Genomic DNA, 44354 nt, shown 5'->3' with positions numbered 1-44354 from the left:
ACCCTCCACCCAGACCACAGCGGCGGCCCCAGCCGCCGGGCCCCGGGGCGGGCGCCCGGGGGGGGCCCGGGCCCCCGCGGCCGGGCCGGGGCCGTTCCACCGCCGTCAACCGGTCAGGACAGGGTCCAGCTCTGACCGGCCGCGCTCGCGCCGTCTCCGGCCTCCTGCCGCACCGCCGCTCCCTTCGCGGTCGAGCCGCCGGTGCCCAGGGTCAGGCCGCTGGCGACGTTGACCAGCACGTACGTGCTGCCGGTGAGGCTGCCGGTGAGGTCCAGCGCCCACTGCTGGTTGGCGCCGCCGTTGCAGGTCCACTGCTGCAACGGCGTGCCGGTGGCGGTCGAGTAGCCCGGGACGTCCAGGCACAGCCCGCTGTTGACGCCGGTCAGGGTGTAGACGTTGTCCGCCACCCTGGCGAGCCGCCACTTCTGGTTGGCGCCGCCGGTCGACGGCCACTGGATGGCCGCGCCGCCGTCGGCGGTGGAGGCTCCGGAGACGTCCAGCAGCATCGAACTCTTCGCATTGGTCAGGGTGTAGGTGCCGGCGGAGGGGATCCCGCCGCCTGCCGACCAGGTGCCCGCGGCGGTGTCCAGGGACCAGCTGGGGTACTGGCCGAGGTTCAGGGTCGTCCCCCGGACGGTCAGCGGCAGCCAGATCAGCTTGGAGCCGCCCAGGTCGTCGACGTTCCAGCGGTCCCCCGCGTAGAGGTAGGTGGTGCCCGAAGTGCCCTGGACGGTGATGATGTTGGCCGTCTGACTGGCGTAGGTGTTGGTACCGGGGGCGGCCACGTCCCGCCACGGCGACCACGGCCCGCTCGGGGACGTCGCGGTGGCGTAGACGTTGTCGTTGAGGTACCAGCCCGACAGGTGGGACCCCATCAGGTAGTAGGTGCCGCCGACCTTCACCATGGCCGGGGACTCGATGCTGCCGCCGCCCAGCAGCGCGACCGGGCTGTCCACCGAGAGGTAGTCGGCGGAGAGCCTGTCGATCCGCAGGCCGCCGTTGTTGCGGTCCTCGGTCAGCAGGTAGCCGGTGCCGTCGGATTCCTGGAACAGGCCCAGGTCACGGCTGACGTTGCCCAGCGGCCGGAAGCTGCCCCGGTAGACGTACGGGCCGCAGGGGGTGCTGCTGGTGGCCACCCCGGCCCTCGCCTCGGAGTAGTCGGCGCTGTCGATGTGCACGTACATCACGTACGTGGCGGTCGACGCGTTGTAGATGACCTTCGGCCGCTCGACGATCCGGTTCGGTCCCAGATCGCCGCTGCCCTGCTCGGCCAGGGCCACGCCCTGGTAGGTCCAGCTGCCCAGGTCGTCGGAGGTGTAGCAGGGGATGTCCTGGAACGAGGTGTCGGCCGACGTCCGGCCGGTCTTGTCCTCGCCGAAGCCGTACCAGGTGCTCCCCACCTTGACGATGCCCAGGCCGTGCAACTGGAGCGGGTTGCCGTTCTGGTCGGTGCGGGTGCCTCCCGGGGTGAACACCACCGGGGCCGCGGCTCCGGCCGCTTGGGCCTGGGTCTGGGCTTGGGCTTGGGTCTGGGCTTGGGCTTGGGCTTGGGTCTGGGTCTGGGCCTGGGCCTGGGCGACGGGCAGCAGCACCGCCGAGGCGGCGCCGACCAGGGCGAGCAGCCCGGCGAGGGCGGTTCGCCACCGGCTGACCGGTCGGTTGCCGCGCGAAGGACTGTGGGACAAGGGATTTCACCTCTCCATGAGGACGGGTTGTCACCGGTGGAGCCACGTCGCCTTCACGGTGAAACTTTCACCCTCGGGATCGAACCGATCGGCCGTACCACCGGGAAGACAGGAGGGAACCCAACCATTCCTTGACAGGTCGCGGCCACTGATGCACCGTCATCAGTCCGAAACGCGGCCGAAACAAGAGCCGGAACAGTCGCAAAAGCATCGCGATTGTGAGCGCTCACATGCCTGCACTCACGTACCTGCCCCAGACCCTTGCCGCCAGCCCGGGTGCCCGACTGCCCGAGTGCCCGCTCGACTGCCACCGCCGCCAACAACCCGCAGAGGAAAGGGTTCCATGCTGCGATCCCGGTACCTGAAGTCCCGCCTGCTCGCCGTACTCCTGGCGATCGGCGCCGCGTTCGGCCTGAGCCTGTCCGTCGCACCCCAGGCCGGCGCCGCCTCGTTGACCCGGATCACCGACTTCGGCGACAACCCGACCGGCCTGCAGATGTACGTCTACGTGCCGAACGGCGTCAAAACCAACCCGCCCGTCCTGCTGGCGCTGCACGGCTGCCAGGGCTCCGGGCCCTACCTGTACTCCAGCACCGACTTCGGAGCGCTGGCCGACCGGTACGGATTCATCGTCGTCTACCCCTCGACCAACCCCGGCGGCAGCTGCTGGGACGTCTCCTCCGACCAGGCGCTGAGGCGGGGCGGCGGCAGCGACCCGGTCGGGCTGATGTCGATGATCACCTACACCGAGCAGCACTACGGCGGGAACCGCAACGCCGTGTTCGTCACCGGCGAGTCCTCGGGCGGCATGATGACCAACGTCATGCTCGCGGACTACCCGGACGTGTTCAAGGCGGGCGCGGCCTTCATGGGCGTGCCCTACCACTGCTTCTACACGGGCACCGTGCGCGGCTGGAACGGCCCCTGCGCCGGGGGCCAGGTCTCGATGTCCCCGCAGCAGTGGGGCGACCTGGTGCGCGGCGCCGATCCCGGCTACACCGGGCCGCGCCCCCGGGTGCAGCTGTGGCACGGCACCGCCGACCCCATCCTGAACCACCGCGACCTCGGCGAGGAGGCCAAGCAGTGGACGAACGTCCTCGGAGTGGGCCAGACCCCGTCCTCGACTGACACCCCGGCCGCCAACTGGAACCGGGCCCGGTACACCGACCGCTCCGGCACCACCCGGGTCGAGACCTACAGCATCGCCGGGGCCGGGCACGAACTGCCCGTCCAGGGCACGCAGATGGCCGCCACCGCCATCCACTTCATGGGGCTGGACGGCAGCGGCACCGCCCCCGGCGGCGGCACGGGTGCGCTGCGCGCGACAGGTGCGGGCAAGTGCCTCGACGACCCGAACTCCACCACCACGCTCGGCACTCAACAGCAGGTCTACAGCTGCAGCGGCCAGGCCAACCAGACCTGGACACACACCTCGGCGAACGAGCTGACGGTCACGGTCGGCGGCAGCACGCTGTGCCTGGACGCCTCCGACCGGGGCACCGCCAACGGCACCAAGGCGGTCCTCTGGTCCTGCAACGGCCAGCCCAACCAGCAGTGGAACGTCAACTCCGACGGCACGGTCACGGGCGTCCAGTCCGGCCTCTGCCTGGATGTGACCGGAGGGTCCACCGCCGACGGCACCCCGGTCGAACTCTGGTCCTGCAACGGCGGCACCAACCAGCAGTGGGCCCTCGGTTAGCCCTCGGTCGGACCCTGCCGCGCACCGCCCACCCCGCACCGCGGTGAACGCGAACAGCAATCAAAAGGGAGAGCCGCATGAAACACAGATCCTTGTTCGCACCCCTCGTGGCCGCCATGGCCCTCCTCCTGGCCGTGCTCGGCCTGGCGCCGGGCACCGGCTCCAGCGCGGCCGCCGCCCCGGCCAGGGCTGCCGCTCCGGTCAAGGCCGCCGCAGGTACCGGTGGTTGCGGCAACGCCCCGGCGCTGGCGAGCGGCAGCCACACGATCTCCAGCAGCGGCCAGAACCGCAACTACATCCTGAGGCTCCCCGCCGGCTACGACCGGAACCACCCCTACCGGCTGGTCTTCGGACTCCACTGGCGGGGCGGCACCGCCGAGGACGTCGACTCGGGCGGCACCGACGGGTACAACTGGTCCTACTACGGCCTCCGCCGACTGGCGGACAACGCGAACAACGCGAACAACGGCACCGTCTTCGTCGCACCCCAGGGCAACGGCAACGGCTGGGCCAACCCCAACGGCCAGGACCTCACCTTCGTCGACGACCTGACCAGGCAGCTCGAAGCGGGCCTGTGCATCGACCCGTCCCAGCTCTTCTCCGCCGGTTTCAGCTACGGCGGCTCGATGTCCTACGCGCTCGCCTGCGCCCGGCCGACGGTCTTCCGCGCGGTCGCGGTCTACTCGGGGGCGAACCTCAGCGGCTGCGACGGCGGCTCCCGACCGATCGCCTACATGGGGCTCCACGGCCTCCGGGACAACGTCCTGGGCATCGACTCGGGCCGGGCCCTGCGCGACCAGTTCGTCCGGAACAACGGCTGCACCGCGCAGAACCCGCCCGAGCCGGCGTACGGCAGCCTGACGCACGTCGTCACCGCCTACTCCGGGTGCAAGCCCGGGTACCCGGTCGTCTGGGCCGCGTTCGACGGAGCGGGCCACGACCCCGGCCCGATCGACGGGTGCACCTGCGACGGCTGGCACACCTGGACGTCCGGCGAAGTGTGGAAGTTCTTCGGCCAGTTCGGCTCCTCCACCACTCCCCCGCCCACCGGCGGCCAGCAGATCCTGGGCCGGGCGTCGGGCCGTTGCGTGGACATCAACGACTCCGCCACGGCCAACGGCACCCAGGCCCAACTGTGGGACTGCAACGGCGGCGCCAACCAGCGGTGGACGTCCACGGCGAGCAAGCAGCTCATGGTCTACGGCAACAAGTGCCTGGACGCCTCGGGAACCGGCAACGGCGCCGCAGCGGTGATCCAGGACTGCAACGGGCAGGCCGACCAGCAGTGGAACGTCAGCTCCGACGGCAGCATCACCGGAGTGCAGTCGGGCCTGTGCCTGGACGCCACCGGCACGGGCACGGCGAACGGGACGAAGCTCCAGCTCTGGGCCTGCTCGGGCGCGGGCAACCAGCAGTGGAGCCTGCACAGCTGACCGTCCCAACGGGATGCCGCAGGAGCGCCTCAACGCCTCGGTTCCGGCCGCCTCGGTTCCGGCCACCGGGTGAACGCGGCGCGGTAGGCGCTGGGGGTGAGTCCGGTCCTCGCCGACAGGTGGTGGCGCAGCGAGTCCGTGGTGGCCAGGCCGCTGAGCCTGGCCACCTGGTCCATCGGCAGCTCCGTCGTCTCCAGCAGTTCCTGCGCCCGGATCACGCGCTGGTGGAGGAGCCACTGCAGCGGGCTCAGGCCCGTCTCGTCGTGGAACCTGCGCGCGAGGGTGCGGACGCTGACCCTGGCGTGGGCCGCGAGGTCGGTGCGGGTGAGCGTCTCGTGCAGGTGGTCGAGCGCCCAGGCCCGGGTCGCGGCCAGCGAGGTGCCCGTCTCGGGCGGCAGCGGTGTCGCGATGAACTGCGCCTGCCCACCGGGCCGTACCGGCGCCGCGACCACCAGCCTGGCGACGGCGTTGGCGGTCGCGGCGCCATAGTCGGAGCGGACGAGGTGCAGGCACAGGTCGATGCCGGCGGACAGTCCGGCGGAGGTCAGCACGTTGCCGTCCTCGACGTACAGCACGTCGGGCCGCAGCAGGACCGAGGGGTAACGGGCCGAGAACTCCTCGGACTTGGCCCAGTACGTGGTGGCGTGCCGCCCGTCGAGCAGCCCGGCCCGGGCGAGGACGAACGCGCCGGTGCAGATCGAGGCGACGCGCTTGCCCGCGGCCGACGCGCGGCGCAGCGCGGCGAGGACGCCGGGGTCGATGTCGTCGCGGGCGGCGGTTCCGGTCACGATGACGGTGTCCGCGTCCTCGGCGGCCTCCAGCCCGTGCCGGACGGTGACCTCCAGGCTGCTGCCGGTGGCGATGGGGCCGGGACGGGCGGTGCAGACCCGCACCTGGTAGCCGGGGTGGCCGTCGACGGTCGTCTCGCCGAGGACGAGTTCCGGGATGGACAGATCGAAGGTGGTGGCCGGGGGAACGGCGATGACGGCAACCCGGTGCATGGCCCGAACCTCCGGTTGTCTGGCATTCGGGCCACTACCTTACGGATCACCGGTGGCGGAGGGTAGAGCCCGCTGGGGCGATCGGCCCCAACCCTTCGACCAGGGAGTATCCGTGTCCTTGTACGTCATCGTCGGAGCCGGCGCCACCGGCTCGTCCGCCGCACGGCTGCTGGCGGAGGCCGGTGAGCAGATCCGGCTCGTCACCCGCCGGGGCGGCGGTCCCGCCCACGAGCGGATCGAGCGGGTGGCCGTCGACGCCGTCGACACCGTACGGCTGATCGAGGCTGCCCGCGGGGCGGCGGCGCTGTTCAACTGCGCGATGCCCGCCTACGACCGCTGGCCGGCCGAATTCCCGCCGCTGGCCGCCTCATTGCTGGCGGCGGCGGAGAGCGGTGGAGCGGACTACGTCATGCTCGGGAACACCTACGGCTACGGCCCCGTGGACGGGCCCGTCACCGAGGACCTCCCGATGGCGCCGACCAGCGTCAAGGGCCGCGTCCGCGCGCGGATGTGGCAGGACGCGCTCGCCGCGCACGAGGAGGGCCGGGTCCGGGTGACCGAGATCCGGGCCGCCGACTACCTCGGCGCCGGTGCCTACTCGCCGTTCACGCTCATGGTGGGGGCCCAGGTGCTGGCCGGCTCACCCGTCGCCTACCCGGGAGACCTCGACGCCCCGCACAGCTGGACCTACACCGGCGACGCGGCCCGGACCCTGATCGCCGCCGCCCGGAACGAGGAGTCCTGGGGCCGGGCCTGGCACGTGCCGTCCACCTCGCACGCCCCCGTCCGCGAGCTGGCCGCCCGCATGGCCCTGGCAGCCGCCGCACCCGGCCCCGAACTGGGCCACCTGACCAGGGCCGAGCTGGAGGAGATCGGACGGACCGACTCGGTGATGGCGGAGTTCCCGGAGATGCTGTACCTGTACGACCGCCCCAACCTCCTCGACGCGTCGCTCACCGCGTCGGTCCTGGGCATCGCCCCGACGCCGATCGACGCGGTCCTCGGCGAGATGGCCGCCGAGCACGCCCGGTCCACGGCCTGACGGATCAGCGGGCCGGCCCGGCTACCCCTGCGCCCGTTCCGGGGCGCGTTGCAGCCGGAAGGCGTCCGCGAGGACGGCTTGGGCCAGCGCCCGGGCCGCGCCGCGGGCGGTGGTGCGCCCGGTGGTGAGGGCGAAGTCGGTGGTGCCCAGGTCCGGCAGGCCCGGTTGGTCGGGCAGCGGCCGCAGGCCCGACGGGATCAGGCTCCGGGCGTGCGGCACCACGCCGAGGCCGGCCAGCGCGGCGGCCCGGACCCCGGACAGGCTGGTGCTGGTGCAGGCGATCCGCCAGGGGCGGCCGTCGCGTTCGCAGGCCGCCAGGGCGCGGGCCCGGGTGATGCTGGGCGGGGGGTAGACGATGAGCGGCAGCGGCTCCGCCGGGTGGTCCAACCGGAAGTCCTCCGCCGCGGCCCACACCAGCCGGTCCTGCCAGACCAGTTGGCCCTGGGCTTCGCCGCCCGGCGGGCGCTTGCCGAGGACCAGGTCGAGCCGCCCGTCGGCCAGCTGCTCGTAGAGCACGGCGCTGAGCCCGACGGTGAGTTCGAGGTCGACCTGGGGGTTGCGCCGCCGGAAGCCCCGCAGGATCTGCGGCAGTTCGGTGTGGACGAAGTCCTCCGAGGCGCCGAAGCGCACCCGCCCGCGCACCTGCGTCCGTGCGAAGTGGTCGAGTGCCTGCTCGTGCGCCTCCAGGATCGTCCGGGCGAAGCCGAGCATCTCCTCGCCCTCGCCGGTGAGCTGCACGGAGTGGGTGTCGCGCAGGAAGAACCGTCGGCCGGCGGCCTCCTCCAGCCGCCGCACGTGCTGGCTGACCGTCGACTGCCGCAGGCCCAGCCGTTGGGCGGCGCGGGTGAAGCCGCCGGTCTGGGCCACCGCGAGGAAGGACCTCAACTGCACCGGATCGAACATTCGGCCAGCCTATCCGCTGATATCACGAATCATGATGACACTGAGTGCGGCCAGCGGGATTCCCACTCACCCGAACGGACGGCAGGCTGAGGCCGTCCCAGCCGAACCACCAGCGCGGAGAACCATGCCCCGCCCGAAGACCCTGCTCCGCCCGAACACCCCGCTCCGCCTCCTCCCCGCCCGCCTGCGGATCGACCCGTTCATCGCCTCCCTGCTCGCCACCGTGGCGCTCGCCGCCCTGCTCCCCGCCCGCGGCGTCGCCGCACCGGTCGTCTCGGACGCGGCCACCGCCGGGGTCGCCGTGCTGTTCTTCCTCTACGGCACCCGGCTCTCCGCCCGCGAGGCCTGGAACGGGCTCAAGCAGTGGCGACTGCACACCACCGTGCTCGCCGTCACCTTCGTCCTCTTCCCCCTGCTCGGAACAGCCGCCCACCTGCTGGTACCGACCGTCCTGTCACCCGGGCTCTACCAGGGCCTGCTGTTCCTGACCCTGCTGCCCTCCACCGTGCAGTCCTCGATCGCCTTCACCTCCATCGCCCGCGGCAACACCGCCGCCGCGGTCTGCAGCGCGACCTTCTCCAGCCTCTTCGGCATCCTGCTGACCCCGCTGCTCGCCGCCGCCCTCCTGCACACCAGGGGCGGCATCTCGGCGGGCACCGTGCTGGAGATCGCCGAACAACTCCTCCTGCCCTTCGCCGCCGGCCAGGTGCTGCGCCGCTGGATCGCCCCCTGGACGGCCCGCCACCGCTCCGTCCTCGCCCTGGTGGACCGCGGCTCGATCCTGCTGGTCGTCTACAGCGCCTTCGGCGCCGCCGTCGTCGGCGGGATGTGGGCCACGCTCTCGCTGCCCCGGCTGGCCGCCCTGCTGGTGGTCGAGTCCGCGCTGCTGGCCCTGGTCCTGACCGCCACCCTGCTGGGCGGCCGCCGCCTCGGCTTCGACCGGGACGACCTGATCGCGATCGTCTTCTGCGGCTCCAAGAAGAGCCTGGCCGGCGGCGTCCCGATGGCCGCCGTCCTCTTCCCCGGCGCGGCGGCCGGGCTGATGGTGCTGCCGCTGATGCTCTTCCACCAGCTGCAGCTGATGGTCTGCGCCGTCCTCGCCCGCCGCTGGGCCGCTCAGGCCCCGGCCGCCGAGGCGAGCCGCCCGGACGAGGCTCTCGCCCGGGCCTGATCTCCGCTGGGGCCCCACGACCAGGACAGCCGGAAAAATCCAGGTGCCCCGGCCACCCCCTCGTCCCTACGCTTCCCGCCATGGACAGCACCGGGGCCGAGCGGCTCCTGAACGTCGTGGACATCGAAGCCACCTGCTGGGCCCGCGGCGAACCGCAGGGCGCGGTCAGCGAGATCATCGAGATCGGGCTGACCGTCGTCGACCTGACCACCGCGGAACGCCTCGCCCGGCACCGGATCCTGGTACGCCCCGCCCGGTCCACGGTCAGCGAGTTCTGCACGGAGCTGACCGGCCTCACCCAACAGGAGGTGGACGGCGGGGTCGGCTTCGCCGAGGCGTGCCGGCTGCTGGCGACCGAACACCACGCCGGGTCCCGCCCGTGGGCCAGTTGGGGCGACTACGACCGCAACCAGTTCACCCGGCAGTGCCAGTCCACCCGGACGCCGTATCCCTTCGGCCGGCACCACACCAACGCCAAGATCGTCTTCACCGAGGCGTACGGCCTGCGCAAACGCCCCGGCATGGCGCAGGCCCTGGAGCTCGCCGGGCGGCGACTCGAAGGCCGTCACCACCGCGGCGAGGACGACGCCTGGAACATCGCCGCCCTCGTCCTCCACCTGTCCGAGCGGGGCGTCTGGCCGGATCCGTTGCCGACCGCGCCCACCTCCTTCGGCCGGGAGCGGGACTGACGGGCCTCCGGGGTCGTCCAGGATGGTGGCGGTCACACCGCCGAACCCCTCCTGAGGTGCCGCGGTCCGGGGGGCTCTGGTTCGATGGGTGCCGTCGTCACCGCCGCCCGCGAGGAGCAGGACCCTGAGTACGTCGTTCGCCGAAGCGCTGTCCGTCGGCCTGCTGGTCCTGGTGCTGGTCGGTGCGGTGGCCCGGCCGTGGGGGTGGCCGGAGGCGGTGGTCGCGGTGCCGGCGGCGGGGCTGGTGGTCGCCACCGGGGCGATCCCGTGGGAGCACGCGGTGGCCGAGGCGGAGCGGCTCGGGCCGGTGATCGGGTTCCTCGCGGCCGTGCTGGTGCTGGCGAAGCTGTGCGACGACGAGGGGCTGTTCCGCGCCTGCGGGGCGTGGATGGCCCGCACCGCGGCTGGGAGTCCGCGCCGGCTGCTGGCGCAGGTGTTCGTCGTCGCGTCGGTGGTCACGGCGGTGCTCAGCCTGGACGCCACCGTGGTGCTGCTGACGCCGGTGGTGTTCGCCACCGCCGCCCGGCTGGGCGCCCGCCCCAAGCCGCACCTGTACGCCTGCACCCACCTGTCCAACACCGCCTCGCTGCTGCTGCCGGTCTCCAACCTCACCAACCTGCTGGCCCTCACCGCCAGCGGACTCAGCTTCACCCGCTTCGCCGCCCTGATGGCGCTGCCCTGGCTGGCGGCGATCGCCGTCGAGTACGCGGTGCTGCGCCGTTTCTTCGCCACCGACCTGGAGACGGGCACCGCGCCCGACACCGAGGTGGCGGCACCGCAGATGCCGCTGTTCGCCCTGCTCACCGTGGCGGGCACGCTGGCCGGCTTCGTGCTGACCTCGGTCATCGGCATCGATCCGGCCTGGGCGGCCGCCGCCGGCGCCCTGGTGCTGGCCGTCCGGGCGCTCGCCCGGCGCCGCACCTCCCCGGCGGCGATCGTCCGCTCGGCCGCTGTGCCGTTCCTGGCCTTCGTCCTCGCGCTCGGCATCGTGGTCCGGGCGGTGGTCGACAACGGGCTGGCCTCCGCGCTCGGGCACCTCGTCCCGGCCGGCACCTCGCTGCCCGCCCTTCTCGGCGTCGCGGCGCTGGCGGCCGTCCTGGCGAACGTCATCAACAACCTGCCCGCCACCCTGGTGCTGCTCCCGCTGGCCGTCCCCTCCGGCTCCGGCGCCGTGCTGGCCGTGCTGCTGGGGGTGAACATCGGCCCCAACCTCACCTACGCGGGCTCGCTGGCCACCCTGCTGTGGCGGCGGATCGTCCGCGAGCACGACACCGAGATCGGTCTGGGCGAGTTCACCCGGCTCGGGCTGCTCGTCGTACCCGCCGCCCTGACGCTGTCCGTGGTGGCACTGTGGGGGTCCTTGCAGATCATCGGAGTCTGAGCACGAGGAGGCCGACACCGTGACCGTCGTCGTCTGGATCGCCGAAGGCACCTGGCCCGCCTGCGTCGACGCCGCCCGCGTCCACGCGCCGCAGGACGCCGAGCTCGTCCTGCTGCACGTCAGCGGCCAGGACGTCCCCGGCGTCGCCCACGGCGCCTTCGCCGGCCTGCTGGGGCGCGGCCACCGCGAGCGCGACCCCGGCGACCAGGTGGAACGCCTCGCCGCCGCCTCGGGGCGGCACCTCCTGGACGCCGCCGCCGACCGGCTCGGACGGCCCTGCACCCGGGTGGAGCGCAGCGGCCGCACCGAGCGCGAGGTCGTCGCCGCGGCGGAGGGGGCCGAGCTGCTGGTCCTGGCCCGGGACGGCGACCGCACGCGCCTCGGGCCCCACAGCCTCGGGCCGGCCACCCGGTTCGTCGTCGACCACGCCCCCTGTCCCGTCCTGCTGGTCTGGCCGGAACTGGCGCCGGGGGCCGACACCCTCCCCCCGCCCCCTCCACACCACCACGGGTAGCGCGGCCGACCGGCTTTCAGTGCCCGGCGTCCGACCCGGGGTAGGCGAGCCGGACGCGGCCGCCCGCCGGGAGGCGCAGCCGCCGGCGCCGGGCGTCGCCCGGAACGAGGTCCGCTCCGACCGGATGTCCGGCCTCGTCGGTCAGGACCGGGATCCCCCCGCGCTCGGGCAACCGGAGGTCGACCGTGACGTCCCGGGCGGCGCGCAGTTCCGCTCCGGTCAGCAACCCCTGGCGCCAGCTCAGCCCGACCGTGAGGCCGCCCCGCGCGCGCAGGCCGTGGACGTCACCGTCCGGCCAGGACGGCGGCAGGGCGGGCAGCAGCCGCACGATGCCGTTGTGGCTCTGCAGGAGCATCTCGGCGATGGCCCCGGTGATGCCGAAGTTGCCGTCGATCTGGAAGAGCTGCGGCGGGTGCAGGTCGAACAGGTTGGGCGCGATGGAGGTGGCGAGCAGGCGCTCGACGGCGTGCCCGGCGAGCGGGCCGTCGCCGAGGCGGGCGGCCAGCGCGGCCAGCCAGGCGAGGCTCCAGCCGGTGCCGCCCCCGCCGTGCTCGAGCCGGCGGTCCAGGGCGCGGCGCGACGCGTCCAGCAGGGTGTCGTCGGCGAGCGGGTCGACGGCGCTGCCCGGGTAGAGGCCGTACAGGTGGGAGAAGTGCCGGTGCCCGGGGTCCTCGTCGGGGAGGTCGTCCCGCCACTCCAGGAGGCGGCCGTCGGCGGCGGTGGACGGGGGCCGCAGGCGGGCGCGGGTGCGGGCCAGTTCCTCCGCCAGGTCGTGGTCGACGCCGAGTTCGCGGGCGGCGGCGGCGGTGTTGTCGAGCAGTTCGGCGGCGAGCCAGTGGTCCATCGTGGCGCCGGAGCCGACGGCGGCCAGGGTGCCGTCGGCCAGCCGGAACCGGTGCTCGGGCGAGGTGGACGGGCTGGTCACCAGCGTGCCGTCCTCGTCCGGCCGGGGTGCGCTCGGTCCAGCTGGCCGGCTGGGCCCGGGCGCGGCGGATCAGCTGCTGCACCTCCGGCGTCTCCAGCGCCTCGATCGTGGGGATCGCCGTGGTGAGCCGCAGGACCCTGGCCCGGTGCGCCCCGTCGATGCGCAGGGCGGCCCTCGATCGAAGGGCACCAGCACTGTCGAAGCGCTTCGATTCGAACATTCGGCAAATCTGACAGAATTCCCGACCGAGTGTCAAACAATAATTTCCGAGCGGGAATTCCTTGGAAATCATTGAACTGGAATCGAAAATCCGGGGAACCCGAGCCGGGTCGAGGGTGAGGAATACGGACCAGGGGTTCTCCGCTACGGAATGGGGGCGGCCGGGAGGTCGTGGACGGTGACGGTCGGGTGCAGTCGGCGGGTGTGGTCCAGCGCTCGGGTCGGGCCGGTGAGCCGCAGCGGCACGGTGAGCCGGGGGTCGGCGCTGGAGGCGGAGATCCGCAGTTCCAGCGCGCCGGGTTCGACGATCCGCTCGCCCTCGCGGCCGGTGAAGGAGGCCAGGTCGGCGGGGACGGTCAGCTCCACCCGGCAGCCCGCTCCGGCCTCCAGCGGGATCCGCCGGTAGCCGATCAGCCGCTGCACCGGCTGGACGACGGTGGCCACCGGGTCGTGGAGGTAGAGCTGCACCACCTCGGTGCCCGCCCGGGCACCGGTGTTGCGCAGCTCGAAGGCGAGCCGGAACGCTCCGTCGGTGCCGGTCTCGGCCGTCCGCACCTCCGGGCCGGACCAGCCGAACTCGCTGTAGCCGAGCCCGTGTCCGAAGGCGAAGGCGGGCGTCGGGTCGGTGCTGGAGACCCCGCCCGCCTGGGCCAGCCGCGCGGCCAGGTAGGTGGAGGGCTGAACCCCGGGGTGGGCGGGGACGGAGACGGGCAGCCGGCCGGACGGGTTGACCCGCCCGCTGAGCACCCCGGCGAGCGCCTGCGTCCCGGCCTCCCCGGGGAAGAAGCACTGGACGATCCCGGCCGCCTCGGTGGCGGCACGCCCGAGCGCGTACGGCCGTCCGGCCAGCAGGGTGACCACCACGGGCGTGCCGGTGTCCAGCACGGCCTCCAGCAACTGCCGCTGCCTGCCGGGGAGTTCGAGTGAGGCGGCGTCGCAGCCCTCGCCGCTGGTACCGCGCCCGAACAGTCCGGCCCGGTCGCCGAGGGCGAGCACCGCCACGTCGGCCTCCCGGGCGGCACGGACGGCCTCCGCGATGCCGGCTGTCTCCTCGTCGTCGCAGCCCTCGTCGTCGCAGCCCTCGGCGTCGCAGCCCTCGCCGTCGACCGTCACGCCGCGCACCGTGTGCAGCTTGCTGCCCGCCAGCTCGGAACCGGCCAGCTCCGCTGCCAACGCCTCGTACAGGGTGGGGAGTTCGATGCCGAGCGGGGTCCCCGGGTGCTGTCCGCCGACGTGCACCGGGAAGGAGTAGCAGCCGAGCACGGCGGTGGGCTCGTCGGCGTTCGGGCCGATCAGGGCGATCCGGGCGGGGGCCCGCAGCGGCAGCAGGCCGTCGTTGCGCAGCAGCACCACGGCCTGCTCGGCGAGTTCGGTGGCGAGCGCCCGGTTGGCGGGCCGGTCCAGGTCGACCAGGCCGCGCAGCGCGCGCGGTTCGCTCAGGTCCGCGTCGGCGAGGGCGGCGGGCACGGGGCTCCAGTCCGCGTCCAGCAGCCCGAGTTCGGCCTTCTGCGCGAGCACGCGGCGCAGCGCCCGGTCGATCAGTCGCTCCGGGACGGTGCCCGCGACGACGGCGTCGAACAGCGGCGGTCCGAAGGTGTCGACGGTCGGCAGCTCGACGTCGACTCCCCCGGCCAGGGCCAGTGCGGCGGCCTCGGACCGGCCGTCGGCGACGCCGTGCAGCGACGCGAGGAAGGCGATGCCGAAGTAGTCGGCGACGACCGTGCCGGTGAATCCCCAGGTGTCCCGGAGCAGTCGGGTGAGCAGGGCCTGGTCGGCGGCGGAGGGGAGGCCGTCGGTGTCGGTGTAGGCGGGCATGACCGAGCGGGGCCGGCCTTCGCGGACGGCCATCTCGAAGGGCGGCAGGATGACGTCGGCGCGTTCGCGCGGGCCCATCGAGACGGGGGCGAGGTTGCGTCCGGCGCGGGAGGCGGAGTAGCCCGCGAAGTGCTTGAGGGTGGCGACGATCCCGGCGGACTCCAGGCCTTGAACGTAGGCGGTGGCGATGGTGCCGACCAGGTACGGGTCCTCGCCGATGGTCTCCTCGACCCTCCCCCAGCGGGCGTCCCGGACCACGTCGAGCACCGGCGCCAGGCCCTGGTGCACTCCGACGGACCGCAGGTCGCGGCCGATGGCGCCGGCCATCGTCCGGACCAGCTCCGGGTTGAAGGCGGCGCCCCAGGACAGCGGCACGGGGTACGCGGTGGCCCCCCACGCGGCGAAGCCGGCCAGGCACTCCTCGTGGGCCAGCGCCGGGATGCCGAAGCGGTTGGCGGCGGCGATCCGCTGCTGGGTGCGCAGCAGCGAGAGCGCGCCGAGCGCCGGGTCGACCGGGGCGGTGCCGAACGGGCGGGTCAACTGGCCGAGCCCGTACGGCAGGAGGGTGTCGAGGTCGGGGGGCGGCTGCATCTCGTGCTGGTGCGGGGCGACTTCGTCGCCGTCGGCGTCGGCGCCGACCCAGACGCCGACCAGTTGGGCGGTCTTCTCCCGCAGGGTCATCGCGGCGATCAGGGCGTCGGCCCGGGCCTCCGGGGTGAGCGTGGTGTCCCGCCACGCGGGCGCGGACTCGGGGTTGCGGTGGTCGTTCATTTTCCTCCGACCCCCGTCAGGCCCTGGACCAGGGCGCGGCGGGCGAACAGGTAGACGACGAGGACGGGGAGCATGGACAGGACCACGGCGCTGAGCAGTCCGGGCACGTCCACGCCGTGCTCGGTCTGGAAGTCGTACAGGCCGAGGGTGATGACCTTGGTGGAGTCGGACTGGGTGAGGATCAACGGGAAGAGGAAGCCGTTCCAGGCCTGGAGGGCGGCGAAGACCGTGATCGAGGACAGTCCGCCCTTGGACAGCGGGAGCACCAGTTGGCGGAACATCCGCGCCGGGGAGGCGCCGTCCATCGCCATCGCCTCGTACAGCTCGGGGCTGATGTCGCGCATCGCGCCGGTCAGCACCAGGGTGCAGACCGGCAGGCAGAAGGCCGCGGTGGGCAGGATGATGCCGAGCAGGTGGTCGTACAGGCCGGTCTTGCTGATGACGTAGAACATCGGCACGATCACCGCCTGGGCGGGGATCGCCAGCCCGAGCAGGAACAGCCGGAACACCCAGCCGGTCGCCCGGCCGCGGGCGCGCACGATGGCGTAGGCGAGCGGCGGGACGACCAGCAGCACGATGGCGACCACGCCGGCGGTGACGGTCAGGGTGTTGAGGAAGTCCTGGCCGAAGCCGGACGAGAGGTCGGTCAGGTAGTTCTGCACCGTCCACTGCTTCGGCAGGCTCAGCGGGCCCTCGGTGGAGTAGTCGGCGCGGGTGCGGAAGGTGGCGATCAGCAGCACGTACAGCGGCAGGCCGACCAGCAGCAGCCACACCAGGGAGCCGAACCCGGCCAGGACGTTGGGGCGTTCGCGCATCACAGTCCCTCCGCCGTGCCGCGCATCCGGTCGTAGCCGGAGAGCCGGACCAGCGCGAGCGAGATCAGGGTGGCGACCACCACGAGGACCAGCGCGATGGCCGAGCCGGTGCCGAAGTCGAAGCTCTTGAAGGCCTTCTGGTACATGTAGTACGAGGTGACGGTGGTGTCCGTGCCGGGGCCGCCCTGGGTGAGGATCAGCACCGTGTCGAAGGTGGTCAGGCCGCCGACCACCATCAGGATCGTCGAGGTGACGACGGTGTTGCGCAGCTGCGGCAGGGTGATGTGGAGGAACTGCCGCACCCGGCCCGCTCCGTCGACGGCCGCGGCCTGGTAGAGCACCTGGGGGATCGCGCGGGCCCCGCCCTGGTAGATCAGCGCGTGCAGCGGGGTGAACTGCCAGACGCCGACGAAGGTCAGCACCCCGATCGCCCCGCTCCTGGTGCCGAGCAGGTTGCCGTCGCCGAACAGCCAGGTGAGTTGGGCGGGTACGCCGAAGTTGGGGTCGAGGACGGCCCGCCACACCACCGAGACGGCGGTCGCGGAGAGCAGCAGCGGCACGAAGTAGACGGCCGAGAGCACGGCCCGGTTGCGCTGCTTCCCGGCGGCCCAGACGCCGATCAGGATGCTGACCGGCGTCTGGGTCACCACGCCGAGGGCGGTGAGCAGCAGGGTGGTCCCGACGGACCGGAGCAGCACCGGGTCGTGGAACAGGGCGGTCCAGTTGTCCAGGCCGTTGAAGTGCGGGTCGCCGATGCCGTCCCAGCTGGTGAAGGAGAGGACGGCGACCAGCAGCAGCGGTGTGAGCGCGAACATTCCGAAGAACACGGCGGCGGGCAGCGCCCAGACGAGTCCCGGGCGGGTGGCCCCCGCGCCGCGCCCGGTGGCGCGCGTCATGACGTCGGCAAGGCCTGCACGGCCTTGATGAAGCCGTCGGCGTCGAGTGCGCCGTTGAAGAACTGCTGGACCGCGGTGTGCATCGGGGTCATCGCGCTCGGCGGGTAGGCCTGGTCCCAGGAGAGCTGGAACGAGGGGGCGGCCTTGACCAGTTGGTACTGGTCCTTGGAGTAGCCGGGGCTGGCGGAGAGGTCGAAGTGGTCGGGGGTGTTGGTGGTGGTCGGCAGGTTGCCGATGGCCAGCTGGGCCTTCACGAAGTCGTCGGAGTACATCAGCTTGAGGAAGGCCGCGGCGGCTTCCGGGTGCTTGGTCCTCCTGAGCACGGAGTAGAAGTTGTTGGTGTTGCCGACGACGTCGGCCGGGTCGCCCTTGCCGCCGCTCAGGGCGGGGAAGCCGGTGTAGCCGAGGCCGGTCCTGGCGAAGTCCGGGTTGGCGTCCTGCTGGGTGGCGTAGTACCAGGAGCCCATCAGCTCGAAGGCGGCCTTTCCCTTGGCGACCAGAGCCGGGGAGCCGCCGTCGGTGAACTTGACGGAGTCGAAGTTGCTCCCGAAGGCCCCGGCGTCGACCAGTTGCCTGAGGATGGTCAGCGCCTTGCGGCTGTCCTCGCTCGCCCAGGCCTCCTTGTCGCCGCCGAGGATCTTCTGGAACAGGCCGGGGCCGGCGATCCGGTCGTAGAGGTACTCGAACCACATCAGGGTGGGCCACTGGTCGCCGCCGCCGAGCGCGATCGGGGTGATGCCCTTGGCTTTCAGGGCCCTGGCGGCGGCGAGGAGTTCGTCCCAGGTCTTCGGCGGGGTGAGTCCGGCGTCCGCGAGCACCTTCTTGTTGTGGAACAGCAGCACCGGCTGGGTGCCGCGCATCGGCACTCCGTACGCCTTGCCGTCGATCACCGCCGAGTTGAAGACCGAGGGCAGGAAGTTGTCCTTGAGGCCCGGGTCCTCGGCGATGAAGCCGTCCAGTGGCAGCAGCAGGTCCGCCTTGACGAACGGCTGGATGGAGCCGCCGCCCCAGTTGAAGAAGATGTCGGGGGCCCGGGAGCTGTTGATCACGGTCTGCAGCTTCTGCTGGTAGTCCGCGCCGGGGATGGTGTCGAGCACCGCCTTGACCTTGGAGGTCTTGTTGAACGTCTCGACGATCTGCTTCTCGACCTTGTTGCCGGCGTCGCCGTAGACCAGCACGTGGATCGTCCCGCCTCCGGCGTCGGAGGAGGAGTCACCGGAGCCGCAGGCGGCGGACGTCCCCAGGACGAGTGCGGTGACCGCGGTGACCGCGGCGAGTCTCGATCGCATATCCTGCCCTCTGTCTCGAATGTTTCGAGCAAGTTGCCGAATGTCGTGGGAAACTTAGAACCGCCCTGACCGCCCGTCAAGAGCGCGGACGGGATCGGCGCCGGCCCGTCGGCGGGCTAGCATCCGTGCGGTACGGCCCGCCCGCGGCCGTACCGACAGCCACCCACGACGGCGTTCGCCCAGCAGGGGCAGTGCAGGAGGAACCCGTGGACAGAGCGGCCACGCTCGCCGAGATCGCCCTGGAGGCAGGGGTCTCGGCACCGACAGTTTCGAAAGTCCTCAACGGGCGCGCTGACGTCGCCCCGGCCACCCGGGAGCGGGTGGAGGCGCTGCTCCAGCAGCACGGCTACCGGCGGCGGCGCGGCAACCGCCAGACCAGCCCGCTGCTGGAACTGGTCTTCCACGAGCTGGAGAGCGCCTGGGCGGTGGAGGTGATTCGCGGCGTCGAGAACGCCGTCCGGGAGGAGGGCCTGAGCATCGTGCTCTCCGAGTCCGCCGAGCGGCACGGCCCCGGCCAGTCCTGGGTGGACGGGGTGCTCGCCCGCCGGCCCACCGGCGTGGTGCTGGTGCTCTCCGACCTGGACCGCGCGCTGCGCGAGCAACTGGCCCGCCGGGACATCCCGTTCGTGGTGATGGACCCGGCCGGCGACCCCGGACAGGAGGTACCCGCCGTCGGCACCACCAACTGGGACGGCGGCCTCGCCGCCACCCGGCACCTGCTCGACCTCGGCCACCGCCGGATCGGCCTGATCGGCGGCCCCGCCCGGATGATGTGCAGCCGGGCCCGGGCCGACGGCTACCGGGCGGCGCTCGACATCGCGGGCATCCCGTACGACCCGCAGCTGGTCCGCGAGGGCGACTTCCACCACGAGTCCGGACGCCGGCTCGGCCTGGAGCTGCTGGGCCTGCCGGACCGGCCGACCGCCGTCTTCGCCGGGAACGACCTCCAGGCGCTTGGCCTGTACGAGGCCGCCCGCGAACTGGGGCTGCGCATCCCGGAGGACCTCAGCGTGGTCGGCTTCGACGACCTGCCGCTGGCCCGCTGGGTGGGCCCGCCGCTGACCACCGTGCGCCAGCCGCTGACCGAGATGGCCGAGACGGCGACCCGCCTGGTCATCGACCTGGCGCGCGGGGTGCGTCCCGGCACGCTCCGGGTGGACCTGGCCACCAGCCTGGTCGAGCGCAGCAGCACCGCCCCGCCGCGCACGCTCGGCACCGCGCCTTCGGCGCCGCTCGACCCAGACCCGGCCGCGAGCGGCTGACGACGGCGCCGCCGGGCGGGCCCCGAACGGGTACGGCCGGACGGTCCGGGAGCCCCGGCGCCGTCCGGCCGCACTGCTGTCGTGCTGTCGTGCTGTCGTGCTGTCGTGCTGTCGTGCTGTCAGCCGATGGTCCACCGCTGGTTGCTGCCGCCGCCGCAACTCCACAGCTGGGCCAGGGCGCCGTCGGCGGTGGAGGCGCCGGTCACGTCCAGGCACAGGCCCGACTGGGCGCCGGTGAGGGTGCCGTCGGCGTTGAGGTGCCACTGCTGGTTGGCCTGGCCGTTGCACGGCCAGACGACCGCCTTGGTGCCGTTGACGGCACCCTGCCCGGAGGCGTCCAGGCACAGTCGGCTGCTGCCGTCGTAGACGGTCAGCCGGTCGTCCGAGGTGTGGGTCCAGGTCTGGTTGGTGCCGCCCCAGCAGCTGTAGATCTGCACCTGGGTGCCTGCCGTGGTCGAACTGTTCGGCACGTCCAGGCACTTGCCGGCGCCGACCGCGTGCAGCGCGCCCGTGGTGCCGCCGCCACCGCCGCCCGGGGTGCTCGAACCGCCGAGGGCGGAGAGCGCCGCGTAGAAGGCCGGCTTGGGCTGGTCGTTGCCGTCGTGCATGGTGGCCGCGCCCGTCCCGGGGAAGGTCCCGGGGATCCAGGAGTGGGCGTCGTCCACGCCCCACTGGCTCACGCCCACGCAGCGGGAAACGGCCAGGCAGGCCCGGACCACGGCCGTGTAGTCGGAGCCCTGCTGCTGCAACGCCGCTCCGGAGGCCGGGAGTTGGATCCGGTCGTCCAGTTCGGTGACGGCCACGTCCAGGCCCAGGTTCGCGAACCGCTGCATGTTGGCCTGGAGGTCGGAGGGGACCTGGCCGAGGACGAAGTGGCTTTCGAGACCGATGCCGCCCAGCGGCACCCCCTGGGCGAGCAGCGACTGGGCCAGGCGGTAGAGGGCGTCGCTCTTCGCGTTCACGCCCTCGATGTTGTAGTCGTTGATGTAGAGCTTCGCCCCCGGGTCGGCGGCGTGGGCGGTGCGCAGTGCGTCGGCGAAGTAGTCGACGCCCATCGCGCGGTAGAAGACGTGCGGGACGAAGGAGCCGTCGCCGTTGAAGGGCTCGTTGATCACGTCCCAGGCGTAGAGCTGGCCCTTGTAGTGGCCGGCCTCGGCAGTGATGTGCGACTCCATCGCGGAGCGGACCTGGTCCTGCGGCAGGTTGGAGACCCAGCCCGGGAGCTGGTTCTGCCACACCAGGTTGTGGCCGCGCACCCGCATGCCCTTGGACTTGGCGAACTGCACGAGCTGGTCGCCCGGCCCGAAGTCGTACGAGCCGCGGGACGGCTCTGCGGTGTCCCACTTCATCTCGTTGGCCGGGGTCAGCATGTCGAACTGCGCCCCGGCGACGGCGACCTCACCGCCCACGCCGAGGTCGCCGCGCTCGATGGCGGTGCCGAAGTAGCGGCCTTTCGCTTCCGCGGCCGCCCTCAAGGTGCCGCCGGCCGCCGCGGCCGGGGTCGTCGCGGCCAGCGCGCCGGTCGCGAGCACCAACGCCAGGACCAGGGCGGCGGTCCAGGCGCGGTGCATTCCGATCAGGATCCTTCGAAGAGGCATGGGCGAGCTCCAGAGTCGCTTCGTGGGGGGTGAACTCCCGCGTGGTCAGCGGGTCGTGGCGCACGGGTGGGGACGGTGGTGGGGCCGTCGGTGCGGGGGAACGCCATCGGTTCGGGGGAACGGGAGCTTCGCGGTGGTGGGTTGCGCTCCCGCCGCTAGGTAACTCGCGGTGTACGGGACGCGTCAATACGCGGTTGAATGTTTCGATGATATTTCGGAAACAGGGTTCTGTAAGTTACAGCGGCTCGTGGGAGCGCTCCCGCGTCTATTGACGCCGTTTCTCATGCCCTGGCTTCATGTGAACGGGGGATCGCCGCGCCCCACTTGGGCGCGCTCCCACCCGATCCGAGCGATCCCGTCAGGAACCCCACCCATCCGAAAGGACCCGGACGTGCCCCCTACCGTCCTGCGTCGCCTGCGCACGGCAGCGGCCGCCACGCTGCTCGGCGCCACCGGCCTGCTGCCGAACATCGGAGCCGCCACGCCCGCCCAGGCCGCCCCCGCCCCTGCGGCCGCCGCCCACGTCACCAACCCCTTCGCCGGTGCCGCCGGCTACCTCAACCCCGACTACACGGCCGAGGTCAAAGCCCAGGCCACTGCCGACGGCGGCGCGCTGAGCGCGCTCGAGACCCAGGTCGCCGCCAACCCCACCGCCGTCTGGATGGACCACATCGGCGCGATCGCCGGGGACGGCGGCCGCCTCGGCCTCCAGGCCCACCTGGACCACGCGCTCGCCCAGCAGCAGGCGGGAGGCACGCCGGTCGTCTTCCAGGTCGTCATCTACGACCTGCCCGGCCGGGACTGCGCCGCCATCGCCTCCAACGGCGAAATCCCGGCCACCGAAGCCGGGTTGGCCACGTACAAGTCGCAGTACGTCGACCCGATCGCCGCCGTCCTGGCCAACCCGAAGTACGCGGGCCTCCGGGTCGCGGCCGTCATCGAGCCGGATTCCCTGCCCAACGCGGTGACCAACCAGTCCAAGCCGGCCTGCGCCACCGCCACCCCGTACTACGAAGCGGGCATCGAGTACACGCTCAACAAGCTGCACGCGATCCCCAACGTGTACGACTACCTGGACATCGGCCACGCGGGCTGGCTCGGCTGGTCCACCAACATGGTCCCGGCGGGCAAGGAGTACGCCAAGGTCGCCCAGGCCACCACCGCCGGGTTCGCCAGCATCGACGGCTTCGTCAGCGACACCGCCAACACCACGCCGCTGAGCGAGCCGTTCCTGGGCAACCCCGACCTGACCGTCGGCGGGCAGCCGCTCAAGTCGGCCAACTTCTACCAGTACAACCCGGTGTTCGACGAGTACCACTACAACACCGCGATGTACTCCACCCTGGTGTCCAACGGGTTCCCGAGCACCATCGGCATGCTGATCGACACCTCGCGCAACGGCTGGGGCGGCCCCGGACGGCCCACCGCGCTCAACTCCGGCCCCAGTACGGTGGACGCGTACGTCGCGGCCAACAGGGTCGACAGGAAGCCCTTCCGCGGCGACTGGTGCAACATCGTCGGCGCGGGCATCGGGGCCCGCCCGCAGTCCGAGCCGTACGGCGCGGGCAGCCCGATCATCGCGTTCCTGTGGGTCAAGCCGCCGGGCGAGTCGGACGGCGACTACCCGTCCGCCACCCACCCGCACGGCGACCCGCACTGCGACCCGAACGGCACCCAGACCGACGGGAACGGCAACACCTACCCCACCGACTCCATGCCCGACGCCAACGTCCCGGCGGGCCAGTGGTACTCGGCCCAGTTCCGCCAGCTGGTACAGAACGCCTACCCGGCGTTCGGCGACGCCGGCACCCCCACCGGCCCGACCGCGCCGGGCGCGCTGACCGTCACCGGCACCACCAGCACCAGCGTCTCGCTCAGCTGGACGGCCTCCACCGACCCGGCCGGCGTGACCGGCTACGCGGTGTACCGCAACGGCGCCAAGGTCGCGACCGTGACCGGCACGAACTACACCGACACCGGGCTCTCCGCCGCCACCGCCTACCAGTACACCGTCACCGCCCAGGACGCGGCCGGGAACGTCTCCCCCGCCTCCGCCGCGGTGACCGCCACCACCGCCGCGGCACCGGGCGGCGGCGGCACCAGCAGCGGCTGCTCCGCCGCCTACACGGTCGGCAACGACTGGGGCAGCGGCTTCACGGGCAGCGTCACGGTCGCCAACACCGGCACCACGGCCACCAAGTCCTGGACGGTCACCTGGAGTTGGGGCGGCAACCAGCAGATCACCAACAGCTGGAACGCCACCACCGCCCAGAGCGGCGCCGCCGTGACGGCCGCCAGCCAGGGCTACAACGGCGCGCTGGCGCCGAACGCCACCACCAGCTTCGGCTTCCAGGCGACCTACTCGGGCGGCAACACCGCCCCGTCGCTGACCTGCACCGCGAGCTGACCCGCACCGTCGGCCTACCTCCCCGGCCGGGGCCGCACCGTGGCGGCCCCGGCCCCCACCCCCCGAGGAACTCGGCATGCCCCGTAGCGTCCCACCCCGCACCGCCACGACCCGCCCCGTCCCCGCCCGCACCGCCGCGCTCGCAGCAGCCGCCACCGCCGCGTGCGCGGCACTGGCCGTGCTCCCCCTCAGCGCCTCGGCGGCCCCCACCACAGGCATCTCCTGCAGTGTGAGTTACGCCGTCGGCAACGACTGGGGCAGCGGCTTCACCGCCAACCTCACCCTCACCGACACCGGCACCGCGCCGATCAACGGCTGGACCCTCGGCTACACCTACACCGGCAACCAGACCCTCCAGAACGGCTGGAACGGCGTCTGGACCCAGACCGGACACACCGTCACCGTCACCAACCCCGACTACGCCCCCACCCTCAACCCCGGCGCCACCTACACCACCAGCGCCAACTTCTCCTACACCGCCACCAACACCGCCCCCACCGCCTTCACCGTCAACGGCACCCCCTGCGGGCCGCAGTCGAGCCCGTCGCCCCCGACCAGTCCACCGCCCACCACGCCACCGTCCACGCCGCCGCCGAACGGGCCCGCCCCCGCCGTGCACGTCTCGGGCAGCACGCTGGCGACGGCCGACGGCACGCCGATCACCCTGCACGGGGTGAACCGCTCCGGGGCCGAGTTCATGTGCGTCCAGGGCCACGGCTTCTTCGACGGCCCGGCCGACCAGACCTCCGTCACCGCGATGAAGTCCTGGCGGATCAACGCCGTCCGGGTGCCGCTCAACGAGGACTGCTGGCTGGGCCACGCCAACGTCGACCCCGCGTACGCCGGTGCGGCCTACATCAGCGCGGTGCGCGGCTACGTCGACCTGCTGCACCGCAACGGCCTGGTGGCCGTCCTGGACCTGCACTGGACGGACGGGGCCTACACCGGACCGTCGGCCGGCTGCTCCGACCCCAACGCCACCTGCCAGAAGCCCATGCCGGACGCCGCCGGCGCGCTCCCGTTCTGGACCTCGGTGGCACAGACCTTCAAGGGCGACGACGCGACCGTCTTCGACCTGTTCAACGAGCCGTACCCGTCCCGCGCCACCGGGAGCGAGGCCAGCGGCTGGGCCTGCTGGCGGGACGGCGGCAGCTGCCCCGGCATCGGCTTCCAGGTCGCCGGGATGCAGGCGATGGTCGATGCGGTGCGCTCGACCGGCGCGGACAACGTCCTCATGCTGGGCGGCCTGGAGTACGCCAACGACCTCACGCAGTGGGCTTCCTACCGGCCGACCGACCCCCTGCACAACCTGGCCGCCTCCTGGCACTCGTACAACTTCAACGCCTGCAGCACCAGTTCCTGCTGGGACGCCCAGATCGCCCCGCTCGCCGCCCAAGTACCCATCGTGACCGGCGAATTGGGCGAGAGCGACTGCGCGCACGGCTACCTGGACACCCTGCTGCCCTGGCTGGACCGGCACGGCGTCTCCTACCTCGCCTGGGCCTGGAACACCTGGGACTGCAGCAGCGGCCCGGCGCTGATCAGCGCCTACGACGGCACGCCGACGGCCTTCGGCGCGGGCTACCGCGCCCACCTGGCCGACGGGTAGGACCGCCGGGCCTGACCGTGGCCCGACCCCGGTCAGGCCGAGTCCCGCACCACCAGTTCCGTCGGCAGCACCGTCTGCCGGCGGAACCGGCCCGGCTGGGCGATCTCCTTGAGCAGCAGCCGAACCATCAACCTGCCCATCTCCTCGGTCGGTTGACGCACGCTGGTGAGCGGCGGCTCGGTGTGCCGGGCCACCACGGAGTCGTCGAACCCGATCACCGCGACGTCCTGCGGCACCCGTCGGCCCGCCTCCCGCAGCGCCTGGAGCGCGCCCGCCGCCGTCAGGTCCGAGGCGCAGAACACCGCGTCCAGGCCGGGCCGGCGAGCGAGCAGTTCCCGCATGCCCTCGCGCCCGCCGCGCTCGGTGAAGTCCCCGTGCACGATGAGCTCTTCGTCGGCCGGGATCCCGGCCTCGGCGAGCGCCCGGCGGTACCCGGCCAGGCGCTCCGCGGCGCCCTCCATGTCGAGCGGCCCGGTGATGGTCCCGACGGCCGTCCGGCCCCTGGCCAGCAGGTGCCGGACGGCCGCTCGCGCGCCGCCCGCGTTGTCGGCGTGCACATAGCTCAGCGACTCCTCCACCGAGCGGCGACCGCCCAGTACGGCGGGGAGTTCGAGCCGCTCCAGCAGCTCGGGGAGCGGATCGTCCTCGTGCACCGAGACCAGCAGGACGCCGTCCACCCGGCGGGCGGTGAGGTAGCGGGTCAGCCGCTCCCGCTCGCGTTCGTCGCGCACCAGCACCAGCAGCAACTGCAGGTCGGACTCGGCGAGTTCAGCCGAGACCCCGGTGATGATGTCGGAGAAGTAGGGTTCCGAGCTCAGTTTCGCGACGCTCTCCGGGATGACCAGCGCGACCGCGTCGGTCCGGGAGGTGACCAGGGAGCGCGCCGCCTGGTTGGGGACGTAGCCGAGTTCCGCGATGGCCTGCTCGACGGCCTCGCGGGCCTTGGCGCTCACCTTGGGCGAGCCGTTGACGACCCGGGACACCGTGCCCCGGCCCACTCCGGCCCGCGCTGCCACCGCCTCCAGGGTGGGGCGGGCAGCGGGCTGCTGCTGCGCGGCTCGACTCATGATCGTTCTCCCGGACGGACGGACGGCGGACGGCGGACGGCGGACGGCGGACGGCGGACTGACGGTGGACGACGGCGGGTGCGGCAACCGCGCCGAGGGCGGCCGGACGACACGGTCCGGTAACGGAGCCGATGCACGCCCTTGACACGCCTCGCGCGGCGAAGCAATCTTCCCACATCGCAGTGGGAGCGCTCCCACCCATGCTCCACCCAGTTCCGAGCACCACCGGCCGCCAGTCGCGCGCCGCTGCCACGGACCACCCTGGACAAGGAGATTCGGCCATGCGGAACCCCGGCACCACCCACGGCGGCAGAGCCGCCGCCATCGCAGCCCTGTGCGCCCTGCTGGTCGCCGGCTGCGACAGCTCCGGCTCCACCACCGACGCGGCCTCCAGCGGCAGGATCACCCTGACCGTCGGCGACTACGGCACCTTCGGCTACAAGGAGTCCGGCCTCTTCGACGCCTACATGAAGGAACACCCCGACATCACCATCGTGGAGCACACCGTCCAGCAGGAGACCGACTACTACCCCGCCCTGCAGACCCACCTCGCCTCCGGCAGCGGTCTGGACGACATCCAGGCGGTCGAGGTCGGCCGGATCGCCCAGGTGGTGAAGAAGCAGGCCGCCAAGTTCGTCGACCTCGGCAAGGCCGACGGCGTCGACAAGTCGGCCTTCCTGCCGTGGAAGTCGCAGCAGGCCACCGCCTCGGACGGCAGCACCATCGGGCTGGGCACCGACATCGGCCCGATGGCGATCTGCTACCGCAAGGACCTCTTCCAGCAGGCCGGGCTGCCCACCGACCGCGAGCAGGTGGCCAAGCTCTGGCAGGGCGACTGGGCCAAGTTCGTCGAGGTTGGCAAGCAGTACCAGGCCAAGGCGCCCGCCGGCACCTTCTTCCTCGACTCCGCCGGCGGCCTGTTCAACGCCGTGGTGTCCTCCAGCACCACGCAGTACGTCGACAGCAGCGGGAAGCTGAACTACAAGGACAACCCCACCGTCAAGAGTGCCTGGACCCTGTCGACCGGCGCGATCTCGGCCGGGATCAGCGCCGGCCTCAAGCAGTTCGACACACCGTGGTTCCAGGCGTTCGCCAACTCCAAGTTCGCCACGGTGGCCTGCCCGTCCTGGATGACGGCCATCGTCGCCGACAAGTCCGGGCCCGCCAACAAGGGCAAGTGGGACATCGCCACCGCCCCGGCCGCCGGCAACTGGGGCGGCTCCTTCCTCTCCGTGCCGAAGGCCGGCAAGCACCAGAAGGAGGCCGCGGCGCTCGCCGCCTGGCTGACCGCGCCCGCGCAGCAGGCCAAGGTCTTCACCACGGTCGGCAACCTGCCGTCCAACGTCAAGGCGCTGGGCCGGTCGGAGGTGCAGAACGCCAAGCTCGACTTCTTCGGCGACACGCCCACCGGCCAGATCTACGCCGCCACCGCGCAGTCCGTCCAGCCGACCGTGATCGGCGAGTGGGACGGCCTGGTCAAGGACACCCTCACCAACGGCGCCCTGCTCAGCATCGAGCAGCACCAGAGCGACCCCGCCAAGGCGTGGAGCAACGCGGTCAAGGAGATCGACGACAAGGTCAGCGACTGACGGCCAGCCGTTCGCCCGTCCCGGCCCCACCGGCCGGGACGGGGGTTCCCGGAGAGGACACCGCCATGCTCGACAAGACCGTCCCGGCCGCCACCGCACAGGGCAGGCCACGCCCCGCTCCCCCGCCACCCGATCCCTGGCGCACCCGGCTCTACCGTTGGGACCTCAAGGCCTCGCCCTACCTGTACGTCGCGCCGTTCTTCGTCTGCTTCGTGGCCTTCGGCCTGTTCCCGCTGGTCTACACCGGCTGGGTGTCGCTGCACAGCGTGGACCTCCAGACCTCCGACCAGATGCAGTGGCGCGGCTTCGACAACTACACCCGGCTGTTCCACGACGACCTGTTCCGCAACGCCCTGCGCAACACCGTCACCATCGGTCTGCTGTCCACCGTGCCCCAGCTGCTGATGGCCCTCGGCCTGGCGCACCTGCTCAACTACCGCCTGCGCGGCCGGGGTTTCTTCCGGATCGCGATGCTCGCCCCCTATGCGACCTCGATCGCCGCGGCCACCCTGGTGTTCACGCTGCTGTTCGGGCGCGACTACGGCATGATCAACTGGCTGCTGGGCCACCTGGGCCTGGGTCACGTCGACTGGGAGGGCGGCACCTGGAGTTCCCAGATCGCCGTCTCCACGATCGTCACCTGGCGCTGGACCGGCTACAACGCCCTGATCTACCTCGCCGCCATGCAGGCCGTCCCGCACGACCTGTACGAGGCGGCGGCGCTCGACGGCGCCAACCGGTGGCAGCAGTTCCGGCACGTCACGGTGCCGTCCATCCGGCCCACCATCCTGTTCACCCTCGTGGTCTCCGGCATCGGGGCCACCCAACTCTTCGGCGAGCCACTGCTGTTCGGCGGCGGCGCGACCGGCCACAGCGGCGGCTCGGCCCACCAGTACCAGACCCTGGGGCTGTACCTGTACGACCAGGGCTGGTACGCCTTCCACCTCGGCCGAGCCGCCGCCGTGGCCTGGACGATGCTGTTGATCCTGCTGGCCATCGGCGCGCTCAACCTCGCCCTGGTCCGCATCCGCCGCGCCCGGAACGGGGGTTGAGCACCGATGGCCGCCACACCCGGACGACGTGCGGGAGCACGGGGCCTCACCGGGGCCGGACCGTTCACCTACGCGGTGCTGATCGTCGTCGCCGTGCTGTCCCTCTTCCCGCTGTACTGGACCCTGGTCGGCGCCTCGACCTCCGGCAGCCGGATCGCCCGCACCCCGCCCCCGCTGCTGCCCGGCGGGAGCCTGTGGCACAACCTCGACATCGCCTGGAACGAGGTCCACATGGGCCGGGCGCTGCTCAACTCGACGGTGGTGGCCGGCTGCGTCACCGCCAGCACGGTGCTGTTCGCGACCCTGGCGGGCTTCGCCTTCGCCAAGCTGCCGTTCCGGGGCCGCAAGCTCCTGCTGAGCCTGGTGGTGGCGACCATGGCCGTACCCGCCCAGCTGAGCGTGATCCCGCTCTACCAGATCATGGCGAAACTGCACTGGACCGACCAGCTCCAGTCGGTGGTCCTGCCCAATCTGGTCGCCGCGTTCGGGGTGTTCTTCATGCGGCAGTTCCTGGCCGAGGCGCTGCCGATCGACCTGGTCGAGGCGGCCCGGATGGACGGCGCCAGCAGCCTGCGGATCCTGTGGAGCGTCGTGCTGCCGATCGCCCGGCCCGGGATGGCCGTACTCGGCATGCTGGTCTTCGTGCAGTCCTGGAACGACTTCTTCTGGCCGATGATCGCGCTGAGCCAGAGCAATCCCACCGTCCAGGTGGCGCTGGCCGGCCTCGGCGGCGGCTCGTACGACTCCGACCAGGCCGTCATCCTCACCGGCTCGCTGCTCGGGACGGCGCCGCTGCTGCTGGTGTTCGCCCTGCTGGGCCGGCAGGTCGTCGGCGGCATCACCGCGGGAGCCGTCAAGAACTGACGTCCAGTCATCATCTGACAATTCGTCAATCCTCCTCACTGGAACAGGAGACAGCCAGCCATGACTCTCCCACGGACCGGGCCCACCCGGGCCACCACCTCCGCCGCCCCGGCCTTCCCCGCGGACTTCCTCTGGGGAGCCGCGACGGCCGCCTACCAGATCGAGGGGGCCGTCGACGTGGGCGGCCGCACCCCCTCGATCTGGGACACCTTCAGCCGCACCCCGGGGCGGACGGCCGGCGGTGACACCGGCGACCGCGCCACCGAGCACTACCACCGCTACCGCCAGGACGTCCGGCTGATGAGCGAACTGGGTCTGGGCGCCTACCGGTTCTCGGTGTCCTGGCCCCGGGTGCAGCCGACCGGACGCGGGCCGGCCGTCGAACGGGGCCTGGACTTCTACCGGCGGCTGGTGGACGAGCTGCTGGAGCACGGCATCGAGCCCGCGGTCACGCTCTACCACTGGGACCTCCCCCAGGACCTGGAGGACCTCGGGGGCTGGCCGAACCGCACCACCGCGGAGCGGTTCGCGGACTACGCCGCGCTGGTGGCGGACGCGCTCGGCGACCGAGTGGGCCTCTGGACCACCCTCAACGAACCCTGGTGCTCGGCCTTCCTCGGCTACGGCTCCGGGGTGCACGCCCCGGGCCGGGCCGACTGGACGGCCGCCCTGCGCGCGGCCCACCACCTCAACCTCGGCCACGGCCGCGCGGTCGAGGCGCTGCGCGCGACGCTGCCCCGGGCGGCGCGGATCGCCGTGTCGCTCAACCTGCACGAGGTACGGCCGCTCACCGGGTCCGCCGCGGACCGCGAGGCCGCCCGGCGGATCGACGCGGTGGGCAACCGCGTCTTCACCGGACCGATGCTGAACGGCGGCTACCCCGTCGACCTGCTCGTCGACACGGCACACCTGGTCGACTGGGCGGAGCTGATCCACGACGGCGACCTGACCGCCGCCGCCCGGCCGATCGACCTGCTGGGCGTCAACTACTACAACCCCACAGTGGTCTCGGCCCTGCCGAGCGGACCGACCCCGAGCGCCGCGACCCCGAGCGCCGCGGCCGCGAGCGACGCGGGCCACGGCGACGGCGCCCAGTCCCCCTTCGCCGGCTGCGCGGACGTGCTCTTCCACCGCGCACCCGGCGAGCGCACCGCCATGGGCTGGCCGATCGACCCGACCGGCCTGACCGACCTGCTGCTGCGCCTGCACCGCGAACACCCCGGGCTGCCGCTGATGGTCACCGAGAACGGCGCCGCCTTCGACGACCGGGTGACACCGGAGGGCGCGGTGCACGACCCGCAGCGCGTCGACTACCTGCGCGGACACCTCGACGCCGTCCGCCGGGCGATCGCCGCCGGCGCGGACGTGCGGGGCTACTTCCTCTGGTCGCTGATGGACAACTTCGAGTGGGCGTACGGCTACGGCAAGCGGTTCGGCCTGTACCACGTGGACTACGCCACCCAGGCCCGGACCGCCAAGGACAGCGCCCGCTGGTACGCGGAGGTGATCCGCCGGAACGCGCTGCCCGACCCGGGTGCGTGAGCGCGTCCGGTCCCTTGACGCCGGTCCTGCGACCGGCGAAGCTGACAGCGGTGGGTGGGCCGACGCACGATCGGTTCGGGGTGCGGTTCCCGTGTCGAACCTCGATCCAGGACGGCCCCCATGTCCCCACCCCTCCCCAGCAACGAACCCACCAACGACACCAGCAACGACCCCGCCCCGACCCTGGCCGAGGTCGCCCTCCGGGCCGGTGTCTCCATCGCGACCGCCTCCCGGGTGCTGAACCGTTCCGCCCGGGTCTCCACCGACGTGGCGGCCCGGGTCGAACAGGCGGCGAACGAGTTGGCGTACGTCCGTCGGCGGGCGCCCAGCACCCGCGGGACGGGCGTGGTGGCCGTCGTGGTCTTCGCCGATCCGCTGCAGTACCACGCGGACGCCTTCCCGGTCCGGCTGCTGGCCGGGCTGCGGCGCTCCTTGCCGGGCGCGGAACGGGAGTTGGCCGTCTTCACGGTGCCCAGGCGCTCCCGGCGGCCGCCGCTGGTGCGCTACCTGTGCGGCGGCCACGTCGACGGCGTGCTGCTGGTCGGCTGCTGGGGGGACACCGCGCTGATCCGGCTGCTGCACGCGGCCCGGGTCCCCGTGGTGTCGCTGGGCCGGCCGCCGGAGCCGGGCACGGTGGCGTTCGTGGACGCGGACAACCTCGCCGGTGCCAAGGAGGCGGTGCGCCGGCTGTACGCGTCCGGACGCCGCTCGGTGGCCACCATCGCCGGGCCGCCGGACACCGCCGCCGGCGCGGACCGGCTGGCCGGCTACCACCAGGCGGTGGCCGCGCTGGCCGCGGCCCGGCCCGCCGTGGCGTACGGCGACTTCGGCGGCGCCTCCGGCGAGCACGCGATGCAGTGGCTGCTGGACCAACGCCCCGAGCTGAACGCGGTGTTCGCCGCCTCCGACCAGATGGCCGCGGGAGCCCTGCGGACCTTGCGCCGGCACGGCCTGCGGGTGCCCGAGGACGTGGCGCTGATCGGCTTCGACGACGCCCCCGTCGCGGCGCGGTGCCGCCCGGGCCTGACCACCGTCCGCCAGCCGGTGGAGGAACTCGGCTCCCGCGCCCTGGAGTTGCTGCTGGGCAACCCGGAGCACGGCGAGTCGGTGGTGCTCCCCACCCGGCTGGTCGTCCGGGCGTCCGGCTGAATCCGCCGCACCGGGCGGCCGGAATCCGTGATCGTCGGCCCCTTGTCGGTTCACGTGCCACCGCTATAGTGCGAGCACCCCCGATCCCTCCTCCCGGGGATCCCCCGGTGAGCAGGGATGACTTTCGTCATCCCGGGCCGGTGACACGACGGCACTGCCGGGCGCCGTCACCGGACGGGAGTCTGGTGGGATCGTCGTTCCCGCCGATCACCGGGCCGACCCAGGCCTCTTCGCCCACCACGACCGCCTTGGCGGACGACGCACCGGCGGCGGCCGCAGCCGCGGGGAGCCGGCGGGAACGGTCGATCATGGGGCGGTCGGCGACGTGCAGCACCATGGTGGCGTCGGCGGCCACCTGGTCGAGCTGCTCGGCGTCGGCGTCCAGGTGGACGACCCGCTGCTCCGGGCCCTGCTCCCGGGAGGCGTCCAGGTGCTCCGCGACGCGGTCACGGTCGAACGGCGACTCACCGAACGGCGCGAACGGGACGGTGTGCACACCGGCGCGCAGCTGGGAGTTGGCCAGGGCCTGCAGCAGTGGGCCGGAGCCGGTCAGCACCACGGAGCTGTAGCGGCAGGTCTCGAAGCGCAGCTCGGGAAAACTTTCGAAAGATCCGCTCGTGAAATTTACGGCCTTCCCTTGGCAGAGGCCGACGGGATCCCTTCGGCCGCATCGGACGTCGAGCGCCTGACCAGCCTCTTCTCGGGAGGGGGTAGGGCCGGGCCGCGGCCGATACTTTCGCTGCATGCTCCGCAAGAGTTGACACCTTGTCGAGTGCAGGCCAACACTGTCGCCGTCGACACGTACGAACTTCCGTGACCCGGATCCGGATCCGGGTCACGGATCGTCAACTTGCTCCGCCTGGAGTGACGTTGCCGGTACGTCTGCTGCCCTGCGCCGCCCGTCGGTGCCGTTCGGCCCACCCGTCCGTTCGCGGTCACCGGTGGCGCGGGGTCGCAACCCCCTCCCACCCATCGGCAGGACGGATCACCCCCCGTGAACTCCCCCCACCCCAAGAGCCGCACAGCCGGCCGCCTCCGGCGGCTCGCCGGCAGGGCACACCTCCTCGGGCCGGCCCTCGCGGTCGTCCTGATCCTGCCCGGCACCGCCGACGCCGCGACTGTGACCACCAATCAGACCGGCAACGACGGCGGGTACTTCTACTCCTTCTGGACCGAGGGCAGCGGCGCGGTCTCGATGTCGCTGAACGGCGGCGGTCACTACGGCACCTCCTGGAGCAACGCCGGCAACTTCGTCGCCGGCAAGGGCTGGAGCACCGGCTCGCGCAACCCGGTGAGCTACTCGGGCACCTGGAGCACCAACGGCAACGCCTACCTGTCGCTCTACGGTTGGAGCACCAACCCGCTCGTCGAGTACTACATCGTCGACAACTACGGCTCCTACCGCCCCAGCGGCACCTACAAGGGCACCGTCACCAGCGACGGCGGCACCTACGACATCTACGAGACCACGCGGTACAACGCCCCCTCGATCGAGGGCATCAGGACCTTCAACCAGTACTGGAGCGTCCGCCGGGGCGGGCGGACGGGCGGCACCATCACCGTCGGCAACCACTTCGACGCGTGGTCCAGGTCCGGCATGAACCTCGGCACCATGAACTACGAGATCCTGGCCACCGAGGGCTACCAGAGCAGCGGCCGCTCCGACATCACGGTGGGCACCTCCCCCGGCGGTGGCGGCGGCGGTGGCGGTGGCACGCCGGGCGGGGGCATCACCTCCGGCTCCGTCCACACGCTCGCCGACGCGGCGGCCGGCCGCGTCCTCGACGAGCCCGCCGGGCAGAACGGCAACGGCACCCAGCTCCAGGTCTGGGACGGCGGCGGCGGCGCCAACCAGCAGTGGCGGGCCGATCAGAACGACGACGGCTCCTACACGCTGACCAACGTCGCCAGCGGCAAGGCCCTGGACGAGCCGAACAACCAGCTGAGCAACGGGACGCGGACGCAGGTCTGGGACTCCAGCGGCGCCGCCAACCAGCACTGGCGGGCCACCCGGAACGACGACGGCTCCTACACCCTGACCAACGTCGCCAGCGGCAAGGCCCTGGAGATCCCCGGCGGCCAGACCGGAAACGGCACTGCCGTCCAGGTCTGGGACTCCAACGGTGGCGCCAACCAGCACTGGAACTTCGGCTGAGCCGATCCGCAGGGCACGAGCCGCCCCTGCGGGCGCCTCATGTGAGCGCTCACAACCCATCCGACGGCTCCATCCGGTCATGAAGGAGTTCCCATGCGTCAACGGACGACCAGCCGCGGGCAGCTGCCCACGGTGCTCACCGCCCTGCTCGCGGCCGTGGCCGCGCTCGCGGCCATGCTCGGCGCCACCACCACGGCCCAGGCCACCGGCACGGCGCAGACCGCCACCAGCAGCGCCCTGCGCGGGACCGGTTCCGGCCGGTGCCTCGACGTGCAGAACGCCGCCCGGAGCGACGGCGCCGCCCTCCAGATCTACGACTGCTCCAACGGCGCGAACCAGCAGTGGACGTCGACGTCCGGCAACCAGCTGACGGTCTACGGCGACAAGTGCCTGGACGTACCGGGCCACGCCACCGCGGCCGGCACCCGGGTGCAGATCTGGAGCTGCAGCGGCGGCGCGAACCAGCAGTGGCAGGTCAACTCCGACGGCACTGTGGTCGGCGTGGAGTCCGGGCTGTGCCTGGACGTCACGGGCGCCGGCACCGCCAACGGCACTTCGGTGGAGATCTGGCCGTGCAACGACGACGCCAACCAGACCTGGACCGGCCTGTCCGGGTCACCCACCCCGCCGGGCGGCGGCAACGGCGGCAGCTGCGCCCTGCCGTCGAGCTACCGCTGGTCCTCGACCGGCGCGTTGGCCCAGCCGGCGCACGGGTGGGCCTCGGTGAAGGACTTCACCAACGTCGTCTACAACGGCAAGCACCTGGTCTACGCGTCGAACGTGAACGGCTCCTCGTACGGCTCGATGACGTTCACGCCCTTCACCAACTGGTCGGACATGGCCTCGACCGGCCAGACCGGCATGAACCAGGCCGCGGTGGCCCCCACCCTGTTCTACTTCGCGCCCAAGAACATCTGGGTCCTGGCCTACCAGTGGGGCCAGTGGCCCTTCCTCTACCGCACCTCGAACGACCCGACCAACCCCAACGGCTGGTCCGCACCCCAGCCGCTGTTCACCGGCAGCATCCCGGGCTCCGGCACCGGCCCGATCGACCAGACCCTGATCGCCGACGGCCAGAACATGTACCTGTTCTTCGCCGGTGACAACGGCAGCATCTACCGGGCCAGCATGCCGATCGGCAACTTCCCCGGCAACTTCGGCTCCTCCTACACCACCGTCATGAGCGACACCCCCCAGAACCTCTTCGAGGCGGTGCAGGTCTACAAGGTCCAGGGCCAGAACCAGTACCTCATGATCGTCGAGGCCCAGGGCAGCGCCGGACGCTACTTCCGCTCCTTCACCGCCACCAGCCTCAACGGCTCCTGGACCCCGCAGGCCGCCAGCGAGGGCAACCCCTTCGCGGGCAAGGCCAACAGCGGCGCCAACTGGACCAACGACATCAGCCACGGCGACCTGGTGCGCAACAACCCCGACCAGACCATGACCATCGACCCCTGCAACCTCCAGTTCCTCTACCAGGGCAAGAACCCCGGTGCGGGCGGCCCCTACGACCAGCTGCCCTGGCGGCCCGGCCTGCTGACCCTCCAGCGCCGCTGACCGGCACCCACCACCACGGGAGGAGGGAACCCCCAGGTGCCGTATCGGCTGGGGGTTCCCCGTCTTCAGGCGCGGTGCTCGCCCTTCCGGCGGCCTCGTCGCTTGATTGCTCGGGCACTGAGTCGCTGGACCTGTCTCCCGATCATCGACGCTTCCCGGCAGGGACGTCCGACATGTGATCGCTCACAATCGCTGGGCGTATCGTAGGACTGCGGCGCGCCCCAGGGAAACGCGCTGATCAGCGCCCGTCCGGGCAGGCCCGCAGGGCAGCGGCGAGGGCGGGGCCGATCGGGACGAGGAGATCGACGTTCCGGTCCAGAACGGTGCCCGCGGAGTCCGGACCGCCGACCCTGGTCGGCTCGTTGGCGCTCAACTCCCGGTGGACGGCGGCCAGGTCCCAGAAGCCGAGGTCGGCACCCGGCCTCAGCGGCGCGGCGTGGTCGATCATCGTGGAGCGGATCACCAGGGTGTCCGCACCCACGAGGAGTTCGAGCAGCCGCGCCTGGGACGGCCACTCGCACAGCCCCGAGGTGATGACATGCCAGAAGCCGCCACCGCCGGGACGCCCCTTCGGGGTGACCGAGTTGAGGTGCTGGTGCCCGGCCAGCCAGAGCACCACGTTGCCGAAGCGGTGCAGCAGCGCCTCGACCTCCTCCCCCAGCACCCGGGGCAGGTCCGCGTCGGGCCGCGCAGCCTCGTCCGGCCGCTCGACGGTGTTGTCGAACATCTCCGGCCCGTGGTGCGAGGCGAGGACGACCACCCGGTCCCGGTGGTCCGTGCGGACCTCGGCCCCGGCCGCGTCCCGGTAGCCGGAGTGCACCTCGACCAGGCGCTGCTCCAGCCAGTCCCGCTGACGCCGCCCGATGCTGCCGGTGACGTGGCCGGCCGGGTTGGTGGAGTCGAGGACGATCACCCGCACGCCGGGGATCTCGTCGTAGCAGTAGTACCCCCGGCCCTCGGCGAGGTCGGCCTCGCTGAACCCGTGCCCGCGGGGTGTACCCGGGCTGTCCAGGTGCGCCCGGATGTACTCGGCCTTGCTGATCAGGCGCCGGTCCGCCCGCGGCTCGATCCACCTGGCCGTCCCGCCCGCCAGCACCGTGGGATCCGCCAGGTACGCGTCGCCCGGCTCCCGGGGCAGCTCCGCGGGTACGGCGACCGGCCGCTCGCCGCCGGTGAGCAGGCCCTGGAACTCCGGGGTGACCGGTGCCCGCCCCTGGGCCAGGCAGTCGTGGTTGCCGATGCAGGCCAGCCAGTCGACGCCGAAGCCCTGGGCGCGGAACGGCACGGCCGCCGCCGCCAACAGACCTGGCCGGTCGGGGAAGCCGTACCGGCGCTTGTACCGGTCCCGCGACCGCGGCTCCGGGTTGTAGTAGTCGCCGGACACCGCGTACGAGGGGATCGCCGCACTGTCCCCGCTGTCGGCGGCGCCGAGGGTCGGGTCGACGGTGCCACCGCCGTTCATCAGCGCCAGGAAGCCGCGCACTTCGTTGAGTTGGGCGTTGTCGGTGTTGTCCCCGGTGCTGAGCACGAAGCGGACGGGCGCCCCCGGGTCCGCCGCCAGCCCGGCCACGGTGCGGGCCATCGCCTCGAACGCGTGGGCGGAGACGATCTCCTGCGGACGGTACGCCGGCACCATCCCGGCCCATCCCGGCCGGTCGGCGAACCGCTGGACGAAGTCGATCCGGCCCGGCGAGGCGAGGTCGGCCAGCTGGTGGTCGGTGACATGCACGAAGCGCAACAGGGATTCCGGCGCTTCCGGCCGGTGCCCGGTCAGATCGTCCCGCACGAGGTGGGGCTCCCCCGGCGCGACGACGAGCCTGCGGTAGACCCGCTCACTGCCCCCGCGGACCGCCTCGCCCGGGGCGATGGTGGCGTGGAGCGTGGTGACGACGGCACCGGTCTTCTGCGGCATGGGAGTTCGGGCTTCCTGTCCTGGGAGTTCACCGGCGCTGTGGCTGTTCGTCGCAGCCGGTGTGCTCGGGCTGGTGACCACCCCGGTGCTCCGCTCCGGAGACCAGGAACCGCGGCCTGGAGGAGCACGGGGTCGCGGCGGCGCAGCGCCTGCGCCCCGAATCCGGTAGTTGAACCGTCCAGGACAATGTTAGCGCTAACAGGAGACAAGGGGAGGGACCGGGGTGCTCCGCAGGCGCTACCCGGCGCCGAAGTGGCGGGCGACGAACTCGTTGCGGAACGTACCCGCCGGGTCGAACTCGCCCAGCAGCCGGCGGAAGTCCTCCCAGCGCGGGTACGACGCCCGGATCGCCTCGGGCGCCATGGTGAAGACCTTCCCCCAGTGCGGCCGGGCGGCGAACGCGGACAGGGCCTGCTCGACCACCCCGACCGCGTCCGCCACGGCCGCCGCATCGGGGTGCCAGGTGAAGTGGAAGGCCACGCAGTCGCGCCGGTAGGCGGGGCTGAGCCACAAGGCGTCCGCTGCCACCGTGCGGATCTCACTGATCTGCAGCGCCGGCGCGATCCGCTCCCGGACGGCGTCCAGCGCGTCGAACGCGGCGACGGCGTCGGCACGGGCGACGAAGTACTCCGACTGGAGCTCGTCGCCGCTGCTCGGGGTGAAGTCCAGCCGGAAGTGCGGGAGCCGCTCGTGCCACCGGCCCGGCACACCCAGCTGCCGCGTGCAGGGTTCGGGCGGACACCCCGGCACGGGGTGGCGCGGACCGTCGGCGAGCACCGCACCGAGCCAGGTCCCGGGGGCGTCCGGGCCGCCCCGCCGCTTGAGCCAGACCTGATCGATCCGGTCCGTCCGCCAGCCCGTGAACAGGCTGACGCTGTACGCCGCCGCCAGGATCTCGTCGAAGCGTTCCCGCAGCACGGCCGTCGACAGGCCCTCGTAGACCCACTGGCGGACTTCGAACGCCGGCACCACGTCCAGGGTCAGCCGGGTGACCACTCCGAGGGCGCCCAGGGCGACGACCGCACCGGGGAAGTCCGCCGCGCCCCGGTCGACCGTCACCAGGTCGCCGTCGGCCGTGACCAGCTCGACGGCTCGGACCGCCGTGGCGAGGCTGCCGTTGCCGACCCCCGAGCCGTGCGTCCCGGTGGCGCAGGCGCCCGCGACCGAGATGTGCGGCAGCGAGCCGAGGTTGTGCAGCGCGAGCCCGGCCCGGTCCAGCACCGCGGCGAGCTCGCCGAACCGCATCCCGGCGCTCACCCTGACCGTGCCGGCCCGTCCGTCCGGCTCGACCACCCGGGGCAGGCCGGCCACGGACACCAAGTCGCCCGTGGTGTCGGCGATCGCGTTGAACGAGTGCCCGGTGCCGAGCACCCGCACGGACCGGCTGTCCGCGACGATCCGCCGCAACTCGTCGACGGTGCGGGGCTCGTGGAACCGTTCGGCCCGGAACGCGATGTTCCCGGCCCAGTTGGTCGCGGCCACGGTCATGGGTGTCGCCTCTCCTCGGCCTCGGGAACGCACGGCCCGTTCAGCAGTGGGTGGCCCGTTCAGCAGCGGGTCAGTCGCACCGAGAGGCCGTCGTGGGTGTACAGCGGCGTCACCTCGTACCCGTCCACGTCGACGGTGACGCTGCTGAACTCGCCTTGCAGCGTACGCCCGTTGAGCACCGGCAGCACCAACTCGTCGTCCGGCTCGACGGTGTCCGCCAGCTGCAGGGCGAGCCCGGTGTTCCGACCGAGCGTCACCCGGCCCCCCACCGTCAGCGCCGGGGAGTGGCAGTGCTGGAGCTTCAGCTCCAGGCTCGCCCCGGCCGACTGGAGGAGGTTGCCGTGCACCCGGACGGCACCCTGCTCGGCGTCCACCCGCAGGGTGCCGCCGCACACCTGGACGTCGCCGCGCCCGAGGGCGTCCCGGGAGCCGGCCACCAGGACACCGCCCGCCACCACGGTGGCACCGGTGTAGCGGTTGGTGCCGGTCAGGGTCAGCGTCCCGGTGCCGCGCTTGGTGAGGCCGCCCGGGCCGGCGATGTCGTTGCACCAGGCGTCGGCCGCGGAGAACCCGCCGTCGGCGGCGTTCAGTTCGACCGTCACGTCCCGCTCGAACGAGCCGTAGCCGTCGGCCGCGGCGAACAGGTTGAGCCTGCCCCACAGCTCCGGACCGTCCAGCAGGACGTAGCCGGAGGGCAGGGCGGTGGAGCGCAGCACCTCGCGGCGCTGGGCGGCGTCGAGGTAGGGCAGGCGGGTCTCCAGCAGCACCTCGGCGCCCTTGGGCACGGTCATCGGGACGTCCCGGCCGCCGCGGCGCAGGACGTACGTCAGCTTCGGCGTGACCTGCTCGGCGTTGGCGTCGCGGTCGGCGTACGGGTCCTCGGCCTGGTCGGCCCGGTGGGCGTAGGCGTAGAGGGTGTCGGCGGTGCTGCCGGTCCTCGCCCGGAAGTACGCGGCGGCCTGGTTGCGGGCGGCGGCCTTGAGGGCGGCGTTGCGCGGGTCGGCGAGGGTGGCGGCGGCGAGCGCGGTGGCGAGCGTCCGGCCGCCGATCACGTCGAGCGGGGAGTGCATCCCGGACGTGATCCGGGTGTGGCTGAGCTCGAACGCCCGGGTGACCAGCTCCTGGAAGCGCTCGGGCACCGCGTAGGCGAGGGCCAGCGCGGACAGGTGGAAGGCGTTGGTGTGACCGCTCACGAAGCCGCCGTCGTCGACCGGGGAGCTGCCGCGCTGACGGAGCAGCTGCGGGGCGACGACCACCTCGGACTCGTACACCGGGTAGCCGAGGGCGTCGGTGGTGCCGGTGTCGACCACCGCGCTGTCCTCGTTCATCCGCCAGGGACGCGGGTAGCGGTAGGCGTACTTGGCGGGGTTGCCGGAGGCGTACGGTCCGCGCAGCGTGTTGACCAGGGTGACCACCTGGCCCAGCTCCGAGTCGACGGCCCCGGGGCCGATCTCGGACCCGGCGGGCGCGCCGGCGGGGACGGCGTCGTCGATCTTCGCGGGCGGGGTCGAGTCGGGCGCCGTGGTGATCGAGGTGACGGCCCGGGCACCCGTGCGGTACAGGTCGGCGAGCGGGCCGAGGCCGGCGATGACGGCGTAGCCCTGGTGCTGGCGGTCGTAGCGGAACGCCTCCTTGGCCTGCGCCGCGGTGCGCCGGGTGGTGACCTCCACGCAGTAGCGCACGTTGGCGCGCAGCACGTCGGCCATGATCGGCGAACCGTCGTTCCAGGACGCGCCGGTGTGCCAGATCCGGTTCATCCCGGTGAGGATGCGTACGGCCGCGTTCCCCTCCGGGGTGAGGTCGGCCATCGTGTTGGTCGCGTAGGAGTCGACGAAGGCGGCGCCCGGGGCGGGGCCGGCGGGCGCGGCGGCGGCCTGCTGCGGGGCGGTCAGCAGGCTCAGGGCGGTGGGCGCGGTGAGCAGGCCGACCGAGGTGGCTGCGGAACTGCGCAGGAAGCGGCGGCGGTTCAGGGCGGGCTGGTCGTTCATTGCAGTTCTTCCTGCTGTGGTGGTGTTCCGGGCGGAGCGGTGTGCGGACGGGGAGGATCCCCGGCCCGGGTGGCGGCCCGGGCCGGGGACGATCAGGAGGACGATCAGGGGGACGGCGTAGGGGCGGTGCGGGGCTCAGCGGCGGGTGAACAGGAAGCCGAGCTTGTCGACCCCGTCGCCGGCGCGCCCCTGGAACCCGGCGAGCTGCCAGCCGTCGGGCGCGGTGCGGGTCACGCAATCGGCGGTGGTGGTGCCGCCGGCCAAGGTGCGGCCCTGGTTGGTGCCGAAGGAGGCGGAGAAGATCCGGGTGTGCCCGTTGTACGAACCCTGGCACAGGGTCGCCGAGTTGACGAACTCGCCGTTGCCCAGGGTGAGCGAGGAGGCGGTGCCGCCGGTGCCGCCGTGGGTGAGGGCGCTGCCGTCGGCGAGGGTCAGGCCGACCTGGTCGACCCGGCTGCCGGCCCGCAGGCTGACCGTGGTGGCCCGGGCGCCGGGCGCGACCCGGTCGATGTCGTCGTAGAAGTCGCCGTGCGGGCCGCCGTACTGCTCGCTCGCCAGGTAGGCGGGGTTGCGGCTCCAGGTGAAGCCCACGGCGACCGGGTCGTGGTCGGAGAGCATCTTGCCCGCGGCGTCCAGGAAGTCGGCGTGCTTGTTGGCGTACGAGGTCGCGGTCAGCGACACCAACGCGCTGCTGCGGTAGAGGACCTTGTCGACGATCTCGCAGGTGTCGGTGGGCGCGTTCTGGTCGCACAGCAGCGGGTCGGCACCACGGGCCGGCGCCACGCCGCCGCGCTCCAACTGCACCCACGCGTCGGTCAGCCGGTTGTCGGCGGCGAAGGCGCCGATGGTGTCGTCGGCCCGGGTGTAGCGGGTATTGGTGTCGCCCATCACCACGACGGCGTTCCCGGCCGAGTGGGTCTTGATGTAGCCGCTGAGCTGGGCCAGGTTGGCGGCGCGGGCGGTCTCGTCGCCGGGGTTGGTGCCCGCGTTCGCGTGGAGGTTGTAGAGGTCCACGTACACGCCCTCGGCCAGCCGGGTCCGTTGGAAGCTGAAGCCCTTGGGGGTGAGGCAGTCACCGGAGTCCAGCTGGCAGTCGTTCCACTTGACCCGCTCGAAGTCGTCGGTGTCGTAGGCGAGTCCGGAGAGGGTGTTGAGGCCGCTGCCGATGCCCGCCCCGCCGCTGGTCGCCGTGCGGTACGGGTGGGCGTCGGCGGCGTACAGCGCGGCGTGGTAGTTGAAGTCCTCCTGGACGTTCACCACGTCGTACTGCCCGATCCGGCCGCCGATGGCGGTGGTGCTGCTCTGCCGCTCGGTGGAGGAGCTGTTCACCACCTGCGGGAGGCCGGCCACGTTGTACGTCAGCACGGAGAGCGACCCTCCCCCGGCCGCGGCCTGCCCGGACGGCACGCCGGTTGCGGCGCCGGTTGCGGCCTGTGCGGTCGTCGCGCCGCACAGGCCGCCCAGCACGGTCGCCGCGCCGAGCGCGGCGACGAGGGCGGAGCGGAGGAAGGAGTTGCGGGGGCGGGACTTGGACATCGGCGCTCCGATCGGAGTACGGCCAGGGGATCCGGTGCCACGGAGCGTATCCGAGCGAACCATGAGCGCGTCAACATCGGTGACGATCCTTCGCATCACCTCTGACCTGCACATTTACCAAGCCATGCCAGCTTTCGCACAAAGGTTCTGTTAGCGTTAACAGACTGTTCTTCCTGAGCCCGGCGACATCCGTGACCGCAGGTCGCCCCTCCCCTCCCCGCTACCCGAGGCCGCCGTTGCTCTGGAGGAGCTGGCCGTTGATCCAGCCGCCCTCCGTGGAGCAGAGGAACGAGACCAGGTTCGCGCAGTCCTGCGGCACGCCGAGGCGGCCCAACGGCGTGTAACGGGTCATGTCCGCCTTCTGCTCCTCCGTCATCCACCCGGTGTCGGTCGGCCCGGGATTGACCGCGTTGCAGGTCACCCCCAGGTGGGCGAGCTCGCGGGCGGCGGCCAGCGTGATCCGGTCCAGCGCCCCCTTGCTCGCGCCGTAGGGCAGGTTGCCGGCGGTGTGGTCGCTCGTCAGGCTGACGATCCGCCCGCTGCCGTGCTCCCCGCGGAACCGCAGCCCGTACTCCCGGATCAGCAGCCAGCTCGCCCGCGCGTTGACCGCGAAGTGCAGGTCGAAGCTCTCCACCGTGGTGTCCAGCAACCCGGAGGCGACCGACTCGCAGTGGCAGAGCACCAGCGCGGTGACGTTCCCAAGCTCGCGCTCGACGCTCTCGAAGAGCCGGGCCGGCACCGCCGGATCGCTCAGGTCCGCCTCCACCGCATGGGTGCCCGCCCCGAGGGACTCCGCCCGTTTCCGCAGCTCTTCGGGCGCACCCGGGTCCCCGCCCCACTCCATCCGGCCGTCGTACGGGGTCCAGTAGGTGAAGGCCACGTCCCAGCCGGCCCGGGCCAGGCCCAGCACCACCGACGCGGCGATCCCCGCCGAACGTCCGGCCCCCGTGACCAGGGCCACCGGACGCCCCGCCGTCCCCGCGTCCGGCCGGTTCCCGGCCTGTGTCTCGTCAGTCATGGCCGACATCCTGACGGACCGTCCGGCCCGGCTCAGCCCCAGCCGTTGAAGGTCAGCGCCGGATCGGCGTTCCGCACCAGGCCGAGGGCCTGCTCGGGCCACCAGGCACCACGAAGTGGGTGAGCACCTCGGTCGGCTGGGTGCCGACGTTCTGCTGGAACCACTGGTCGGTCCAGTGCCAGGTCGTGGGGTCGTCCACGTTGACGGCGTTGCCCGGTCCCCCGTCGCCCGCTCCGGAGCCGTGCGGCCCCCCCCCCGCCACCCCGCGCGGCGGCCCGCGACAACAGGGGCGGCGGCGCCACGAAAAAAAAAA

Annotated in this window: 34 protein-coding genes and 1 pseudogene; 17 read left to right on the top strand and 18 right to left on the bottom strand. The window is 72.4% G+C overall.

What is annotated here, in order from left to right; translation table 11 throughout:
- Window positions 1-113 precede the first annotated feature (113 nt).
- Window positions 114-1685, bottom strand: a complete 1572-nt coding sequence (locus tag ACFV8H_RS31365; protein ID WP_380406782.1) for an RICIN domain-containing protein — start codon at window positions 1683-1685, stop codon at window positions 114-116.
- A 343-nt stretch (window positions 1686-2028) separates the two neighbouring features.
- On the opposite strand from ACFV8H_RS31365, the gene ACFV8H_RS31360 reads away from it, so the two are divergent.
- Together ACFV8H_RS31360 and ACFV8H_RS31355 are read left to right on the top strand one after the other, a co-directional pair.
- Window positions 2029-3384: a PHB depolymerase family esterase gene (locus ACFV8H_RS31360; protein ID WP_380406780.1), complete on the top strand. Its 1356-nt coding sequence runs from the start codon at window positions 2029-2031 to the stop codon at window positions 3382-3384.
- 77 nt (window positions 3385-3461) lie between these two features.
- The gene (locus tag ACFV8H_RS31355; RefSeq protein ID WP_380406778.1) at window positions 3462-4817 is read left to right on the top strand and encodes a ricin-type beta-trefoil lectin domain protein; all 1356 of its coding nucleotides are present in this window, start codon (window positions 3462-3464) and stop codon (window positions 4815-4817) included.
- A 29-nt stretch (window positions 4818-4846) separates the two neighbouring features.
- Here the strand turns inward: ACFV8H_RS31355 and ACFV8H_RS31350 are convergent, their stop codons facing one another.
- Entirely contained in the window at window positions 4847-5818 is a 972-nt protein-coding gene (locus ACFV8H_RS31350) for a GlxA family transcriptional regulator (protein WP_380406776.1), read from the bottom strand.
- A 112-nt stretch (window positions 5819-5930) separates the two neighbouring features.
- On the opposite strand from ACFV8H_RS31350, the gene ACFV8H_RS31345 reads away from it, so the two are divergent.
- The gene (locus ACFV8H_RS31345) at window positions 5931-6860 is read left to right on the top strand and encodes an NAD-dependent epimerase/dehydratase family protein (protein ID WP_380406775.1); all 930 of its coding nucleotides are present in this window, start codon (window positions 5931-5933) and stop codon (window positions 6858-6860) included.
- A 21-nt stretch (window positions 6861-6881) separates the two neighbouring features.
- Here the strand turns inward: ACFV8H_RS31345 and ACFV8H_RS31340 are convergent, their stop codons facing one another.
- The gene (locus ACFV8H_RS31340) at window positions 6882-7763 is read right to left on the bottom strand and encodes a LysR substrate-binding domain-containing protein (protein ID WP_380406773.1); all 882 of its coding nucleotides are present in this window, start codon (window positions 7761-7763) and stop codon (window positions 6882-6884) included.
- 124 nt (window positions 7764-7887) lie between these two features.
- On the opposite strand from ACFV8H_RS31340, the gene ACFV8H_RS31335 reads away from it, so the two are divergent.
- The 4 genes from ACFV8H_RS31335 to ACFV8H_RS31320 all read left to right on the top strand — a co-directional run bounded on the left by ACFV8H_RS31335 (window position 7888) and on the right by ACFV8H_RS31320 (window position 11518).
- Complete coding sequence (locus ACFV8H_RS31335; protein ID WP_380406772.1) at window positions 7888-8934, top strand: bile acid:sodium symporter family protein; 1047 nt, start codon at window positions 7888-7890, stop codon at window positions 8932-8934.
- 80 nt (window positions 8935-9014) lie between these two features.
- Window positions 9015-9623 carry an exonuclease domain-containing protein gene (locus tag ACFV8H_RS31330; RefSeq protein ID WP_380406770.1) on the top strand — a complete coding sequence of 203 codons (609 nt, stop codon included), beginning with the start codon at window positions 9015-9017 and terminating at the stop codon, window positions 9621-9623.
- 124 nt (window positions 9624-9747) lie between these two features.
- Window positions 9748-11004, top strand: a complete 1257-nt coding sequence (locus tag ACFV8H_RS31325) for an arsenic transporter (RefSeq protein WP_380406786.1) — start codon at window positions 9748-9750, stop codon at window positions 11002-11004.
- A gap of 19 nt (window positions 11005-11023) precedes the next feature.
- Window positions 11024-11518, top strand: coding sequence for a universal stress protein (locus ACFV8H_RS31320; RefSeq protein WP_380406768.1), 495 nt, complete (start codon window positions 11024-11026; stop codon window positions 11516-11518).
- A 16-nt stretch (window positions 11519-11534) separates the two neighbouring features.
- Here ACFV8H_RS31320 and ACFV8H_RS31315 read toward each other — a convergent pair whose 3' ends face one another.
- The 6 genes and pseudogenes from ACFV8H_RS31315 to ACFV8H_RS31290 all read right to left on the bottom strand — a co-directional run bounded on the left by ACFV8H_RS31315 (window position 11535) and on the right by ACFV8H_RS31290 (window position 18248).
- The gene (locus ACFV8H_RS31315) at window positions 11535-11873 is read right to left on the bottom strand and encodes a glycoside hydrolase family 95-like protein (protein ID WP_380406784.1); all 339 of its coding nucleotides are present in this window, start codon (window positions 11871-11873) and stop codon (window positions 11535-11537) included.
- A gap of 6 nt (window positions 11874-11879) precedes the next feature.
- A pseudogene (locus ACFV8H_RS31310) lies at window positions 11880-12449 on the bottom strand (glycoside hydrolase family 95 protein); the annotation flags it as partial.
- A gap of 357 nt (window positions 12450-12806) precedes the next feature.
- Window positions 12807-15248 (bottom strand): beta-glucosidase, encoded by a 2442-nt coding sequence (locus ACFV8H_RS31305; RefSeq protein WP_380406766.1) that lies wholly within the window; start codon window positions 15246-15248, stop codon window positions 12807-12809.
- A complete protein-coding gene (locus ACFV8H_RS31300) occupies window positions 15245-16063 on the bottom strand; it encodes a carbohydrate ABC transporter permease (protein WP_380406764.1) in 819 nt (272 codons plus the stop codon). The genes ACFV8H_RS31305 and ACFV8H_RS31300 overlap by 4 nt, the downstream gene beginning before the upstream one ends.
- Complete coding sequence (locus ACFV8H_RS31295) at window positions 16063-16959, bottom strand: carbohydrate ABC transporter permease (protein ID WP_380406762.1); 897 nt, start codon at window positions 16957-16959, stop codon at window positions 16063-16065. Before ACFV8H_RS31295 ends, ACFV8H_RS31300 begins: the two co-directional genes overlap by 1 nt.
- The gene (locus ACFV8H_RS31290) at window positions 16956-18248 is read right to left on the bottom strand and encodes an ABC transporter substrate-binding protein (protein ID WP_380406760.1); all 1293 of its coding nucleotides are present in this window, start codon (window positions 18246-18248) and stop codon (window positions 16956-16958) included. Before ACFV8H_RS31290 ends, ACFV8H_RS31295 begins: the two co-directional genes overlap by 4 nt.
- 206 nt (window positions 18249-18454) lie before the next feature.
- Here ACFV8H_RS31290 and ACFV8H_RS31285 point away from each other — a divergent pair, with 206 nt between their 5' ends.
- On the top strand, window positions 18455-19510 hold the full coding sequence (locus ACFV8H_RS31285) for a LacI family DNA-binding transcriptional regulator (protein ID WP_380406758.1): 1056 nt from the start codon (window positions 18455-18457) through the stop codon (window positions 19508-19510).
- A gap of 119 nt (window positions 19511-19629) precedes the next feature.
- On the opposite strand, the gene ACFV8H_RS31280 is transcribed toward ACFV8H_RS31285, so the two are convergent.
- Entirely contained in the window at window positions 19630-21108 is a 1479-nt protein-coding gene (locus tag ACFV8H_RS31280; RefSeq protein WP_380406756.1) for an endo-1,4-beta-xylanase, read from the bottom strand.
- Between the two features lie 391 nt (window positions 21109-21499).
- Between ACFV8H_RS31280 and ACFV8H_RS31275 the strand changes: the two genes are divergently transcribed.
- Together ACFV8H_RS31275 and ACFV8H_RS31270 are read left to right on the top strand one after the other, a co-directional pair.
- Complete coding sequence (locus ACFV8H_RS31275; RefSeq protein ID WP_380406754.1) at window positions 21500-23515, top strand: glycoside hydrolase family 6 protein; 2016 nt, start codon at window positions 21500-21502, stop codon at window positions 23513-23515.
- Between the two features lie 76 nt (window positions 23516-23591).
- Window positions 23592-25124, top strand: a complete 1533-nt coding sequence (locus tag ACFV8H_RS31270; protein WP_380406752.1) for a cellulase family glycosylhydrolase — start codon at window positions 23592-23594, stop codon at window positions 25122-25124.
- Between the two features lie 32 nt (window positions 25125-25156).
- Here ACFV8H_RS31270 and ACFV8H_RS31265 read toward each other — a convergent pair whose 3' ends face one another.
- Window positions 25157-26191, bottom strand: coding sequence for a LacI family DNA-binding transcriptional regulator (locus ACFV8H_RS31265; protein ID WP_380406750.1), 1035 nt, complete (start codon window positions 26189-26191; stop codon window positions 25157-25159).
- 281 nt (window positions 26192-26472) lie between these two features.
- Between ACFV8H_RS31265 and ACFV8H_RS31260 the strand changes: the two genes are divergently transcribed.
- From ACFV8H_RS31260 to ACFV8H_RS31240, 5 genes are all read left to right on the top strand, one after another.
- Window positions 26473-27780 (top strand): ABC transporter substrate-binding protein, encoded by a 1308-nt coding sequence (locus ACFV8H_RS31260; protein WP_380406748.1) that lies wholly within the window; start codon window positions 26473-26475, stop codon window positions 27778-27780.
- A gap of 65 nt (window positions 27781-27845) precedes the next feature.
- Window positions 27846-28832, top strand: coding sequence for a carbohydrate ABC transporter permease (locus ACFV8H_RS31255; RefSeq protein WP_380406746.1), 987 nt, complete (start codon window positions 27846-27848; stop codon window positions 28830-28832).
- Window positions 28833-28838: 6 nt separating this feature from the next.
- Window positions 28839-29696, top strand: a complete 858-nt coding sequence (locus ACFV8H_RS31250; RefSeq protein WP_380406744.1) for a carbohydrate ABC transporter permease — start codon at window positions 28839-28841, stop codon at window positions 29694-29696.
- A gap of 60 nt (window positions 29697-29756) precedes the next feature.
- Window positions 29757-31238: a glycoside hydrolase family 1 protein gene (locus ACFV8H_RS31245; RefSeq protein ID WP_380406742.1), complete on the top strand. Its 1482-nt coding sequence runs from the start codon at window positions 29757-29759 to the stop codon at window positions 31236-31238.
- A 120-nt stretch (window positions 31239-31358) separates the two neighbouring features.
- Entirely contained in the window at window positions 31359-32387 is a 1029-nt protein-coding gene (locus tag ACFV8H_RS31240; protein ID WP_380406740.1) for a LacI family DNA-binding transcriptional regulator, read from the top strand.
- Window positions 32388-32514: 127 nt separating this feature from the next.
- Here ACFV8H_RS31240 and ACFV8H_RS31235 read toward each other — a convergent pair whose 3' ends face one another.
- Window positions 32515-32943, bottom strand: coding sequence for a hypothetical protein (locus ACFV8H_RS31235; RefSeq protein ID WP_380406738.1), 429 nt, complete (start codon window positions 32941-32943; stop codon window positions 32515-32517).
- A 438-nt stretch (window positions 32944-33381) separates the two neighbouring features.
- Between ACFV8H_RS31235 and ACFV8H_RS31230 the strand changes: the two genes are divergently transcribed.
- Both ACFV8H_RS31230 and ACFV8H_RS31225 read left to right on the top strand, forming a co-directional pair.
- Entirely contained in the window at window positions 33382-34542 is a 1161-nt protein-coding gene (locus tag ACFV8H_RS31230; RefSeq protein WP_380406736.1) for a glycoside hydrolase family 11 protein, read from the top strand.
- A gap of 93 nt (window positions 34543-34635) precedes the next feature.
- The gene (locus tag ACFV8H_RS31225) at window positions 34636-36099 is read left to right on the top strand and encodes a non-reducing end alpha-L-arabinofuranosidase family hydrolase (protein WP_380406734.1); all 1464 of its coding nucleotides are present in this window, start codon (window positions 34636-34638) and stop codon (window positions 36097-36099) included.
- A gap of 238 nt (window positions 36100-36337) precedes the next feature.
- On the opposite strand, the gene ACFV8H_RS31220 is transcribed toward ACFV8H_RS31225, so the two are convergent.
- The 6 genes from ACFV8H_RS31220 to ACFV8H_RS31195 form a co-directional block, all read right to left on the bottom strand.
- The gene (locus tag ACFV8H_RS31220) at window positions 36338-38011 is read right to left on the bottom strand and encodes a hypothetical protein (RefSeq protein ID WP_380406732.1); all 1674 of its coding nucleotides are present in this window, start codon (window positions 38009-38011) and stop codon (window positions 36338-36340) included.
- Window positions 38012-38248: 237 nt separating this feature from the next.
- Complete coding sequence (locus tag ACFV8H_RS31215) at window positions 38249-39499, bottom strand: FAD-binding protein (RefSeq protein WP_380406730.1); 1251 nt, start codon at window positions 39497-39499, stop codon at window positions 38249-38251.
- 59 nt (window positions 39500-39558) lie between these two features.
- Window positions 39559-41487, bottom strand: coding sequence for a phosphatase PAP2 family protein (locus tag ACFV8H_RS31210; protein WP_380406728.1), 1929 nt, complete (start codon window positions 41485-41487; stop codon window positions 39559-39561).
- Between the two features lie 135 nt (window positions 41488-41622).
- Window positions 41623-43023 (bottom strand): jacalin-like lectin, encoded by a 1401-nt coding sequence (locus ACFV8H_RS31205; RefSeq protein WP_380406726.1) that lies wholly within the window; start codon window positions 43021-43023, stop codon window positions 41623-41625.
- Between the two features lie 220 nt (window positions 43024-43243).
- A complete protein-coding gene (locus tag ACFV8H_RS31200; protein WP_380406724.1) occupies window positions 43244-44050 on the bottom strand; it encodes an SDR family oxidoreductase in 807 nt (268 codons plus the stop codon).
- A gap of 43 nt (window positions 44051-44093) precedes the next feature.
- Window positions 44094-44240: a hypothetical protein gene (locus tag ACFV8H_RS31195; protein ID WP_380406722.1), complete on the bottom strand. Its 147-nt coding sequence runs from the start codon at window positions 44238-44240 to the stop codon at window positions 44094-44096.
- Window positions 44241-44354: the final 114 nt, after the last annotated feature.

The sequence above is a fragment of the Kitasatospora sp. NPDC059827 genome, from assembly GCF_042731675.1.
GTDB lineage: Bacteria > Actinomycetota > Actinomycetes > Streptomycetales > Streptomycetaceae > Kitasatospora.
This window is presented reverse-complemented; position numbering and strand designations above follow the sequence as displayed.

What these genes read in the sequence shown, in the direction of transcription:
- ACFV8H_RS31360 (WP_380406780.1), top strand. Translation starts at nt 2,029, where the DNA reads ATGCTGCGATCCCGGTACCTGAAGTCCCGCCTGCTCGCCGTACTCCTG.
- ACFV8H_RS31355 (WP_380406778.1), top strand. Translation starts at nt 3,462, where the DNA reads ATGAAACACAGATCCTTGTTCGCACCCCTCGTGGCCGCCATGGCCCTC.
- ACFV8H_RS31350 (WP_380406776.1), bottom strand. Translation starts at nt 5,818, where the DNA reads ATGCACCGGGTTGCCGTCATCGCCGTTCCCCCGGCCACCACCTTCGAT.
- ACFV8H_RS31340 (WP_380406773.1), bottom strand. Translation starts at nt 7,763, where the DNA reads ATGTTCGATCCGGTGCAGTTGAGGTCCTTCCTCGCGGTGGCCCAGACC.
- ACFV8H_RS31335 (WP_380406772.1), top strand. Translation starts at nt 7,888, where the DNA reads ATGCCCCGCCCGAAGACCCTGCTCCGCCCGAACACCCCGCTCCGCCTC.
- ACFV8H_RS31330 (WP_380406770.1), top strand. Translation starts at nt 9,015, where the DNA reads ATGGACAGCACCGGGGCCGAGCGGCTCCTGAACGTCGTGGACATCGAA.
- ACFV8H_RS31315 (WP_380406784.1), bottom strand. Translation starts at nt 11,873, where the DNA reads ATGCTCCTGCAGAGCCACAACGGCATCGTGCGGCTGCTGCCCGCCCTG.
- ACFV8H_RS31305 (WP_380406766.1), bottom strand. Translation starts at nt 15,248, where the DNA reads ATGAACGACCACCGCAACCCCGAGTCCGCGCCCGCGTGGCGGGACACC.
- ACFV8H_RS31300 (WP_380406764.1), bottom strand. Translation starts at nt 16,063, where the DNA reads ATGCGCGAACGCCCCAACGTCCTGGCCGGGTTCGGCTCCCTGGTGTGG.
- ACFV8H_RS31295 (WP_380406762.1), bottom strand. Translation starts at nt 16,959, where the DNA reads ATGACGCGCGCCACCGGGCGCGGCGCGGGGGCCACCCGCCCGGGACTC.
- ACFV8H_RS31290 (WP_380406760.1), bottom strand. Translation starts at nt 18,248, where the DNA reads ATGCGATCGAGACTCGCCGCGGTCACCGCGGTCACCGCACTCGTCCTG.
- ACFV8H_RS31280 (WP_380406756.1), bottom strand. Translation starts at nt 21,108, where the DNA reads ATGCCTCTTCGAAGGATCCTGATCGGAATGCACCGCGCCTGGACCGCC.
- ACFV8H_RS31270 (WP_380406752.1), top strand. Translation starts at nt 23,592, where the DNA reads ATGCCCCGTAGCGTCCCACCCCGCACCGCCACGACCCGCCCCGTCCCC.
- ACFV8H_RS31265 (WP_380406750.1), bottom strand. Translation starts at nt 26,191, where the DNA reads ATGAGTCGAGCCGCGCAGCAGCAGCCCGCTGCCCGCCCCACCCTGGAG.
- ACFV8H_RS31260 (WP_380406748.1), top strand. Translation starts at nt 26,473, where the DNA reads ATGCGGAACCCCGGCACCACCCACGGCGGCAGAGCCGCCGCCATCGCA.
- ACFV8H_RS31255 (WP_380406746.1), top strand. Translation starts at nt 27,846, where the DNA reads ATGCTCGACAAGACCGTCCCGGCCGCCACCGCACAGGGCAGGCCACGC.
- ACFV8H_RS31250 (WP_380406744.1), top strand. Translation starts at nt 28,839, where the DNA reads ATGGCCGCCACACCCGGACGACGTGCGGGAGCACGGGGCCTCACCGGG.
- ACFV8H_RS31245 (WP_380406742.1), top strand. Translation starts at nt 29,757, where the DNA reads ATGACTCTCCCACGGACCGGGCCCACCCGGGCCACCACCTCCGCCGCC.
- ACFV8H_RS31240 (WP_380406740.1), top strand. Translation starts at nt 31,359, where the DNA reads ATGTCCCCACCCCTCCCCAGCAACGAACCCACCAACGACACCAGCAAC.
- ACFV8H_RS31225 (WP_380406734.1), top strand. Translation starts at nt 34,636, where the DNA reads ATGCGTCAACGGACGACCAGCCGCGGGCAGCTGCCCACGGTGCTCACC.
- ACFV8H_RS31220 (WP_380406732.1), bottom strand. Translation starts at nt 38,011, where the DNA reads ATGCCGCAGAAGACCGGTGCCGTCGTCACCACGCTCCACGCCACCATC.
- ACFV8H_RS31215 (WP_380406730.1), bottom strand. Translation starts at nt 39,499, where the DNA reads ATGACCGTGGCCGCGACCAACTGGGCCGGGAACATCGCGTTCCGGGCC.
- ACFV8H_RS31210 (WP_380406728.1), bottom strand. Translation starts at nt 41,487, where the DNA reads ATGAACGACCAGCCCGCCCTGAACCGCCGCCGCTTCCTGCGCAGTTCC.
- ACFV8H_RS31205 (WP_380406726.1), bottom strand. Translation starts at nt 43,023, where the DNA reads ATGTCCAAGTCCCGCCCCCGCAACTCCTTCCTCCGCTCCGCCCTCGTC.
- ACFV8H_RS31200 (WP_380406724.1), bottom strand. Translation starts at nt 44,050, where the DNA reads ATGTCGGCCATGACTGACGAGACACAGGCCGGGAACCGGCCGGACGCG.